The organism is Halothiobacillus diazotrophicus, assembly GCF_001663815.1.
In the GTDB taxonomy this organism is placed as follows: Bacteria; Pseudomonadota; Gammaproteobacteria; order Halothiobacillales; family Halothiobacillaceae; genus Halothiobacillus; species Halothiobacillus diazotrophicus.
The window spans coordinates 2289036-2346706 of sequence record NZ_CP016027.1; the positions used below are offsets into that span (position 1 = coordinate 2289036).

Consider the following 57671-nt stretch of genomic DNA (forward strand, 5'->3'; position numbering starts at 1 on the left):
GGGGTTGACCCGGCGCCTCCGGCTGGCCGATTCCCCACAGGATGTGCGGATGCAGGTGGATGGACGCAGCCTGCTGACGTTCTGCAGCAACGACTATCTCGGGCTGGCGCGGCATCCGGAAGTCGCAGCCGCCATGCAAGCCGGGATCGCGCGCTGGGGGGTCGGTGCCGGTGCAGCGCATCTCGTCAACGGTCACTTCGGCCCGCATGACGAATTGGAGCGTGCACTGGCGGAGTGGCTGCGGGTCGATCGTGCGCTGCTCTTTTCGACGGGTTACATGGCCAACCTTGCCGTGGTGGGTGGGCTGGTAGGGCGGGGCGATACCGTGATTGCCGATCGGCTCAATCACGCGTCGCTCGTGGATGCCGCTCAGTTGAGCGGCGCGAAGCTCTTGCGCTATCGGCACGGAGATATGGCCGATGCCCGTCGGCAGCTGGCGCGTGCGTCCGGTACGCGTATGATCCTGACCGACGGCGTGTTCAGCATGGACGGCGACGTGGCGCCGCTGACGGAATTGATGGCGCTGGCGGCGGCCTACGATGCCTGGCTGGTGGTGGACGATGCCCACGGTTTCGGGGTATGGGGCGAATCGGGTCGGGGTTCTCTGTCGGCATCGGGCCTGGTGAGCGCCGGTGTCCCCGAATACCTCATCCAGGTGGGTACATTGGGCAAGGCGTTCGGCACGGCAGGTGCTTTCGTGGCGGGTGGCCGTCAGCCGATCGAGGTGCTGTTGCAACGGGCACGCAGTTATCTGTTCACAACCGCGCAGCCGCCATCGCTGGCCTGCGCGACCCTGGCCAGTCTGAATCTGATCCGGCACGGGGATTCCCGGCGCGCCCACCTGCAGGGGTTGATTGCGCGGTTGCGCGACGATCTGGCGGGTATCGGTCTCCCGGTGCTGACGAGCGATCAGATGGCGGTGCCCTCTTCGGTCACGGCGGACCTGGCGCTGATGCCTTCGACCACGCCGATCCAGCCCCTCTGGGTCGGCGACAGCCAGCGGGCGCTGGCGCTCTCCCGCGCGCTGGAAACGGCTGGGCTGCTCGTGCCCGCCATCCGCCCGCCCACCGTGCCGGCCGGATCCGCGCGTCTGCGCGTGACATTGAGCGCGGCACATGCTGCTGAGGACGTGGCACAACTGGTGGCCGCGATTGAGGAAAACCTTCCCTGCGGTTAGTCGGTCAACGGGGCAGGAAAGCCGTTCGGGCTGTGAAACGGCGGTGATCGATCCGGCGTATGTGCGGTGACGTACAAGCAAACAGTCCCCGGTTTTGCCGGGGACCGATGGGCGGAGATCAGGCTGAGGGCTGATTGGGCGAGTTTGCCTCGTCCAATCAACGTGATGCGATCTTCTGGTAGTCGTCCAGCGCTGCGTTGAGTTGTCCCTTGGCGCTGACTTTCGCAGCCAATTCTTGACCCTGTTTGATCTGGGCGTCATTCAGCTTTGGTTCGAGATTCTTGAGTGCCGTGGCGGCGGCGACGTTGCCATGGTCCGCCAAGGGGCGCAGCAGGCCGTAGGCGGCAACCGGATCGGGCTTATCCACGCCCATGCCATCCAGGTACATCAGGCTCAGGTTGTACTGAGCGGCGGCGTAGCCCTGAACGGCAGCGGCACGGAACCATTTGAACGCCTGGTGGTAATCCTGCGGAACCCCCTTGCCGGCGAGGTAGAGGGCAGCCAGATTGCTCTGTGCTCGGTCGTAGCCCTTGTCCGCAGCCATGCGGAACCATTTGGCGGCGACGGTATAGTCCTGTTTGACGCCGTCGCCGTTGTAGTACATGGTGCCCAGGGCAAGTTGGCCAGGCGCGAAACCCTGCTCGGCGGCACGTTGATACCAGGAAATGCCGGTGCTGAGGTTCTTGGGTACGCCCTGGCCGACGCAGTACATGTGGCCCAATACATATTGGGCAAAAATATCGCCTTTTTCTGCCTTGGGCAGCCAGCGTGCAAGACCGTCGCCGGCATACAGATCCTGAGTCTTCGCTTCCGGAACCACAGTGGCGGCGGTGGGTTTGGCCTGGGCGTGATGCTTGTGGTGGTGTTTGTCGGCCTTTTCCGAGGCCTGAGCGCCTGTGGCGCTCAACGTAAAGCCCGCCAGGGCAATGATTGCCCAAGTGCCCGCGCGCATCGTCCGGTGCGCAGATGATATTCCTTTATTCATGGCAAATTGCCTCCTGAAACCAAACAGTTTTCGTTAACACGCATAGTTTGAACGGTTATGGTGCGCCGCTCAATATCTATGACGTTTTTTGGTGTTGTTTGTTTCATTAACGTATTGATTAATCGGGTGTGTTCTGAGGGTTCCGGGCGGGGCGGGCGGGATTTTTCCGCGCTTTTCCTGTGCATTGTCTGGCGGGTTTTCGGAGCGTGCTTGTCAGTCCGGATTTTCGCCCGCTCTTTGGTAGATCACATACAATGCGCGCATGAGTTTTATCCCCGAATCCTTCATTGATGACGTGCTGGCGCGAACGGATCTGGTCGAGTTGATCCATCGGCAGGTGCCGCTCAAGAAAAAGGGGCGGGAATATGCGGCATGTTGTCCGTTCCATCAGGAAAAAACCCCGTCGTTCTATGTGAATCCCGACAAGCAGTTCTATCACTGTTTCGGCTGCGGGGCGCACGGCAATGCGATCAGTTTTCTGATGGATTACGAACACCGCGATTTTCGGGGCGCCATCGAGCAGTTGGCGGAAGCGGTCGGGTTGAGCTTGCCCGAGTCTGCTGCGGACCATGCCGTGCTGGATGCCCAGACGCAATCGTTCCAGGTGATGGATCGGGTGAATGCGCATTTCAAAACGCAATTGCGCCAGCATCCGGAGGCGATCGAGTACCTGAAAGGGCGACATCTGCAGGGTGAAACGGCGGCGTTGTACAGCATCGGTTTCGCACCGGGCGGCAATGCGTTGCTTCAGGCATTTGCGAAGGAACCTGCCACGATCGAAACCCTGATCGAACTCGGCTTGATCATCCAGAAGGACGACGGCGAACGCTACGATCGCTTCCGACGTCGCATCATGTTTCCGATTCGCGACAAGCGTGGGCAGATCCGCGGTTTCGGCGGACGCATTGTCGGTCCTGGCGAGCCGAAGTATCTGAACTCGCCCGAGTCGCCGCTGTTTCACAAGGGTCAGCACGTGTATGGCGTGTACGAGTCGCGGCTCGACAATGCTCGCCCGAACCGGCTGCTGATTGTCGAAGGCTACATGGATGTCGTGATGCTCGCGCAGCATGGGATTCGCAACGTGGTGGCGACGATGGGTACGGCGACCACGGACGAGCAGATCCAGCGGCTCTATGCGCAAACGGCCACCCTGGTGTTCTGTTTCGATGGCGATGCGGCTGGCCGCCGGGCGGCCGGCCGGGCGTTGCAGGCGGCGTTGCCGCATCTTTCCGATGGCCGGGATCTGCGGTTCCTCTTTTTACCGGATGGAGAGGATCCGGACAGTTTCGTGCAGCAGCAGGGGCAAGCCGGCCTGATCGAGTTGATCGAGCGGCACAGCCTCGCTTTCGATCAATTCATGCTCCAATTACTCGATCAGCAGGAGCCGGGCACCGGTACGGCCATCCAGGCCCGGAAGGCGAAGACCGGCGCGGAGTGGGTGGGGCGACTGCCGGAAGGGGCGCTGAAGCGGATCACCCTGCGCCGCTTGAACGAACATACGGGCGTTTGGCGTGCCAAGGGGGCGCAGAATCAGCCGCCGCCTATCCCGCAACAGCCGCGCAAAAAGCCTGCACGCTATCCGGCGCATACCGTCGTTCTGGCGATTCTGCTGCGCCATCCGGATCTGCTGCCGCATGTGCTCGATCCGTCGGCCTGGTTGGACGGTGCGGTTCCGGAGGGTTTCGCCGGGTTGCGCACGATGGCCGGCGAGCGGTTGTCGGCAGCGATCGCCGAGTCCTGGGACAGGGAGACTGTCGCGGCGGCCCGTGCGTGCGATTTTCACGGCGTGAACGACCTGGGGATGGCCCAGGCGATTCTGCTGGATACCCTGAAACAACATCAGCGCGAACAGGCCGACGCCGCGCGCAAGCAGCAGTCGATCGAGCGTCTGGCACAGTTGCGCGGCCAAACGAGCTCGACTAATTTTCCGGAAGGGGATTGAATCCCGCGGGCGTGCCCATAGGTTTCAACCAGCAGAAATAGCAGAAATTTTTTTCCGCGGGCGCTATAATCGTCTGTTCGCAAAATTTACGCCTCAAGGTGACCGCCGCATGCACGAAAATCAGCAGGCAAGCATCAAGCAACTCATCGCCCATGGTCGGGAGCAGGGCTTCCTGACCTACGCTGAAATCAGCGACCATCTGCCGGAAACGCTGGTGGACGCCGATCAGATCGAAGACATCATCGCCATGATCCAGGAGATGGGCATCTCCGTGTTCGAGGTGGCGCCGGACGGCGATGATCTCGGGCTTTCGGAAGAGTCCCGCGTCGCCAACGACGAAGATGCGGCGGAAGAAGCCGTGGCCGTGCTCGCTTCTCAGGTCGATGCCGAATTCGGTCGCACGACCGACCCCGTACGCATGTACATGCGTGAAATGGGTACCGTCGATCTGCTGAACCGCCAGGGCGAAATCGAAATTGCCAAGCGCATCGAAGAGGGCTTGCGCGAAGTGACCCGTGCACTGGCGTTCTATCCGCCCACCATCGAAACCCTGCTGGCCCATTACGCCATGGTCGAGGCCGGCGAATTCCGCCTGCAGGATTTGATCGTCGGCATCAACGAACCGGATATCGAGCCGCCGGTCGACGATGAGGAAGACAAGCCGATCGTGACCACGACCACCAAGGTGGCCAACGACGATGACGAAAGCGAGGACGAGGAAGACAGCGAAGAAGAGGAAACCGTTGTCGACAACAGCCTCGATCCCGAAGTCGTCCGGGCGCACATGCTCGAGATCCAGAAGCTGGCCGAGCGCCTGGATTGCCGTGATGCCGAATATCTGGATTCGTTGGCGGACCAGCTCGTTCAGCTCAAGCTGAACCCGGCCTTCAACGAAAAGCTGCTGGAGCAGATCCGTCAGGCCATCGCCCGCGTGCGCCTGCTGGAGAAGCAGATTATGCAGCACGCGGTCGACAAGGGCGGCATCAAGCGCGAGACCTTCATCGAGGCCTTCCGGAGCAACGAATCCGACATCAGCTGGATCGACGCGGCCACCAAGGGCAAGCCCACGGCGCGCTTCATCCAGGTTCGTCCCGAGATCGAACGCCTGCAGAAGCGACTCAATACGGTCGAGCGCGACAGCAAGCTGAGCGTGGCGCAAACCCGCGAAGTCTATCGTCTGATCACCCTGGGCGAAGCCAAGGCGCGTCGTGCCAAGAAGGAAATGATCGAGGCCAACCTGCGCCTGGTGATCTCCATCGCCAAGAAATACACCAACCGCGGCCTGCAGTTCCTGGATCTGATCCAGGAAGGCAACATCGGCTTGATGAAGGCAGTGGACAAGTTCGAATACCGGCGTGGCTACAAGTTCTCGACCTATGCGACCTGGTGGATCCGTCAGGCCATCACCCGTTCGATCGCCGATCAGGCGCGCACCATCCGGATTCCGGTGCACATGATCGAGACGATCAACAAGCTCAACCGCATCAGCCGTCAGATGCTGCAGGAAATGGGCCGCGAGCCCACGCCCGAGGAACTGGCGGTGCGTATGGACTTGCCGGAAGACAAGATCCGCAAGGTGCTGAAGATCGCCAAGGAACCGATTTCGATGGAGACCCCGATCGGCGAGGACGACGATTCCAGCCTGGGTGATTTCATCGAAGACCAGGGCGCGATTTCGCCGATGGACTCGGCGACCAACGCCAGTCTCTCCGAGATCGTGCGGGAAATCCTCGCCTCCCTGACGCCACGGGAAGCCAAGGTGCTGATGATGCGCTTCGGGATCGGCATGAACACCGATCACACCCTCGAGGAAGTCGGCAAGCAGTTCGACGTGACGCGCGAGCGCATCCGTCAGATCGAAGCCAAGGCCCTGCGCAAACTGCGGCATCCCTCGCGTTCCGAGCGGCTGCGCAGTTTCATCGAGATGCATGTCGATTAAAATGCCCGCGGGCAAGCTCGGCGGCAACCGCTGCCGAGCCCTCTTTCGGGCCTATAGCTCAGTTGGTTAGAGCAGTCGACTCATAATCGATTGGTCGCAGGTTCAAGTCCTGCTGGGCCCACCACTCCCTCCGGTCGCGCTGAACCTCAGCGGACTATTCCAGCCAAACCCGCCTTGATCGGCGGGTTTGTCGCTTCGGCGGTGCGAAGCGATGCTTCGCGTTTTCGCCTACGCCCTGCTGGGCCCACCACTCCCTCCGGTCGCGCTGAACCTCAGCGGACTATTCCAGCCACACCCGCCCTGATCGGCGGGTTTGTCGCTTCGGCGACGCGAAGCGGTGCTTCGCGTTTTCGCCTTAGCCCTGCTGGGCCTCCCACTCCCTTCGCCCTGCGGGGTCTATCCAGGCCAGTAACCCTCCACCAGACACTGTATTTGTGGGTGTCGTTTCCCTTGTCTACGCTTGTTAAGTGACTGATTGATTTTGCTTCGTTACAAGATCAGGAGGCGTCCTTATGGTATTTGAGCGCATTGGGCAGCGAGTGTTCGGCTGTCTGTTTCTTGCAATAATCCTGTTGGCGGGAACCGCTTCGTTGGCTTCGGCCGGGATGCGTAGTCCGCTGGCACCCGGCTTCAGTTGGGATCATGTGATCGGGATCGAGCGCACGCACGACATTCGCGTCGTGTACGGCATCAAGAAGGATGAGTGGGAAGCCGGCGTCGGTAAACCGCTGTTCTACGCGCGGGGTCTGTACGAAAGCTACGAAGCGATGGGCATCGATCCCAAGAATGTGGATATGCATCTCGTGGTGCATGGGGCGGCCGGGTATTGGCTACTGAATGATGCGGCCTACCGGAAATACAAGGACACGTTGCTGGGGAATCCCAACAAGCACGTGATCAAGGGACTGCTGGCCAAGGGCGCGCATATCGAAGCGTGCTACGAAACGCTGAAGGGGCACGGCTGGAAGCCTAGCGATCTCCTGCCGGGCGTCACGGTCGTGCATGATGCCTATTCGCGGATCATCGATTTGCAGCTGCGCGGTTACGCCTATATCCCGTTCTTTTAAGGGCGCCAGAGTTCGATCAGGCGGCCCAACTCCCGTTCCAGTTCCATCAGGCTGAAGGATCGGCTTTTTTCCAGGCTCAATTGCCCATCCAGAAAGAGTTTGACGGTCGGCAGGCTGAAGACGACGGACTGCCCGCAGATACCGGGTTGCCGTTCGCAATCGACATAGAGCAGGGTGATGTCGGGGAATTGCCCGCTGATCAGGGATTCCAGCTTGGGTTTGATGACCTGACATACCCCGCAGTGTGCTCCGCCGAACAGGACGAGAACGGCGCCATCCGATTGCAGGTGCTGATTGAATTGTTCGAGATCGGTCGGTTCAAGCATCGATCGGTCATTCCCTTGTCTGGTGGCGCCGCGTTGAGTGATGGCCTGCGAACTGGGCCATGGTGTCAGTGGCCCCCGCGCATGCATTCCAGCGCCCCGTGGCAATGGTAGAAGTTCTGCTGGGCTTCATAAACGGGGTGCATGTCGATCAGCCAGTCGCCGAGGCCGCCGCGCTGGACGGTGAAATGATAGGTATCGCCGGGGCCGAACTGGCGCCACCAGCGGCTGGTTCTCAGATAGATCGACAGGGCGGGCAGCGTCGTATCGTTCTTGGGATGCCAGAGATAATCGCCACCCAGTTGATAGGGCACGGAAACCGGCGGATTCGGTGCGGTCCATTGATTGAGACGGATCGAGAACGGGTAGGCAATAAAGCCGATCGCCAGCGCGAAGAGGAAGGCATAGACCGGACTGTCGCGGCGTTCGGGTTCGGCGCGCTTGAGCACCGGCAGCATGAGGGCGCCCGCAGCGACGGCTACGCCGGCCAGCAGCCCCCAGGGCGGGCCGTTCACGTAGAAATCGGACAGGGTGAAGTAGATTTCGAGGATGAAGTACCCCACCCCGAAGACCATCGTCGCGGCGATCAGACCGGTGAGGGGCGTCGCCCCGATCAGACCAGAGCGGTGGACTTGGCGTTGAACCTCGCCATCACCGCCGAGGCCGAGATCGGGGCGATGCGCCACGATGCCTTGGACGATGGGTGTCTGTTCGAGAATCGGGAGAAACTTTGCGCGAGTGGTTCCCCCGAAAGAACCGGGCGTGGTCGGGATCGGCCGGTTCGGGGCGGTCCACATCCAGGGTGCCAGCGTCCGCGTGTCGCGCCCGGCTTTCAAGGCAAGACGGGAGGCCCGGGGTTGTCGGCTGTTGAACTGCCAGTCGGCATGGTCGATTTCGGGCCAACGGAGCGCCCAGGATGTTCCAAACATGCCGCCGAGCCAGCCGCCGTTGTCGAAACGGATGCCGATGTCGTCGATGACGACGGATTGGCGTTTCAGCGTCATCAAACCGGGGACGAGCAGCAGCGCGACGAGCGGTACGCCCACGATGGCAATGTAAAACTGGATGGTCCGGTAGGTGTCGTCGGCGTGGTCCGTTCGGCCGACGGGGTGGGCATGCAGGTAGAAAATCAGTGCCGCGGCCAGGAAGAGCCCGACACTCAGCAAAGCCGTCCATAGGAGATTTGTCCAGAAGGCATTCGGATGGGCAAAACGATGAACGAGTCGGCTGGCTGGCGAGGACATGACGATCGAGACCTCCGTGTCTGGCGATGATTCATGGGGTGGATGTCGGCATCGTACCCTCAAATGGTGGCGGATTCGACGGGGTAGTCCCCATCCGGTTCGTGGCGCGGGTTGTCGTGGCCCATCCTGTCGCGTGCTCCGGTGGCCCCAGGGACGGGATGCACGTGGATCCCGTCGGCTGTCAGGCGAATGTCGACATCCGTGCGCCGAACGATCGCATCGCGGTGCGTCACGATCACGACCGTCCGTACAAGCCGGACGATTTCGCTCATCACGACCGCCTCGGTCCACTCGTCCAGTCCGGAGGAGGGTTCGTCGAGCAGGATGACCTCCGGGCGGCGCAACAGCGCCCGAGCGATGCCGATGCGCTGACGTTCACCCCCCGACAGGCGATTGGCCGCTTCGCCGATGGGCAGATCCAGTACGGTCTTCATGTCCCCGGGCTTGCTCCCCTGTGCATTGTTGTCGCCGAGCGATTGCAAGCGAAGGCGTACCAATAGGGCTGCCAATGCTGCGTCGTTCACCGGGGTTTCCAGTCCGTAGCAGAGATTGTCCCGTACCGTGCCGTTGATGATCGCGGGAAATTGCGGCACCACCGCGAGGGTTCGGCGTAACGCTTCGGTGTTTAATGTCGCCAGTGGGTTTCCGCGAAATGTCAGTGCACCGGATGTCGGCGGGTAAAGCCCGGCGAGCGCCAGCAGGAGATGCGTCTTGCCGGCGCCCGTCGGGCCGGTGATGGCGTAGACCCGCCCCTCGGGCAGATGCAGCGTGATCGGGCCGATTCGATGCGCCGTTCCGGCCTGGATCGTCACCGCCTCCAGATTGAATCCGTCGGATGTGGGCACATCGATGCCGTCTTCGGTCGGGCTGCCCGCTTCGTGGCGGTCGGGGATGCCGACTTGCCCGGTGGATTCCTGCGGGAGCGAGAAGTAGCGATGACCCCGCTTGAGTGCGATGCGATGGCGGCGCAGGCTGGCCAGCGACGACGTCAGGACCAGAAAGGGCAGGATGAGCTGAATCGTATAGCCCGTGACCATGGCGAAGTCACCGGCGGTAATGCCGCCGTGCTCGGCGCCACTGGCGAGATAGATGGTGCCCGCGAGGAGAATCAATCCCATGGCCAGTACGGACAGGGCACTGATCCCGCCGAGTACCAGATTGGTCTGCGTCACGCGCTGCAGGTAATCGCCCAGGCGGTGTTTGACGATGTCGGCTTCCTGGGCATAGGCATGGTTGAGCTTGATATCGAGCACGGCCGCGAGCTTTTCGACCGTCTGCGCAACGAGGCGGTTGTTGCTTTCGAACAGCCTTTCGATGCCGTGGTCCGTATAGGGGGCCAACTTGGCGGTGACGGCGAACAGCGCCAGCATGGCGAGCGCATAGGCCGAGGCGAAGCCGATACCCACCGTGGACGACAGGATGAGGAACACGAATCCCAATTCGACGAATTGTGGAATCATCACCCAGAACAGGGTGTGGGTCAGTTGGCCGAAGGCGGATTTGCACCCCTGGATGTCGCCGACAAGCACGTCTCGGTCTTCGCGGAGAAAGACCGAATAGTCGAGGTGCAGGAGTCGAAGATACAGCGCCTCGTGAAAGGCGGCTTCCATCCGGGCGAGGATGAGGCTGGCAGCGAGGTTGCGCAGGTGGCTCATGAGGTTGGAAGCCAGCCAGACGCCAGCAAAGGCGAAGGCTGTGGGCAGGATGGCCTTCGTTACCGAGTCCGCTTTGGCGCCGCCCGCCACGAGATTGGTGAGGTCGCGCAGCAGATAGGGCCACAGCACATTGAGGAGCACGGACAGTAGCAGGAGTCCGCTGGTCAACCAGAAATGGGCAATCGCATGGCGGTAATGCCGTCGAACCAGACCGAATGCCCAGGTATAGGCCTGGGCAAGGGACGGTGTTGCCGCGGTCGAACTGCTGGTCTCGGGCATGGATTGTGACTCCGCCAAGGCTGGATCGCGCGCGGTCACTTGGGGCGCGCACTCGGGCTGAAATCGTGCAGATTATGCGTCGACCATGACACAGGCCTTACACGGCGGGGCGACGGGACTTCTGCTCGGACGGAACCGAAGCCAGGGCTGCCTCAGGGCTTCAGCAGCGGAACGTAGTCCCCGACGAAGTCGCCGCCCTGGGCGAAGGGTTTGTCCGTGTCGATCAGGGTCGGGGTAATGCCCATGCCGTAGCTGAAGTCGCCAGGCTTCGTGTTGATCGGCCGGTCGGTGATGATGTCGCCCGGATGGTAGGGGCGGCCGTCCTGATGCGGGAAGCCTTCCTTCGGGTCGCGGAAGTAGCGCAGGGCGAGCGGTGTTTCGGGGAACACGTCCTTGCCGTACACGTAGCGCTGGGTGACGACAACTTCGCGATACCGTCGTGCGGCGGCCAGTGCCTGCGTTTCGGTGGGCAGGAACAGTTCGGGGCGGATGCAGCCCTGCGCGTCGAGATAGGCGCCCCGGGCGGTGAATTCTCGGATCAGATCGAGACGCTGTCGCTGTGCCCGCTCGATGGTGCCCGGGATGTCCGATGCGGTTTCCGGGGGGCTGGCCTGATCTGTAACCCGGCCCTTGTCGGCTTGAGTGTGCGTCGGGCCGGTCAGGCGGTCGACCAGGGTCGTCAGATCCGGCCAGACGGCGCTGTAGCCATGGGCCTGCGTGATTTCGGCGGCCAGATACCGTTCAATGGTTTCCGGCATGTCGCCATACAGCGAGGCGCCGACGACATGATCGAGAAACACCCGGAACTCGCCCTGATTGAAGCCGCGATTGACGGGTTCGGGCGTGGTGAGATGACCCGGTGTGCCGTCCGCCGTCGCCTTCGGGTTGGCCTGGTAACCCAGATAGTTCATTTCCTGCCAGCCGGCGGCGCCGGGCAGCTTGCGCGGCAGGCTCCAGGTGCTGTCGATGGTGTTGCCGGTACCTGAGGTGAACACGGGGTACTGACCGATATCCGACTGGCGGACGTTGCCGGAGTGGCAACCGACGCACTGCACGAGTTCGTCGGGCCGTTGAGGGCGCAGGGCGCCGGAGGCATCCTCGATCCAGCCGCCGAGCATCCAGCCGGTCCCATTCTCGATCCAGCCTTCCTTGCGGTTGGCGTAGACGGGGGCGGTTTCCTCCTTCAGGCCCTGGCCGAACTCCTCGGGATACCAGACGCGGGATTTGATCATCCAGCGGATTTCCTTGACCCGTTGCGCGCGGCTGCCCGGAAAGCGGCTGACGGCGGGGTCGTGGCCGTCGGCGCGCACGTCGACGTAGTGCAACGGATGGGCGAATTCGGTGCCCAGCGGATACTGCCCGCGGACGATGGCGACGGTCTTGGCCGCGCCGACGTAGTGGGTTTCTCCGGCGGCAAGGCGATCCTGGATATTGCGTTCGACCCGGTCGAGATTGGCCTTGTAGACCGCGATATCGAACCGATTCTCTTCGTCCATCATGTACTGGGCGGGCAGGCGGATATAGATGCCCGATACGCTCCCGGCCAGGGGGGTGAAGATCCCGTAGGGCATGAAGTTGATCGCGCGCCAGCCGGTGATATGGCCACGGGCATCCTTGAAAAAACCGTCGGCCGGCCGCGTCGTGCGCACGAAGCCGTCGTCATCGGCAGGCAGATCCGCCGGGTTCAGGCCGGGAAACAGCCGGAAGGGCGAGGCGACTTTCGGATCCCAGTCCTTGACCGAACCGGGCCGTTGGGCGAAGGCGGCCTGCCAGTTGTCCTGACGGATGTAGGATTGCATGTCCCAGTCGTCCGGATGTTCGCCCAGCGCAGATACGGCAGTCCGCAGCACTTCGGGTTTGAGGGTGTTGATCCAGGGATTGATGCTGGAATTCACGACGAACGGATAGTCGACGACGCCGAAGGCATAGTCGGCCTGTAGGTTGCCGATGTTCGGGTTGGCGCCGGCCTGGGGGTTGTTGTTGCCGAGTTTCAGCGCGGCCACGCCGTTGGTGTGGCAGAACAGGCAGGCGCTCTGGGTGCCATGGCCGGTCTCGATGTAGCACTGGGCCGGGATATGGGCGTGCGGGTTGGCGAAGGTGTCCCGACTGATGAATTCGCCGCGCAGGGGGATGGGGCGGGGCGTGCCCGTTTCTGCCCGTTTCTCTGCCGACGGCTCGGCCGGGTTTGTGGCGGACGCGCTGAGGGCAATCGGCAGCCAGAGCGCTGCCGCGACCAGCGGGCGGATTCCTCGAAGGACGTTCATGGGTGAGAAACGGTTCATGCTATGAGTTCGATTTGGTTCCTGACGGAAAAAACCGGTTGCTCCGGTTGCTTTCGACAAGATTGGTTGGGAAAAAGAGGCCGTGACCGGCCCTGAAGATGCGGGGCGTTGCCGCCCCGCTCGAATTTCGGGATTACTTGATCGGCGGCAGGCCGCGGAGGTAACCCACGTGGGCGGTCAGGCGATAGTTGGCCACGCCATAGCTGTTCTTGCCGTACAGCTCGACTGCCTTGGCTTCCAGTGCCGTGGTCAGCGCCGGGTTCTGCGAGGAGATCCAGTCGCCCTGGTGCTGGTTGTTGCTCATGATGTAGGCAAAGCCGTTCATGTCGTCGACCACCTGCAGACCGGTGGATTCGGCACCGGCTGCCAGACTCAGGATGCGGCTCAGTTTCTTGGTATCCACGTTGTACGCCCAGAGGTAGTTGTTCACGTGGTTGCCGGAGTCTTCGCCGATGAACAGGGTGCGCATCTTCTCGGAGAAGAACAGGTTGTCGGTGTTGGCGACGGTGTCGAGGTCCGCCTTGTTGCCGTTCGCATCGGCGGCGATCGGCTTGCCGAGCAGCATCGGTTCGACGTAGGCCCGTACCGGGACGTAATCGGAAGCGATCGACGCGCCCTTGCTGTCCTTCTGGTTGGCTTCCATGTCGAAGGTGTAGGTGGCGCCGGCGTTGTTGCCCTTCAGGCGGATGTCGTCCACCGGGCCGCCGTCGTTCGCCAACATCGAACCTTTGATGTAACTGACTGCGTAGTACATCTTTTTGTCTTTCTCGTTGAAGGTCACGCCCTCACCCTTGGTGAATTCCGTGGTGGCGCCCAGGTAGGCGGCATAACGACGGGTTTCCAGGAAAGCGGCGGCCTGCTCCATGCCCGGCTTCAGCTTCAGCCAGATGGTCTGCGAGGAACCGGCACGGGTGGGCACGTAACCGGCGACGGCGGTCAGAGCGGTGTCGAAAATGTCGCCGATCGTGATGCCGCTGTCCACCAGGGCCTTGATCTCGGTGTAGGTGCCGTGACCGAGCTTGATCCAGGTGATGTTGGCGGTGCCGCCATCGCTGCCGTCGGCCGAGGTCTGGTTCCACTTGGCGGCATAAATCGTGCCGCCGGATTTCGGATCGTTCGCCTTGTCACCGACGAACATGAACAGGCCGGAATAGGAACCGTCGTCGCCGTAGAAGGCCGTGCGGCCATCGGCGGTGAAGCGAGCCAGTTCCCAGGTGCCGCGACCCATCTCATAGTGCTTGATGACGGTGCGGGTGCCGTCCTTTTGCACGGCGACTTCAACCGGGAAGCCGTACTGGTAGGGGTTGGCGGTCTGCATACCGTTGAAGTACACGTCGGTCAGTGCCTTCAACCCTGCCTGGGTGGCGCTGTACTTGTTTTCGCCCGGTACGTAGTACAGGTCGTAGTCTTCCTCGCCGCCCAGATGGGTGTTCCAGGGTGTCGGACCGCCCGCGCAGAAGATCCAGCCGCCCTGGATCGTCGCGAAATCCACCGGCTTCTGGCTGGTGACCGTCAGCTTGCCGTCGGCGGCCTGGCTGAGGGCGGAAACACTCATTTCCATCGGCATGCGGGTGTACCAGTTGGGCGCTTTGTAGGCAGTCTGACCGTCGGCCAGGATGTCGTCGTATTCCCAGTGGTTGACGAGGTACAGCTTGCCGCCCACGTTCAGCAGGCTGTTGGCATCGGGCGTTTCGGCGATGACCGGGTCCTTGTTGGGGTCGAGAATGGGCTTCATGTTGACGTCGTAAAGCTGACCGGCGGCGTATTTCGTGCCATTGACGTCGGCAATCATGTCGGTGTTCTTGAACAGGGTTTCATAGGTCAGCGGGAAATCCTTCTTGCTGCCATCCGAGAACGTGACCGTGGCAACGGACGCGGTGTAGTTATCCAGCATCTGGACATCGGTCGCGGCGACCGGCGTCGAGGAGAATTCGACGGAAACGGCCGTGGCCGGCGTGGCGGCGGGCGCTGCGGCGCTCGGGGCCGGATCGTTGCTGCTGTTGCAGCCATACAGGCCGACGGCCAGGGCGCCGGCAACGGCCAGCGCGATTACATTCTTTTTCATGAGTAGGCTCCCAGTGGGGGTGAATAAAAATTATCTGTATATAAAGTCTTGGCTCGTGTAGAGCGCGAATCGTAGTGCGGCTGTGTGAATGACAAGTGTCATGAACATGAATAATAGATTTAACTTATGTATACATTTAAATAAATGCATGAGTGCTTAGTTAGTCAGATATGTAGTAAATCCAGACAGTAAAAAGCGGAGGAAGCAATGGTTCGTTGACTTGAACATATTTTGTAACCAACTGAATTGAAAAATTATTCATGATTCAGACGAGGCGGCGACACAAGTTCGGTATGCTCAGGCGAAAAGCGCATTGGCGCTGGCCGAACTGAATCTGGCGCGTACGACGGTCCATGCGCCGGTGGATGGTTACGTCACCAATCTGCTGCTGAGGCCGGGGGATTATGCCGAGGTGGGCGCATCGAAGATGGCCGTGGTCGACGCCCATTCCTACTGGGTGTACGGCTACTTCGAGGAGACGCGTCTGCGCCACGTCGCCGTGGGGGATCGGGCGCAGGTGACGCTGCTTGGGCATGCCCAGGCACTATCGGGGCGGGTGGAAAGTATCGCCCGGGCCATTACCGACCGGGACAACCCGGTTGCCGCCGATCTCACGGCCAACGTCAATCCCGTCTTCAACTGGGTGCGTCTGGCCAGCCGGATTCCGGTGCGTATCCGCCTCGATGCCGTGCCGGAGGGGATTCATCTCGCTGCCGGCATGACCTGTACCGTGGTGATCGAGCCATCGCACAGCTGAGGGTTTTCGGTGGTCGGGCGATCAGCGGGGGAGGGGGGCGAGCTCCCGCCATTGTCCCGGCGGGAGGTCGTCCAGGTGATAGGGACCGATCGTCGTGCGGATCAGGCGCAGGGTCGGCAGACCGACCGCCGCCGTCATGCGGCGGACCTGACGGTTGCGCCCCTCGGTGATGGTGAGTTCCAGCCAACTCGTGGGGATCGCCTTGCGAAACCGGACCGGGGGCTGGCGGGGCCAGAGCCAGTCCGGTTCCGGGACGCGGTGCGCTTCGGCCGGCCGGGTCAGGCCGTCCTTGAGCTGTACGCCGGATCGGAGTTTGGCGAGGGCTTCGTCGTCGATCTCGCCCTCCACCTGGGCCAGGTAGGTTTTGGCCTGCTTGTGATCGGGGTGGCTGAGTCGGGCCTGCAGGCGTCCGTCGTCCGTCAGGAGCAGCAGGCCCTCGCTGTCACGATCCAGCCGGCCGGCAGTATAGACGCCCGGCAGATCGATGAAGTCCGCGAGGGTGCCGGCGGCGCATCCCGGTTCCGGAGTGAACTGCGAGAGGACGTCGAACGGCTTGTTGAAGGCGATCAGCCGGGTCATAGCGTGCGACCTAGCGTGATACGGGGGCCAACTCGTGGCGGTGAGGCATCCCAGTCGTCATCGCCGAAAGGTCGGCCGTGAGGGGTTCGCCGTCGGGGGGCGACGGCGCGCGGGGCAAGCGCGTCCAACGGGCGATACGCCCTTCGTCCACACCCGCCGCACGCAGCAGATCGGGCAGGTCCGGGCGAATGCCCATCCAGGGCGCGGGCAGCTGTTCCAGCGGCAGATCGCAGACGATGCCGGTCAGTTTCCGGCTCAATCGCACCAGCGGCTCGTGTTCGGCCAGCAGTTTCTGGGCGCGGGGCGCACCGCGGAACTTCATGCCGTACACGGCCGCGAGATTGGCGTAGATGCCATCGATGGTCCCGTGTTTCTTCAGGAGGTTGCCCGCAATGCGTGGCCCGATACCCGGCACGCCGGGAATGTTGTCCGCCGTGTCGCCGGTCAGGGCGAGCCAGTCGGCGATCTGCGTCGGCTTGACGCCGTAACGCCGCTCCACGTCGCCGTAGGCCAGCACGATCTGGCGCATGGGGTTGAACCAGCGGTCGTCCGGCCCCAGCAGCTGGGCCAGATCCTTGTCGCCGGTGATGATGGTGATCGCCCGAGCCCGGCCGCGCAGGCGCGTGGCGAGGGTGCCGATCACGTCATCGGCCTCGTAGCCGGGGAAATCGATGGCCATGAGGCCGGCGGCCTCGGCCAGCTGGCGGCAGCGCGGCAGCTGGGCCTTGAGATCTTCGGGAGCGGGTGGCCGGTGTGCCTTGTAGTCCGGGTAGATCGACTGACGAAACCCGCGTCCGCAGGGCGCATCGAAGGCGCAGGCCACGATCGGCCCCTGTTCCGGGTGGATCGCGACGGGTGAGGCCAGATGGGTGCCGAAGACGGATTCGAGCAGGTTGAGCAGGCTGTCGGCGAAGCCCTGAACGGCGCCGACCGGCCGGTTCTCGGCATCCACCATCGCCTTGTCGGCACCATGCCAGGCGCGCCAGATCTGGGCGTGGGAATCGATCAGCCAGGCGCGGCTCACCCGGTCGCTGGCAGGGGTGTCGCTCATGCGCCGGTCGCGTTCGGGTAGGGGCGATAGGGCATCCGCGCCACGCCGTCCGCGGCGGCGGCGGCGGCCACCGCCGGGGGCAGCCGCTCGATCAGACGCGGGTCGAAAGGCTTGGGCAGGATGTATTCGGGGCCGAAGCTCAGGTCGGCGGCGCCGTAGGCGGACAGCACGGAGGCGGGTACCGGTTCGCGGGCGAGGGCCGCCAGGGCCTCGACGCAGGCGATCTTCATGGCCGGGGTGATCCGCGATGCGCGGCAGTCGAGGGTGCCCCGGAAAATGAACGGGAAGGCGAGGACGTTGTTCACCTGGTTCGGATAGTCGCTGCGGCCCGTCGCCATGATCAGGTCGTCGCGTACGGAATGGGCCAGTTCGGGCCGGATTTCCGGGTCCGGATTGGCGAGGGCGAAGACGATGGGGCGTTCGTTCATGCTCATGAGCATGTCCGGCGTCAACAGGTTCGGCGCGGAGAGTCCGATGAAGACGTCGGCACCCTTCAGTGCGTCTTCCAGCGTGCGGTCGTCCGTCTCGGCGGCCACGTCGGCATGATGCGACGGCAGGTCGTCCAGTTCGGTGTGCAGGACGCCGACACGGTCCACCACGCGCAATCGCGCACGATTCAGGCCCATGTCCGAGAGCAGGTTCAGGGTGGCCGTTCCGGCAGCGCCGGCACCGACCAGCACCAGACGGATGTCGTCGAGGGACTTGCCCTGCAGGCGCAGGGCATTGGTGAGCGCCGCGGCGATGATGATGGCCGTGCCGTGCTGATCGTCGTGGAAGACCGGAATGTCCATGGATTCGATCAGGGCGCGTTCGATCTCGAAACAGCGCGGGGCGCTGATGTCCTCGAGATTGATGCCGCCGAAGCTGGGGCCGAGTCGCCGAACCGTCTCGATGAATTCGGCCGGGTCCTGGGTCCCGATTTCCAGATCCACGGCGTCGATGTTGGCAAATTTCTTGAAGAGCAGTGCCTTTCCTTCCATGACCGGTTTGCTGGCCAGCGCGCCGAGGTTGCCGAGGCCGAGAATGGCCGAGCCATCGGAAATGACGCCGACCAGATTGCCCTTGTTGGTATAGCGGTAGGCGTCGGCCGGATCGGCCGCGATGGCGCGTACCGGCTCGGCGACGCCCGGGGAGTACGCCAGTGCCAGATCATGCGCCGTGGCGGTGGGTTTGGTCAGGGCTGTGGCGGTTTTGCCGGGAATGGGGTGCTCATGGTAGTCGAGGGCATTCTGGCGGGCATTGTTCGAATTTTGAGACATGATGTTCGGTCAGTTGATTCGTGATGGATTCGCGCAGGGTCGTAGCGGCGCGTGTCGCCGTGGATCCGTCGGGTTGTCAGCGACGTTCGTGGGCGGGACTGAGTTTGCCCGGGGTCTTCAACAGATCCAGCATGGCCGTGTCGCTCACCGGCCGGCTGTAATAATACCCCTGTGCCAGGGGGCAGCGCAGATTTTTGAGCAGATCGATGTCGGCCAGGGTCTCGACACCTTCGGCAACGGTGGTCAGGTCCAGCGCCTCGGCCAGGGTGATGATCGAGTGGAGCAGGGCGGTCTGGCGGCGATCGTCCGATGCCTTGTCCACGAAGGAGCGGTCGATCTTGAGGGTCGAGATGGGTAGCTTCTGCAGATAGGAAAACGACGAGTAGCCGGTGCCGAAGTCGTCCAGGGCAACCTTGATGCCGATGCCCCGCAATTGCGACAACTGCTCGACGACCAGGTCGAAATGGCTCATGAGCGCCGTTTCGGTGATTTCCACTTCCAGCCACTCGGGATCAATGGCGTGCTCCGTCAGCATCCGCTGGATCTCGGTGACCAGGCTCATCTTCTTGGCACGCATCAGTTCGAACTGGTAGCCCGATACGTTGACGGCGATCGGGATGGGGCGACCCAGCGTGTCATTCATCCGGCGGATGAAGGTCAGCGCCTGTTCGATGACGAGGAGCCCCAGGTCGACGATCTGCCCTTTTTCCTCGGCCAGCGGGATGAACTCCATCGGCGGGATCAGGCCGTGTATCGGGTGCTGCCAGCGCATCAGGGCCTCGCAACCGATGATGGTTTCCGTGACCAGATCGATCTTGGGCTGGTACATCAGGTGGAACTGATCCGGTTGGGTCATCGCGCTGCGCAGATCGCGTTCGAGCTGGTGGCGGCGGAAGGCGACCTCGGCCATGGCCGGACTGAACTGGCAGATTTCGTTGCTGTTCTTCGGCAGGCTGGCGAGGGCAAACCCGGCACGACGGATGGCTTCGTCCGCCGCGCCCGGCGCGAACGTGCCGTCGTCGTCCTGGGGGTCGATTTCAGCGTAACCGCCCCGACCGTGCAGCGATACGTCGAAGTCGACCTGCTCGACAGGGGCGAACACGGCACTCATCATTCGGTGGAGGATCGGTTCGGCGGTTGTCTGGCCGAAGGGGAGCAGGCAGAGAAAGGTTTGTCCGCCCCAGACGCCACAGAGGCCAAGATGGTCGTCGAGCACGTATTTCAGTCGGCTGGCCACGGTGCGCAGGAATACGTCCACGGACTCGACGCCCTCGATCAGCAGGAGCTGGTCCGAGTCGGTGATCTCGATCAGCAGGCAGGTCACGGCAGGCGGGCGGTCGTTCAGCATGTTCTGCAGCCGCCCCTTGAGCGCCCGGCGGTTGAACAATCCCGTGACCGAATCGCGCTCGGCGAGATAGGTAAGGTCATGCTCCTTCTCGGCCAGGGCACGTTGCTGGGCGTCGATGCGTTGACCGAATTCGTTGAGCCGCTGTTTCTGACGCTTGTGGATGAAACGGTTGGTGAGCGCGTTCTTGAGTCGTTTCAGCAGTTCGTCGAAGTTGAACGGCTTCGTGATGAAGTCGACGGCGCCGGCTTCGAGGGCCGATTGCTGGGTCTCGATGTCGGTCTGCGCGGTCAGGACGATACAGGGCAGGTATTCGTCCGGTCCCAAGTCGCGCTTCAGCTCGGCCATGACCTCGTGACCGCTCATTTCCGGCATGCGGATATCGAGCAAGAGGAAGTCGAACGGCTCGTTCCGCCACCGTTCGATGGCGCGCACGGGGCTGGTTTCCAGAACCACCTGGGTGTAGCCCGCCATGTCGAGCAGCTCCGCGAGTACCTCGAGGTTTACGGGGTTGTCGTCGACCACCAGGAGCCGGGCATTGTCCAGATCCATGTCGTGCATGTCGGTTTGTGGCGCGCTCATGAGGATGACGTTCCGCGCTGTTTTCGGGCGATATGCTGGTCGAGCAGCGTGTTGAGCTCGACCAGATTCAAGGGTTTGGTCAGATACTGCGCAAACAGTCCGGAGTCCTCGGCGGCGCGCATGATCGGCGCCGTGGCATCGGCCGAGAGAGCGACGATCGGGATATGGCTGGTGTCGCTCCATTTCTTGAGCCGGGCGGCCGCCTGCTGACCGGAGATGCCGGGCAGGTTGATGTCCATGAGGATCAAATCCGGCTGCAGGCTGAGGGCGAGTTCGAGCCCCTGCTCGCCGGTACTTGCCAGACGCAGCTCGGTGTCTTCCCGATCGTCGATGATGTCGCGCATCAGGGCCGCGTTGGCCGGGTTGTCTTCGACGTACAACAACAGGAAGGGCGACTGGGGCGCTGCGGGAACGGACGCCGGAACCAGATCTTCTTCGGGCGTTTCCGCAGACGCATCGCCGTGGCAGCCGGTGGCATGCCCCGGCACCATGGCGGGCAGAAAGATCGAGAAGGTCGAACCGACCCCTTCCTCGCTGTCGACCTCGATCAGACCGCCCATTTGCTCCACGATCTGCTTGGTGATCATCAAGCCGATGCCGGTCCCCTCGATCGAGCTGGTTTCCTGGCCCAGGCGCTCGAAGGGGCGGAACAGACGATGCTGTTTGCTCTGGGGGATGCCGATGCCCGTGTCCTCGATGGCGAGGCCCAGCATGGGGCGACGGTCATCCTTGAGTTGCAGGGGTAGTGCGCGGAGCGTGACCGAACCGCCGGGGCGGTTGTACTTGATGGCGTTGCTGATCAGGTTCATCAGCACCTGTCTGGCCCGGGTCAGGTCGACGCAGACGATGTCGGTCTCCGACAGGGTTTTTTGTTCGGCGACGTGGTTGTGCAGCGTGATGTCCGCTTCCTTGGCCATGTCCGCAATCATCAGCAGCGGGTCCGACACGAGCTGGTCCAGGGCGATCGGCTCCAGGGACAGGCTTAATTCGCCCGCCTCGATCTTGGCCAGGTTGAGTACGTCGTTGACCAGATGCAGCAAGTGCTGCCCGGCCTTGAGAATGTGGTTGATGAACCCCTGCTGCTTCTCGCTGAGCGGTTCCTTGCGACTGGCGGCCATCAACTGGGCGAAGCCGAGGATGGCATTCAGCGGCGTGCGCAATTCGTGGGACATGCTGGACAGGAACTCGGATTTGCCCCGGTTGGCCTGTTCCGCCTGTTCCTTGCTGGCGATCAGCGCCGCACGGAACGCCTGCTGTTCGAGGTGCTGGCGAAAGTTGGCAATCATGATCGCGTAGGTACTGGTGAACGGCGCCAGAAACTCGGCCAGGGCCTCGCTGACACCCTCTGCCCGGTTCGCAATGGCGACCACGCCGACGAGTTCGGTGCCCTGATACAGCGGGATCGCCAGATAGTTGCGCAGTTCGGGGTGTCCGGGGGGCAGTCCGCCGCGACGCGGATCGTTCATCACATCATGCGTGACGACGACCGAGCCCGTTTTCATGACGGCGCCGATCAGATTGTTCTCGTTGCAGAACATCATGTCACCCGCGAGCACGCGCTCGTAGAGTGCATCCGATTCGGCGCTCCACGAGAGATTGGTGATCGCGTGGATCTTCAGGCAGCGGCTCTGGTCCTCGCCATGGATGACTTCCCCGAGAAACCCGAAATCGGCCTTGGTGAGCATGAGCAGGTGATCGAGCATCTGTTGCCAGACATCCGCCCGTGCCACGCTGGCCATGAACGACTGCACGGCATTGTTGAGCCCGTCCAGCAGTTGGCGTTGCTGTTCACTGCGATGGCGGGCGTTGACCTCCTCGGTCACGTCCTGAGTGATGCCGATCAGACGGACGGGCCGACCATTCGCATCGCGTTCGATATTGCCCCGCGCTCTCAGCCAGCGGCCAGCCGCCACGCTATCGATGAGAGCGTAATCGAAACGGAAGGGCCGGTGCTCTTGGGTGGCGGCGGCGATCTCCTGGTCGATTGCCGCGTGATAGATCGGGTCGATGCGTTCGCGCAGCGCGCGGTGCGGCAGTTGCTGGGTTCCTTCCGGCAATCCGATCAGCTGGACGAAGCCGGGGCTGACGGCCATCGTTTCCTCGCCGAAGCGGAGCGACCAGAACCCCAGATGGGCAAATCGTTCGCCCAGGCTGCGCAGGTGCTCGCCCTGCTTGAGTTGTTCGGTCAGCTGGTTCAGTTCGGTCATGTCCTGGGAGACGGTGACGACGCCGGCGATCGCGCCCTGGGCATCGCGCAGGGGGGATTTGGTCGTTTCGAAGATGTGCGGCTCGCCGTGCATGGTGGTCGGCGCATGAAACGACAGACTGCGCCCGGTCTCGACGACCCGTCGATTGGATTCGGCGTTGAATGCCGCATCCTCGGCGGGGAGATAGTCCGCCACGGGCCGGCCGAGCATGGCCTCCGGCGAAGCGCCCGCGCAGGACGCAAATGCCTTGTTCACGAGCATGAGCCGACCGTCCAGGTCTACGGTGGACATGGGGGTCGTGATGCTGTCGATGATCGAGCGCAGCAGGGCGCGTTCGCTGTCCAGTTCGGATTCGACATGGGCCAGGGCACTGAGGTCGGTAAGGAACCCGACGAAGTGGACCTGGCTTTCGCTTCGGATTTCGCTGACGGCAAGCTGCAGCGGGAATGTCCGGCCGTCGCGGTGCAGGCCGCTCACCTTCCGCCCCGCCCCGATCACCTTTGGATCTTGCGTGCTCAGGTACCGGGCGATATAGCCGTCGTGCGCAGAGCGCCACGGCTCCGGCATCAGCAGGGATACGTTCTGTCCGAGAATCTCTTCGGGTTGATAGCCGAACATGGCGGTCACGCTCGGATTGACGGCCTCGATCGTTCCCCGGGGGTCGATGCGGACGATGCCGATGGCGGCGGTTTGCAGAATGGTGTTCAGTTCAAGCCCGTTGCGCACGTGTTCGGACTCGCGGTGGGCAAGGCGCTGGCGATCCAGACGTCTTTGCAGCAGATCCCGGGCCAGCGCGGCAAACCGTTCAAACCGTGCCTGATCGTCGGACGACCAGGTGCGGGGTTTCCGATCCATCAGGCAGAGCGTACCCACGGCAACGGTGTCATCCACCAGCAGGGGGGCTCCGGCATAGAACCGGACATGCTCGTCGCGCACCAACATTTTTTCACGATTGCGCGGATCGTCCGTACAGTCCGCGATGACGCAAACCGACGTACTGGTCGCTTGGGTTGCCGTTGGATCCATCGGGCAGAGAGACTGATTGCGAGCCAGTGAGGTGAAATCCAGCCCGCGAACGGCCTTGAACCAGTGCCGCTCCGCTTCCGTCAGGGCGAATACGCCGATGGGCGCGTCGAATACGTCGCAGAGCAGTTCGATCAGATGGTCATAGATCGCTTCGGGTGGCGTGTCGAGAATGCTGAGTTCCTGCAGAGCAGCCATTCGGGCCGAATCATTCGATGTCGTGTGGGGCGTCAGGTCTTCCGGCATGGTCCTGCAGTATTCCAGGGCGGCAGAAAAGCCGATGGGCATTTTCTGGTGTGAACTTGTGTACAGGTTCCAGTGTAGGTCATCCCGGAACGTTTGGCATGCCTGTCTTGATGACAGTTGGGCGTGATGCGGGCAGCCGGAATGGCTGCCGCGTTGCCGGCGGCATGCGCCGCCAGCCGAAGACGAACCGTTACTGGCCCGGGGCGGGAACGATCATGATGTCGACCCGACGATTCTGGGCGCGTCCTTCGGCAGTCGCGTTGCTGGCGATCGGACGGGTCATGCCGTAGCCGATGGCCTGGATGCGGTTCGGGGAAACGCCTGATTGGATGAGGTAGCTCGCCACGCTTTGCGCGCGATTCTCGGAGAGCTGCTGGTTATAGGCAGCCGAGCCGCGTGAATCGGTGTTGCCCTCGACGCGCACCAGGGTACCGGGATATTGGTTGATGCTCTGCGCCAATTGTTGCAGAACGGGCAGGAACTGCGGCTTGAGCGTCGCGCTGTTGGTATTGAAGGTAATGGCTTCCGGGGCCTGCAGATGGATGCCGTCACCCTGGCGCTGTACCTGGACACCGGAGCTGGCCATCTGCTGCTGCAGTTGGGCGGCCTGTTTGTCCATCTGGTTGCCGATCAGGCCGCCGACGCCCGCGCCGACAGCGGCGCCGATCAGCGTGCCGCCGGTCTTGTTCCCTTTACCGGCGACCAGGTTGCCCAGCAAAGCCCCTGCGCCAGCGCCGATGGTGGCGCCGGTGGCGGTTTTGCCGTACTCGCCCTGATACGGGTTCTGCGCACAGCCGGCCAGTACCGTCATTGAGGCGATTACGCCCATGGTTACAAGCTTTTTCATATTCGTCACACTCCTGATTAACGTTTCGTCCTTCGTGGGGTCCACTCGTTTGTTTCACCGGGATGATCGGACGCGTTGAGAACCATTCCCCATGCTCGTCGATCAAGGCCTTGACCAGCGTGCGGAAGGTCGTTTCCCTGTCGCCCCGAATCAGCCTGTGCCTCTCGATTCTAGTCATTATTTCGGAGGAGTGCCAAAACCCTCTGGGGAGATCGGCAGTCGGAGCCTTGGTCGTCAAAGCAGCGGATTGGTAAGGCGCGCGATATTCTGGCGAAGCGTGGCGAAGCGGCTCCGGCTTGCCCAGGTTTCTTCCTCAAGCAGGACAGCGGTCTCCCGGTAGCGATCCAGCAGTCGCTGCAACATTTCGGCAGTGCCGGGCGTGTAGAACAGCAGGCCGAGTTCGGCATTGATCAGGGATGAGCGCACATCCAGATTGGCACTGCCGATCAGGGAAATCCGGTCATCGAACAGGGCGAACTTGGTGTGCAGGAAGCAGGTGGGGTAGCAGCGGATCAGTACGCCGATTTCCAACAGTTCGGTGTAGTAGGACTCCTGGGCCCATTGCACGAACCATTGATCGAGTCGTGCCGAGAGGATCAGCTCAACCTCCACGCCCCGTTGAGCGGCGGTTTTCAGGGCGATCAGCGTGGGTTCGTCCGGCACGAAGTAGGGGGTCACGATCCGGATCGATTGCGTGCTGACGTGAATCAGGGAGAGCAGGAGATGCTGCTGCACCGGGTCCGGATACTCCGGTCCGCTGGGCAGACCGATGCAGACTTCGCGCCCGACGGCGATGGGGACGGGGAAATACTGTTCGCCGGTGAGCATGACGTTGCGCTCGATGTACCAGTCTCCGGCGAAAACAGTCTGCAGCTCCAATACGACGGGGCCTTGCAGGCGAAGCATGATGTCCTCGTAGACGATCGGCGGCTCGCTGTCCGGCCGGATCAGGTTCATCGATCCTGCGTAGCCGGTCACCCCATCGACGACGATCAGCTTGCGGTGATTGCGCAGATCGAATCGCGCCGCCTTGTGGGGGAGCTTGCTGCGGGGAAAGGCGCGGGCGACCCGGAGGCCCTGGGCTTCGAGCGCCAGCAGGGGTTTCATGAATTCCCGGCTGCCGAAGTCATCGATGATCAACCGGACTTCAATCCCCCGTTGGGCGGCAGACACCAGCGCGTCAAAAATGGCTTCCGTCGCCGAATCGCGCGCGGCGATATAGAACAGCAGGTGGATCGAATGACGGGCCGCCTCGATGTCCCGGACCAATTGAGCGCTGAAGGCCGGTACCGTTTCCAGGAGCTGCACGGAGTTCCCGCCGAATTCCGGCAGAACACTCCAGTGCCGGGCCAGCTGCGCTACGGGCTGGAGCCGCTCGGGCAGCACGGTTCGGGTGTGCGCGGCCTGCTGTTGTTGCAGATGCTGCAGATTGGGCGCGAGTGCGCGCTCCAGGGTGTCGATCTTCTGCTGGCGGGCGCGGGAGACCCGGGGCCGTCCCACGAACAGATAGAAGATCATGCCCAGCATGGGCTGGAAGAAGATCAGAAGCAGCCAGGCCGTGGCGGCCGAGGGCGGTCGCCGCAGCGGGATGATCATGAGGGCGGACAGGCGGATCACCCATTCCACGAGGACATAGGTGGCCGTCCAGTTCGTGTGCTGAAAATCGATCATCCCGAGCATGGCGCGGGTCGGCTCCTACCGCTTGCCGCCGCCGGATGCGGCCAGCAGGACCCGATCCATCCAGCGGGTCGGCAGCAGTCGTCGAAGCAGGGCAAACAGATAGGTGGGGAAGGTGACCGGATAGCGGGCCCGGGGGTGTTCCGCCTCCAGGGCGTGGATCACGCGCTTCACGACGGCCTCGGGCGGCAGGGTGAAGGGCGCGGCGGGGCCGGGTTTGTTGAGTCGTGCCAGTTGTCGTTGGTAGCTCGCGGCATGAACGGAATGTTCCAGATCGATGTAGCGGTTGAGGGCGATCAGGGCGTTCGCGCGAAAACGGGATTCGATCGGCCCCGGTTCGATCAGTGCCACGTCAATTCCCGTGCCGCGGAGTTCCTGTCGCAGGGTGTCGCTCAGTCCTTCCAGGGCGAACTTGCTGGCGACATAGGCCCCGCGGTAGGAGAGGGCGGCGATGCCGAGCACCGAGCTGTTCTGGATGATCCGGCCGAATCCCTGGGCCCGCATGATCGGGATGACCCGGTTCGTGAGGACCTGCCAGCCGAAGAGATTCGTCTCGAACTGGTCCCGCAGCGCGATGCGGCTCAGGTCCTCGACCGCGCCGGGCAGGCCGTAGGCGCCGTTGTTGAACAGGGCATCCAGTCGACCCTCGGTATGCGCCAGCGCGGCCTGCAGTCCCGATTCGATCGATGTGTCGTCGGATAGATCGATCTGAACCACGGGAATGTCTGCATGCGGCCACGCGTCGAGATCCTTGGTCTGCCGGACGGATGCCACGACGTGGTGGCCCCGGTCCTTCAGCATCCGTGCGGTGACGAGTCCGATGCCGGAGGAACAACCGGTAATCAGAATCGAGCGAGGGTGTCGGGCCATGTCTGTCATCGACAGTCTCTCCTTCGGCTGAGCGCAATGGATGTGCGCGGCTATGGTAGCCGATTCCGGCGTGCCCGGTGTCGACCCGTGTACAGGATCTGCCTTTGGGAAAAGTGGTTGCGACGGAACCGGCGTCGTATACTCGTTGTCGAATTCCCAGTACGTTTCCAGTTGGAGGAAGGTTGTATGGCACTGAATAACTCAACGGTGATCGAGCGGAGCGAGTCGCTTCTGGCGACCAACAAGCTCATTCGCAATACGTACCTGATGCTCTCCATGACGCTGGTGTTCAGCGCGGTCATGGCTGGTGTTTCCATGGCGATGCAACTGTCGCCGATGGTTTCCCTGATCACGATGTTCGGCGCGATGGGCCTGATCTGGTTCGTGCTGCCGAGAACGGCCGAATCCGGGATGGGGCTGGTGACCGTGTTTGCGATTACCGGCCTGATGGGGCTCGGCCTCGGTCCGACCCTCAATTACTACCTGCACCTGCAGGGCGGGGATCAGATCGTGCTGACCGCACTGGGCGGCACCGGGGCCATTTTCCTGGGGTTGTCCGCATATGCCCTGATTTCACGTCGTGACTTCAGCTTCATGGGTGGATTTCTGATGGTCGGCATGATCGTCGTGTTGCTGGCGATGGTGGGCAATCTGTTCTTCCATCTGCCGGCGCTCTCGATGGCACTGTCCGCGGCCGTCATCCTCTTGATGAGCGGTTTTATCCTGTATGACACCGGGCGGATGATCAATGGCGGCGTCGACAACTATCTGCTGATGACCGTGAACCTGTACCTCAATATCTTCAACATCTTCGTCAGCCTGTTGAATCTGCTGGGCGCCAGCCGGGACTGATTCCTCCGTCTGACGCGGGCGAGCCATGGGGTGGCTAACCCCTGCTCGGAGTCGATAAACAATGGATTGGATCAAAGTACTTTCCGCCGTCCTGATCCTGGCAATGGTCGTGTTCCTGTGGCCACGGGCCGCGCAGATGATGCGCGAAAGTCGCAAGGGCAGTCAGGCGGAATGGTTGAATGTGGCTGTGATCCTGTTGATCGTGATCGGGTTCGTGGCATTGCTCATGCGATTCGTGCGGGGCTAGCCGTTACTATCATGGAGGTTATCGTGAAACTAAAACCGTCAAGTTTGCTGCGTGTGTCGATTTTGGCATGCCTGGGAAGTGGCTTGGGGGGCCTGGGCGTCGGGGCCGCTTGGGCGGACCCGCCCCCCTGGGCCGGTGGTGGGCACGGGGGCGACCATTATGAGCGGCACCATGACCGGGACGAGGGTTACCGCGATCGCGAAGACCGCCATGAATACCGCGCAGATCGTCGTGAGGATGAGCGGCGGCATGATCATTTTCGGATCACGTCCCGTGAGCAGATGTACATCAATGATTGGTATCGCCGTCACGACGATGACGACTACTACCGGCGCATGCCGCCAGGCCAGATCCGTAAGCTTGAGCGGGGGGCGCACTGGCCGCCTCCGTACCCCTACGAGCCGCTGCCCCGCGAGGTGGTGATCGGCCTGCAACCGTTGCCTCCGGGTTACCGGTATTATCGAGTGGGGCCCGATGTCGTGATTGCCAATATTGCGGGCAAGGTCGTTTCCGATGTGGTGTACGACTTGTTAAACCGGTAAGCTGCGCGTCTGATCTCTGTGTTTTTGGCCTGTAGCGTTAGATTATGACCGAGCAATCCACCCGCCCGCCCGTTGACGAAGCCGTTCAGGCCAGCTCACCAGACTCCGAAGCGCCCATGATCGAAACCTCGGGCGACACCGTGCCCGAAGCCGAGGCAAGGGCGGCGTCGTCGGATGTCGATACGGGCGATACCCAGAAGGCACCTGCGCAGAAAAAGCGGATTGCCCCCCAAGCCGTGATCGCACGCCTGATCGAGGCCTGGCCACAGGCGTTCTTTAGCGATCCGCGGTCGGTCAAGCCGCTGGCTATCGGTACCCTGCAGCAGATTCTTTCCAGCCGGCCCCCGGCCCTGGATGGTCTGAACAGTCAGGCGATTCGTACCGGCATCAAGTTCTACACCTCGCGCTTGTCCTACCACTATGGCATGGTCAACAACACGCATCGCATCACCCTGACGGGGGATGCGGCTGACGAAGTTGACGACAAGGCGCGCGAGTACGCCAAGGCTCAGATTGCTGCCATCCAGCAGCACCGTGCCGCTCAGCGTGCGGCTCAGGCGCCGCAGCAGACCGAACAGGCGGAAGGGCAGGAGACTGATACCGGCGATCGTCCGGCGCGTGGCGCCAAGCGACCTGGCAAGCGTCGCCCCGTTTCGGCGGCAGATGGCGCTGATGCCGAGAGCAGGCGCCCTTCACGTGGCAAGAATGACCGCGCGCGAACCAAGGGAGAGCGTTCGGCCAAGCGGGCAACGGACGTCGACGCCCGCGAATCCGCCAAACCCATGCCTTCCACCGCCAGTGAGCCCAAACTGACGATGGAAGAAAAGCTGGCCCGCCTGGCGGAGCACTTCGGCAAGTCGCCTTCCTGATTTATCTGTGCTGGGTGGTTTCGGGGTGGAGTTCCCATCCTGTGCCGCGTCGGCAGTCTCCTTCATGTGAAATCTCCCGGCTCTAGGTGGGAATCATCATGTCTCATGCATCCGATTCATCCCTTGTGCTGATCGGCTACGGCGATATCGCGGCCCGGGTCGCGCGTCAGCTTCCCGGTATGGCCGTGTGCGCATTTGCCCGCCGGCAGCCCGAAGCGCCCCAGGGGCATAACGCCACCTGGCGCGGGGTGTCGTTCGATCTCGATCGTGATCTGCCGACGGATCTTCCGCCGGGCTCGGTCTGGGTCTACCTCGCCCCACCACCGACAGGCGGAGTTGTCGATGCCCGTGTCGCGCGCTGGCTGAGCGCGATGGCGCCAGGTGCCGAGCCGGCGCAGGTCATCTACGCCAGTACCACCGGGGTCTATGGCGACCATCAGGGCGGATGGGTCACGGAGGAAACGCCAGTCAACCCTGCGCACGATCGCGGGCGTCGACGGGTCGATGCCGAAAATCAGTTTCTGTCCTGGTGCGCGCAACGAGCAATCCCCTGTACCGTACTGCGGATCACGGGGATTTATGCCTGCGACCGGCTCCCGCTCGCGCGAATTCGTGCCAGAGAACCTGTCGTCTGTCTGGATGAGTCACCCTGGTCCAACCGGATTCATGCGGATGATCTCGCCGATATCATCTGCCTCCTGATTGACCGACTTCATGCCGGCTCGCCCGTGCAGGGAATTTTCAATATTTCGGACAATGCGCCGCGACCCATGACGGAACTATACCTGCTGACCGCGGCGCATTTCGGACTGCCGCCGCCGCCGTGCCTGCCGCTGGCCGAGGTTCTGGCACAAGCACGCCCCATGGCGGGTGAGTTTCTGAGTGAGTCGAAGCGAATCGATGCGCAGGCCATCCAGCGGGCGCTGAATTGGCGGCCTCGGTATCCCGGTTTGCGGCATGCGCTGATTGATTGCGCTGATGTGCGAGCAATTCTGTCAAAAATTGACAATTAACGACGCTGACCCCGTGCCTTATTGTCGCTATATGACAAAATTGGCCATAGCTGGAATGTGCCCGCGTCATTCGTTTGGATTGGCTGTCTTCTTTGATGGTATTTAACCGGTGATGGGGCTGTTGTGACGTTCCAAGAGGCGGAGAGCGCTGTCACCAATCGATTTTTATCGGAATTTTTTTACAGCAAAGCCCGTTTTTTTGCGGGAACCAGGTTTTGGCATGGGCTTTGCTTTATGAGCCTAGCATGGCAATACGCCCTGACACCCAAATCCACAAGGAGTGATCACATGATCAAGCAGATGAGCAAGCAAATTCAAAAGGGTTTCACCCTGATTGAATTGATGATCGTAATCGCGATCATCGGTATTCTGGCGGCGATCGCCATCCCGGCGTACCAGGATTACACCATCCGAGCACAGGTTTCTGAAGGCCTCTCGCTGGCGGATGGCGCCAAGACCGCCGTAGTTGAGTTTTATAACAACACCGGACGCTTCCCCCCCAGCAATGCTTCGGCAGGATTGGCGAAAGCCGGTTCTATTACAGGCAACTACGTTTCTCAGTTGGATGTGGGTACAGCTCCTGGTCAGATACAGGTGACCTTCAGCAAAACTTCGCCACAGCGTGCAAATGCTGCGATTGACAAAGATATCTTGACTTTGAGCGCGTCGACAAATGGTGGTAGCGTTCAGTTCCGTTGCAGTCCTAATGGCGTAAACGGCACAACAGTTCCGAACAAATATCTCCCTTCTTCATGCCGTAACTAATCTGATGTCCAGTTAGATTTACGGTGCGTTTGTTTAAAAACCCCGCCACACGGCGGGGTTTTTTATGCTACTGTGCGATGGAATATAAAGTGCTGAATGAATCAATGAAAACAGCTTAGGCGTATTTAAGGTGTTGGATTTTTAGATGAGTGTTGGAAGTTGAAGAAATTTTGTTGATCGGGGGGTCTATGGTTCGGCCAGTATTTTTTTTATTCCTCTTATCTGTGATTCTAATGGTTGTTTACTGGCCGGGGTTGTCTGGCGGGTTTGTTTTTGATGATTACGGTAACTTAATATCGAACTCAGTATTATCTCAAGGGACTCTGAGTAAAGATTTTTGGTCTGCCATATGGTCCAGTGGTTCAGGTCCAACTGATAGGCCGCTAGCGATGCTTACCTTCGCTACTCAGGCCTTGTATACCGGATCGGATCCTTGGCCATTAAAGTTCATTAATGTTCTGATTCATATGGTAAATGGTGTTCTGATCTACATCTTGTCGAGTCAGGTAATATGCTTTGTCTTTAAACAGCGATCAACCAAACGTGATTGGTTGATTTCGCCGGAGTTATTGGCTGTTTTGGTCACGGCTGCTTGGCTTTTCAGCCCAATGCAACTCACTGCTGTACTATATGTAATTCAGAGGATGGAGAGTTTGTCGGCCCTTTTCGTGCTAGGTGGCCTGCTGTGCTATTGGGAAGGTCGTATGCGTCTTATAGGGGGGAAGGGTTTTGCTTGGCCGCTTATTTGGACGGGGCTGGTGGCCGGTACACTCCTAGCAACTTTTTCGAAGGAAACAGGGGTGATGTTGCCGTTGTATGCCTTCTTGCTGGAGTGGGTGGTGCTTCGCGGGAGGGGTGTAGGAGGTTTTGAGCCGAAGCTGATTTTCCTGTTCATTGTGACTCTGGTGCTCCCGGGCGCTGCGGGGTTGCTACTTACGGTTCCAAGTGCGCTCAATGGTAATGCATATGCAGGGCGCCCATTTGATCTGGCACAGCGTTTATGGACTGAGGGGCGTGTGTTGGTTGATTATTTGCATTGGTTGATTGCACCCACCCCAAACGCACTAAGTTTGTACCACGATGATATTTTAGTTTCCACCGGTTGGTTTTCCCCCTGGACAACGGCAGCTAGCTGGGTCTTGATTGCCTTGCTGCTTGGTCTGGCCGTCAGGCTTCGCAAGCGCGCACAATTGTTCGCCTTGGGTGTGTTGTGGTTTTTTTGTGGTCAGGCGCTTGTATCAACTTATCTCCCTCTAGAGCTTGTGTACGAACATCGTAATTATCTACCCAGTTGGGGGATATATATTGCATTGTTGGGACTGGCTTCGGCCTGGCAACCAGCAGTTGCCGAGCGCAGTAAGGTGCTCCGTACCTTAGTTTTGAGTGGCATTATTTCGATGATTTCTCTATTTGCTTTGTTCACTGCGATAAGATCTCAAATTTGGGGAAACCCCTATCGGTTGGCTTATTTTGAAGCGACCACCCATCCCGAATCTCCCCGTGCAAATTATGATCTTGCGCGAAATATGCTGATTATGTCTCCTGATGCTAAAAGTGCTATATTCCATATGGGAATGACCCAGATGGCGAAAACGTCACGATTGCCGGGGGCTAGCCTACAGGCGGAGCAGGCAATGATTTTTATGGCGGCGAAAAACAATCTTAAGGTTGAGTCAATGTGGTGGATTGACATGCGGAGAAAGATTAATTTCCAGCCGATGAGCGCCGAGGATGTGAGTGCTTTGTATGCCTTAATTAATTGCAGCAACAATAATGTGTGCAAATATACAAAACAGGACCGTATGCAGCTGGGTAATACTCTGTTATTTGCTATGGAGCGTTATCCTAAGGATGCGGCTGTCGTTACCCTTTATGCCAACTATGCCGCGAATGTTGTTCATAATATTCCGCTGGCCTATAGTTTAATGCAGCGGGCCCTGGCTATTATGCCGAGCAATTTCAATTATTGGAACAATTTGGTCACTATGCAGGTGGCACTGGGAGAGTTCAAAAATGCCCAGGTCGGGATCGAAAGAATGCGAGAGTTGAATGGGAAAGGTATTTATGACTCTGCTATCCGCATCGCAGAGGAATCGCTGGTGAATAAAAAATCAGCAAGCTGAAAATCAACATCAGAAAATAAACAAGTAGGTGATGATAAACCGGACTGGGATGAAGATGATCACATATCCTCCAAAATATATACGATGATTGCTCATGCTTTGGGTGAATGGCGCATGGTTCCTAAACTTGGTAAGTTATGATTCGTCCAGAAATGTTCAAATTCATCAGGTCAGCTCAGAATCCACTTGTGCACTTGGTCGTATTGGTTGCGATTTTGTTAGCTGCATACTTGGTATACCAACCAGGATTGACGGGCACATTCCTGTTCGATGACTACAGCAACCTGCCGCCCATGGGTGATTACGGGCCAATCCGATCCCTCTGGCAGGCCATCGCCTGGATCACTTCGGGATTTGCCGGTCCGACCGGGCGTCCGGTGTCGCTGGCCAGTTTCCTGATCGATACACGGGTATGGCCCGCATCGCCAGCGGTATTCAAGACCACGAACATTGTGCTGCACCTGCTGACTGGCATCGCGTTGATCGGGCTGTTGCATGCGTTGTCGCGGGCGTTTGATGTGCCGAAGCATCGTGCGCTGTGGGTGGCTGTTCTGGCTGGCGGCATGTGGCTGCTTCATCCCCTCTGGGTGTCGACCACGCTGTATATCGTGCAGCGGATGGCAATTCTGGCCGCGCTGTTCGTTTTCGCGGGGTTGTGGGCGTATGTTCATGGTCGGTTGCAACTGATCGCCGGGCGGACGAGGCGGGGTTATCTGTGGATGAGTCTCGGTCTGGTGTTGGGGACGCTGCTGGCGGTCTTGTCCAAGGAAAATGGCGCCTTGCTCCCGTTGCTGGCCTGGGCCATCGAAAAATTCGTCTTTGATGCGCATGGCCGCGTTAAGTACCAGGAGGGCGCTGCCTTCATTTGGTGGCGGCGGGTATTTATCACGTTGCCCAGTCTGGTGTTGTTGGCTTATCTGATCAGTCAACTGCCGATGCTGTTTTCCGGTTTGACTTATGGTCGGGACTTCACGCCGTATGAGCGGCTGCTGACCGAGACACGGATTCTGTGGCGATATTTGTGGGATCTGTGGTTGCCCGGTGTGCATGACGGGGGTTTGTTCAACGACGATATTCGGCTATCGACAAGCCTCTGGCGACCTTTCTCTACGCTTCCGGCGACGATAGGGCTTCTGGCGCTTATCGGGCTGGCGCTGTTCTGGCGCCGATCAGAACGAATCGTTCTACGTGCGATTGGGTTGACGATCATTTTCTTCTTCGTCGGGCAATTGCTGGAGTCGACCTGGTTGCAGCTGGAGTTGATGTTCGAGCATCGAAATTATCTGCCGGCGGGGTTGATGTTCTTCCCCTTGGCCCTGTTTCTCGTGGACCGTGTCCGAGGCGGCACCCGATGGCCGGTTTGGCTGGCCATCGGCATTTTCTGTGTGCTTGGCTTGTTGACGTACAAACGGGCGGATCTCTGGGGAAAGCCATTCCAGCAGGCACTCACCTGGGCGCACGAACACCCGGATTCCGCGCGTGCGCAAAGCTATCTGGCCAATTTCTGGGAGCAGACGGGTAATTATCCGGAAGCAGCTCGTTTGCTGGATCGGGCATTTCAACAGCATCCACAGGATTTGCTGGTATTGGCGAATCGGGCTTTGTTGGCTTGTGATACCGGGGAAGCCCCAACGGATCTCGGCCGCGAGCTGCTGAAGCTTGCCCGCACGGGGCAACTGGCGCAGAACGTGGTCGGGTATCAGTTCGATACGTTTTTAAGTCGTCTGCAGGAAAATTGTGCCGTGTTCGGGGTCGATTTCGGTTTCACGCTGATCGATGCCGCCCTGACGAATCCTCAGGTGCTGCACGCACCCGATGAGCAGCGCAGTCTGCTGCACCGACGGGCGATGCTCTGGCTGGATCGAAACGAGGTGACGCAGGCCTATGCAGACATGCTAACGGCGCTGCGATTGCCTGATCTGGCGCCGGGCACACGCTTGCTGTTTGCGGCCGAGCTGGCCAGCGCGCATCACCAGCGTCGGGCGCTGGCACTTTTGGATGCGGTGCCGCCGCCTTTGGCGGATATCCATGGTTGGTCGATGGGCGCCATCCACCGCCGATGGTTGGCGCATGTCGGTTATTATCACAAAGCCGAGATTCATCTTCGCGAGACGCTGGAAAAGGAAATAGCAGCCGCCTCCGGATAGATTGCTATTAACGCGAAGAGCCCGCTAGCCGGTGCGCGCATGCCGGGTTCGTGATCCGCCCGCCGGTCTTTACCTGGGATTGGTCGGGCTATATATTGGCCCTTTGTCGGTCTTTTGCAGACCGGCGTGCACATTGAAAGGAATCGCCCGTCATGACGGCAATTGACGCTGCCTTGGATCAAAATTTTCTGTCCATTATTTTGCCCGCCAAGAACGAGGCTGGCGCTGTGGGAAGCACAGTTGCGGGTATCCGTTCCCTATTCCCGAAAGCGCAGATCGTCGTCGTGAACGATGGGTCGACGGATGCCACGGCCGAGTTGGCTGCCGCGGCCGGGGCAGAAGTGATTAACCACCCCTACAGCAAGGGGAATGGTGCGGCGATCAAGACGGGCGCTCGGGCGGCGCGCGGCGAAATCATCGTATTTATGGACGCCGATGGCCAGCACAACCCGGCCGACATACCGCGATTCCTTCAAAAAATGGAAGAAGGGTACGACATGGTCGTAGGGGCCAGGCAGGCAGGATCGCAGGCAAGCGTGGGACGGGGACTTGCCAATGGTTTCTATAACCGCTTGGCGTCATGGATGACAGGCCAGAAGATCGAGGACCTCACTTCCGGGTTTCGTGCCGTACGGGCCGGTAAGTTCAGAGAATTTCTGTATTTACTTCCCAATGGGTTCTCGTATCCAACCACGAGCACAATGGCGTTTTTTCGCGCGGGATATGGTGTGGCCTATATTCCGATAACGGCGGAGAAGAGGATAGGGCAGAGTCATATTCACCTGATAAAGGATGGAATTCGCTTCCTTTTGATTATATTTAAAATTGGTACTTTGTACTCACCGTTGAAGATATTTCTCCCCGTGGCGCTTTTCCATTTTGGAGTTGGATTGGGCTATTACATATATACATATACGGAGTTCAGTAGACTTTCGCTGGCTTCTGTCTTTCTTTGGTCGGCAGCGGTGACTATTTTTTTGATCGGCTTGGTGTCGGAACAAATCACACAGTTGATGTATAAGGATAAATTATAAGAATCAAGTGTAATGGAACTGGATCGCGAATTAAGGGTAAAGGATGGTTGACGGATGTCGATTGAACACCAGGAGAATGAAGCATTTCGCCCGCTCGTTAGTATAGGTCTGCCGGTTTACAATGAGGCGAGATTCATTGAGGAGACGATTCGATCGTTACTGGATCAAGACTATCCAAATATGGAGATTTTGATTTCTGATAACGGGTCGTCGGACGATACGGCAGTGATATGTAAAAAATTTAGTCAAACCTATGATTTTGTGAAATTTCATCGGTTTGAGGTTAATCAAGGATCTACCACAAATTTCCAGTATGTATTAGGTCAGGCCGAAGGAAAATACTTTATGTGGGCTTCCGGCCATGATCTCTGGGCGAGCAACTTGATAAGTAGCTACGTAGAGGTGCTGGAAAGAATGCCGTCTGCAAATATTGCATTTGGTACGACAACCTGGATCGACCAGTTAGGTGACACGATGCAAAAAGAGTCTGGATGGAGCGATACGCGTGGTATGGGGCCCGTAGCGCGATTTTTCACGATACTCTGGGGCAATATGCACCCACTACTCGGTTTGATTAGACGATCAGCCCTGAATGATATTGGTAAAATAGGCAATTTTATTGGATCGGACCTGGCATTATTGGCTGACTTGTCTCTGAAAGGTTATTTTTTACATGTGCCTGAGGCTAAATGGAAACGCAGGGAGTTCAGGCATGAGCAAACACACGATGAGAAAGTGGCTCGATACAGAGGCGCAACATTTATTATCAAAGGCGGGCTGTTGTCCTCGATGTTTCCTATGTTGCAGTTGCCGGTAAGCTTGGGTAAATCACTGATGCGAAGTGAGTTGCCATTGGGCGTGAAGTGGCTGGCGCTAAGTGGATTAATATTAAGCCTTCCGGTTCGATATGTTGCAGGCAGGAAAGGTCTTTGACTCCCAAAAACTATTTTGAATTGATAGGGGTTTTTAAAGAAATAATAAAAAGGCGCCTTGGGTATTTCAAGTACATATTCCTGGGCGTGGCCATTGTGTTCTTTGGTCTTTATGTTTATTCTGCCAGAGCCGATGTGTGGCGTGTAATATCATCGGCAAATTTTACCTGCTTGATTTTAGCTTGTTTGGCCTGGGTCCCTGTTCACTTGGTTTCTCCCGCGTTTACTTATATGGCAATAAGAGGGGTCGGGCATGATTTTCATTATGTTCAGGCTTTAGACATACATGCATCATACATTCCCGCAAAATTTCTGCCCGGTGGTGTTTGGCATAGTATTGCGCGTGCAACGATTCTGCACAATTTAGGACTCGGTCGAAAAAAAATTACGACTGTATTTTTTCTTGAAAATTTAATGGCCCCGGTTGTCAGTATCTCTTTCGGTGCGGGAATCCTGCTATCAATCAGTGAAGGAGGGTTGGCAACTCCCCTTCTGTTGCTCTCCTTCTCAGGAGCGATAGCAGCTCTTTTTGCTGCGTCTTACTCGTTGACAAGGGTAGAACAGATATTTGAGTGTAATGTATCACCGAGACTATATGTAGATTTGTTCTTGGTGACGACGGTATTTTGGATTTTGTCATCGATATCGTTCTTGTTCTTTCTTGATGCTTTCTCATCTGATTTGCTGGGTAGTTCATGGCTGCAAGTGGTGGGCGTGTATTTATATTCATGGGGTGTGGGGTTTCTGGCCATATTTGCTCCTCAGGGAGTGGGGGTGTTTGAGGTTGTTGCAGCAAACCTGCTCAATTCAAATTTCCCGATACAAGGTTTAATAGTGGTGTTGGTGCTCTTTCGATTAGTAACAGCGTTGGCCGACCTGCTATTTTGGTTAATTTGGCTCTTTGTTCGAAAAGTCATCCGAGAGAGATCAGCAATGGGTCGGCATCTGCTTCCCAAATAACAACCGACGAGAATTGAACCACTTGACTTGAAGCGGTCTCTGGTAATCCCCCCCGGAAAAAGCGTCGTTCGAAAGTAGAATTTTCTCGTAATGCACACGAAGGAGATTCTGCATGAACATACCGCGATATTCGGACAGCTAGATTCTGGCGATCCTCAAGCAGGCGGAAAACGGGGTGCCCGTCCCCGAACTCTGCCGCGAACATGGCATGAGCAGCGCCACGATCTACAAATGGCGCGCCAAGTACGGCGGGATGGTGGCGTCCCTGATGGCCCGCCTGATGAAAAGGAAGACGAGAACCGCCGGCTCAAGTAGATGTACGCTGAGGAGCGTCTCAAGGCCGAGATCGTCCAGGAGGCACTCGCACAAAAGTGCTGAAGACATCCCGACGCAAGGATATGGCGCAACAAGCTGTCGCGGTTCGCGGGGTTTCCGTTCGCCTGGTGTGTGCGGCATTCACGATCAGTCGGATTTGCTACCGCTATCAGTCGACACTGAGTGATGAGAACGTCGAGATTGCCGGCTGGCTGATCAAGCTGACCGAAGAGCAAAGCGATTGGGGGGGTGGCCAATGCTTTGACTATCTGCGCAACGTCGAACGCAAAGGCTGGAATCACAAGCGTGTCTATCGGATGTACTGCGCACTGGAACTGAACCATCGGATCAAGCCCCGGCGCCGTCTGAAGCGGCAGGTGCCCAAGCCTCTGAAAGAGCCGATCAAACCGGACCAGGTCTGGTCGAAGGACTTCATGCACGACCCGCTCAGCGATGGCCGGCATTTTCGGTTATTCAATGTGATTGACGATTACCGGCGAGAAGGGCTGGCCATTGAAGCGGGCTTCTCACTGCCGACGCTGCGTGTGATCCGGGTGCTGGAACAGCTGTTGGAATGGCGGGGAAAACCAACCGTCATTCGTTGCGACAGTGGGCCCGAGTTTATCAGCCATGCGTTCGCCGACTGAGCCAGGAGGCACAACATGCGCATCGACTATATCCAGCCAGGCAAGCCACAACGGACCGCCTACATTGAGCGGACGAACTGAACTATCCGAACCAGCTGGCTGAGCAAACACCTATTCGACACCTTGGAGGAGCTTCAAGATTATGCGACCCGGTGGTTGTGGTTTTACAATCACCGTCGCCCGCACAAAGCCAATGGTGGCAAGCCGCCTCTGATGGCCGCGTAAACCCTACTTTTGGGCGCGGCTAAAAATGGGGGGATTACCATCAAGCAGGTATTCTTCTAAGATATCCATCTGGCGCTACTGTAATAAGCAGCTTATGCTGAATGCTTGTATCGATTTCAAAATTAGAGTTCCCTTTCAAGAATTCATGGACGGCAGTTTTCGGATTATTGCCTACGGACCACGGGCGATCAGGGAACATCTCATTGGGCATATCTTCGATAAGTGTGTCATAAGTAATGCAGTAGCTGCCCGGTGAGACTAAATGTGCATAAGCGTTCAGCTCATGTAAAACGTGCTCATGTGTGTGATTAGAGTCAAGGCAGACCAGTATTTTACTGTGCTGAGACGCAATTTCCTGAACTTGCCCAATCACCATTGGATCGATGCTGGAGCCTTCTATCAGATGAATTCTGGAAGAGTACGGATGTTGAACTATAGCATCGCGGTTGTGTGATCGGATGTCAATGTCAATACCCACAACCTTGCGCCGAGATATTTTTGGGTTTATGGTCTCGTTGTTAGCTATTGCCTCACATATGTCGAGCTGCGCGAGCATGGATGCACTAAATATTAAAGAACCACCATGTGCTATGCCTGTTTCGATAATTAAATCCGGTTGGACACGCCAGATAATCTCCTGCAATGCCCAAGCATCATTTGGGAACTGTATGGCGGGTCGGCCTAGCCAGGTAAAATTATAGGCCCACTTATGGCGGCTAATTTCTCTAACCCATATTCTTGATAGTGCTTGAAGATCAAGATCGTTACTCAGGCTGCGGATGTTTGCTTTGACTTCCTCGCCAAACTGTTCATAAGGATTCATGAGTAAACTCTCTCCAGTTAATTGTTTTAGGCAAAATGTATTGTTGGCCCTGATGCCCGCAGTTGGCTATAAGATCAAGACTGGATACAAATGGCGTGAATTGGCCGTGCTGTTGAGGATAAGGGCGGTAGCTGTAATCCATATATTCCACATTAATTCCCAACTGCTCAAAAAGTATGTGGTTCAAATAATTGACTCCTCCATGGCCGGAGATATACGTTGAGCCATCTAGTTCTCGAACAACGGATAACACTCTTTCACTTCCATTGCCCCTGATGTTCATATCTTCGACATCAATAAATATGGTTTGTTGGTCTAGTTGTAAGTAACTAAGTAAGGAGAGTAGTGAGCTTCTGGCTAGTTCGCCTATGTTTTCATATTTATGAGAAAAAACATTGAATGCGAGTTCAATAGCATCAGTTGCGTAAGGGGCTCCACTGAGTCCATTGCGCAATATAGCCATATTTTTATCGAGCCATAAGCTTCTGGGGGCGATTTCTACTTCATTGATGCGCTGACCTAGGTGAAGTCCTTTGAGTGGGATTGTTAGCCACTGAATTCCGTTTTTTGTTTTGATTTGAACCCTGTTGACAAAACCACCCTTCGAGTATTGAACATCGTCATAGTGCACAAAGATATCTGCTAGCTTTACTTGTTCGAGGAGTCCAACCCATGGAAACAGCATTGATTGTGAAATTGCGACTTTCACGATGAATTCTCGTTTGAAAAAATAAGCTCCATTAAATCGATGTCGAGCCATTGGCCGTCAAGGAAAGTATGTTTATGAAAGGTGCCCACGCTAATAAATCCACATTTTTTGTACGATTTTATTGCGTATTCATTATCCGTTCTCACCTTCAGCATAAGTTTGTTGAAGTTCCAGGTCTTGCGTACAAATTCAGACATCAGTTTAATTGCTATGCTGCCGTAACCCTTGCCCTGATAGGTGCTATGAAGCGTTATACCAAGTTCACCTCGCCTATCTGTTGAATCTATATTTGCGACTTGAATATAACCAATCGCTTGATCGTTGTCTCTTAAGGCGATAATTAAGAGGATGCATCCGTTTTGTGTTGTCTGCTTTTTTAGCCAGTGTATTACTTGCTCGTCAGTGCTGCCTCTAGGGCGTGACAGAAGTTGAGACTGAATTTTGATATCGTTGCGGATGGCGGCCAATAACGGGATGTCATCGGGCTTCCAGCATCTTAGAGATATTTTCTCGCTTTCTATCATTTTCGTATGCTATCCATGTATATGAGTTTAAATCTATGACCTTCGTTCCATCCAAGTTTGAGCATTGTATTGTGCGCGATTGAGGGGTTTAAGCCGACGTATATTAAATCTACATGATCTGGGAGCTCGTCAGGCGATATTATTGGCTTGTTAAATACGGTTTTGCCCTGTTGATATGGGCTGGCGTCAATGAAGTGCATGATTTTTTCGGGTTTTTTCAGTTGGCTAAAAATATAACTCCCGTAAAATCCCGATCCATAAATGGCTGATCGTTCGCTATTATTTCTTTGTTCTTCTTTAATGATTTTATGACCTGCGGTGTTCCAGTAATTCGCCAAATTAGTGGCCAGCTCTTGATTTGTTCTTCCATCAGGCTCACGAGAAGATACGCCGGATTTTTTGGCGACAAAAACCAATGCGCCACGGTGGCATTCGCTGTCGATAAGAATTTCCTTAAATCCGGAGAGGGCGAGAAGCCTGTGTAGCGACAATTTGGTGAAATGATTAACGTGATCAATAACGATAAAGTCCGCGGGATTGCTGAATGAATACGGGACAATACCGTAAAATATTCCTTTATCGTTCAGAAGCTGAAATATTTCTCGGGCAGTTGTGAGCGGCTCTGGAATATGTTCAAGCGCAAAGAACGAGGTGACTATATCGAATTTACTTTGCCAGCTTTCAGGTGTGATATTTACTGCGTAATTTTCCGAAGTTACGAACTGGTTCCAGAAAGGTAGATACATTGTGCTTACATCGTAAAGACTCACATGTATGTCGGGTCTTAATCTGGCGAGTGCCTTTGCGGTCGAGCCTTTCGCGCATCCGTAATCGAGTAGCTTGCTTTCCTTGACTAGTGGTAGTTTGTCAATAAGTGTTTCAACCTGGTGTGTGGTACGATAAACGATATTGCCATCACGAATTTCATATATTTGATCTTCGTCCTCTTCGTTCAGAAGTATCTTGTACTCCGATTCATAGTATTGATGTGTATCGTTCAGTGCATCACTACTGAGATGAGTGCATGCAGAGCATAACCAAACACGTTTCTTTCCTGTTCGTAAGGTGCATAAAGAGGTGATGGTTTTATCCGTGGTGGATTGATATATTGGCACATCTAATTCTGCGCCACATACTTTGCAGTTATTCATTGCAGCGGTTTCTCCGCAAATAGTTCCGGATGGATTTTCCTGAAATCTGTGCCCGCAGCGAAAGATCCTTTCCACCCATGTTTTCGACCGATCGGGTCTTCAAAGTTGAAATATCTGAATTGCATTGACCAGCGTGCACGATGGCTGCGGTTGACTCCTGATGCGTGAAGAACTAGAAAGTCGATGATGACAAGATCTCCCGGGCTTGTTAGCGGCGCAATTTTTCTGTATTTGTTTAGATGAACAGCTTCGTCCAATATTTTAAGGGAATATGCCCCAGTTCTACCTGTGTGTTCCGGATCCGCATAGCATACTGGCAACGGTCCCTCATGGTGCGATCCGGGGCAAAATTCCACTGGCCCTATCTCTTCTGTAATGGGAACCAGGGGGCTCCAAAAAACCAATCCATCTACACTGCGTAGCTGAGCAGGGTACTCCTGATGCCACATCGCTCTGAATTTGTCCTCGTTGGGATTGTCGATTCTAATCCCGTATCCGCCACCGGCGATACCCGGTTTTCTGGTACATCTTATTTGTTTGAATAGTTTTTCATGTGACTCATCAGCTACAAGGCGTATGAAGGCAGGGATTTGCTTTACCGCATCGTATATCTCCCCCCCCCAGTCCCGGTTGATGCCGATCAAATCAATGTAGTGTTGGTCAAATGTGTCTGGATTGAAGGGGGATTGTTTTAAAGAAATTTCTTCTCTGGTTATTATTTGTCCGATAATGTCGTAGATGCCTTTCTGTATTGGGGTTATTTTATCCATATTATAAAAATTAGGTATCACTACGACTCCATCGCGATGGAATATTTCTATTTGTTCGCTAGATAGTATTTCATTCAATTTGCCGTTACCCCATTTCGCTTAGTGTTCCAGTTATCACGGAACACACCCTGTCGAGTTCATTTTTTGTTATGTCATGGTAACTGGGTAAGTTTATGGCTTGCTTGGCCGTTCGGTAGGCAATTGGGGTACATCCATGGTTATCAAACATTGGAAGGCTGGACAAAGGGTGAAAAAAAACCCGAGCATCAATTTGTTCTTGGTTGAAATTTTGTTTCAATCTTTCCACGACCGATTCCGGTGAGTTATAAAACTGGATTGTTGGCATCCAGGCGCCAATAGTCGATCCTTTTGGTTCCGGATTCATCTTGATGCCGGGTATATTCGCAAGTCTCGCTTTGTAATAAGCAAATATTTCCCGTTTTCTAGCTATGAGATCATCGATCCGTTCCATTTGAGCACAGCCAATCGCGGCCTGTACATTGGACATTTTGTATTTAAATCCTATTGTATCTGGCCAGAATTGCTTTGTTTGATTCTTGTTGCGTCCATGGTTGCTTAGGGTGCAAAGCTGATCGTAGAGGGCGTCATCGTTAGTGACAATCATGCCACCTTCGCCGGTTGTTATTGTTTTCGTTCCATGAAAGGAGAACGTCCCAAACAGTCCCATGGAGCCAGCTTTATGCCCCTGGTAAATTGACCCAATGGCTTCTGCTGCGTCTTCTAAGATGGGTATTCCATACTTGTTGCCTATGGTGTTCAGCTCATTCATTGCGCTTAAGTTGCCATATAGGTGGACGGCAAGAATTGCTTTTGTCTTCGACGTAATGGCGGCTTCTACCTTTTCTGGGTCTAGGCACCAAGTGTCCGGAAGGATATCGACGAATACCGGTTTAGCCCCAAGGTATGTGATGGGCGCGGCGCTCGCAATCCAGTTGGTATCCGCCAAAATTACTTCATCACCTGGCTTGACCCCTATTGCCGCAAGGCCCATATGTAGGGCGCCAGTGCAACTTGAGGTGGCTATTGCGTGTTTGACACCTAAGTGCAGCTTGAAGGCTTCCTCGAACCGATGAATGTAGTCATAGCATTGAGCTCCCCAACCGTTCTGGGCGGCGTCAGTTGCAAGGCTAACCTCACGTTCGGTAATAGATGGTTTTGTATAAAAAATCTTCTGCTTCATAGAATTTCTATTCTGGGGATGGCGGTTACAAACTTGCAGCCCCAGCCTTTTGCATAGTCAAGCAATCCAATCACTTCTTGACGGATGTTCCATGGCAGGATCAATATGTAATCAGGTCGATCCTTTTGTATTTGCTCCGGGGCCAGAATCGGTATCCTGCTTCCAGGCATGAACTTTCCCTGCTTCACTGGGTTCATATCAACTACATAGGGTAAGAGATCCGGGCGGATACCGCAGTAGTTGAGCAGTGTGTTGCCTTTTGCGGCTGCGCCATAGGCGACCACCCGTTTCCCACTTTCTTTTGCGTTGATTAGGAATAAAAGCAGGTCGTTTTTTACTTTATTTGCTCTGGGCTGGAAATCCGTGAAGTGTTTCTCGCTTAGTAAGCCAGCCTCTTTTTCACGCCGTAAAAGTTCGGATACCCTTGGTGCTATTTTGTAGGGGCCGGAATCTTTTCGTTGCGCGTAGATGCGCAAGCTGCCGCCATGGGTGGATAGTTGTTTGACGTCGAAAATTTCAAGCCCATTTCTGTTGAATATATTTAAGGTCGCTGTTAGGGATAGATAGGAGAAATGTTCGTGATAAATAGTGTCGAACTGATTTTTTTCCACTAATTCGAGTAGGTGTGGGAACTCAAATGTGGCGACGCCACTTGGTTTGAGTAGCACTTTAAATCCAGTTATGAAGTCGTTGATATCAGGTACATGTGCCAGTACGTTATTGGCAATGGTGAGGTCGGCTTGGTGTCCTTCCACAACGAGCAATTCTGCCAACGTTCGTCCGAAAAACTGTTCAATAATGGGTAGACCTTTGGCGCGTGCGGCCGCAGCAGTGCCTGATGTCGGCTCAATCCCAAGGCAGGGGATTCCTAAAGTTTGCACATACTGCAAAAGATAACCGTCATTTGCGGCAACCTCTATGACGTATGAGGTGCTGTCTAGGGCGAATCTCGATCGCATGTCTTGCACATATCGTTTTGCATGGTCAAGCCATGTACGCGAGAAAGAGCTGTAGTACGCATATTCTGCGTCAAAAAGCATTTCTGCGGTTGTGGTGTCTTCCGTTTGAGCTAACCAGCATTGGGTGCATACCAATACTTTTAATGGCAACCACCGTTCCGGCATATGTAGGGTTTGAGTGGTCAGGTAGGCATTAGATGGTGGGGCGCTACCAAGATCGATCATGGTTTGCGAAAGATGAGCGCCACAATGCCGGCAATTCATGAGCTCATCTCCATGATCCAGTCATTAGTTGTGGGTAGCGATTGATCACGGGTTGAGAGAAGTTCAATTGGTCGGGGCCACGGTATGTTGAGTGTCGGGTCTTTCGGATTTATTCCAGATTCGGCATCTGATCGATATGGGGCGCTGTGCGCGTACAAAAGCTCGCAGTGATCCGTAAGTGTCTGAAACCCATGTGCGAAGCCTGGGGGGATGCAAAGTGCCATACAGTTTTCAGCAGATAACTCCGTGGCGAACCACTGGAGAAAACTGGCCGATTCAGGTCTGATGTCGACAGCGATATCCCATATGGTGCCGTGCAGGCAACTGACGAGTTTATACTCCGAGTAGGGCTCAGTTTGGAAGTGTAATCCTCTGACAGTTCCTGCCTTTATTGTATGGCTGTGGTTGATTTGCGCGATACCCTTTTGGCAGCCAACAGTGGCAAGCTCTTCATGGGAGTAGAATTTTGTGAACACTCCTCGTGTATCCCGGACTGGATGCCTCTGTATTAGCTTCAGGTCGGGCAGGGGCGTCTCGAAAATGGTAAAACGGCTCATTCCATGCTCTCGAAATCGGATATATCGGATTTGCACAGCTGATATGCGCTTTGTCCGTTCTCAAATGCACGATACCAGGTCATTGTGTGTTGTATGCACTGGTCAATCGACCAAACGGATTTGATACCAAGTCTCTGCCGTGTTTTAGAGGTATCCAGGGTTAGTATTTGTGTTTCATGCAGATTGTCGGTGGCAGGTGTGACTACATAATCACCCCGCCCATAGAATTGGCGCGCCTTGTCAACGATGGTTCGTACATTGATGTGTTGCGTCGCTTCAGGTCCAAAGTTATACGCGTCGGAAAGGTTTGGGGAGGTCCAGAGTTTCTGGGCCAGGGTGAGGTATCCCGAGATGGGTTCCAGTACGTGTTGCCATGGCCTGATTGCTTCAGGGTTACGAAGTGAGAGAGGTTCTCCGGCCTGCCATGTTCGGATTGCATCAGGGATCAACCTGTCTGCTGACCAATCTCCGCCACCCATGACATTGCCAGCTCGGGCGGTTGCAAGGGCTACACCGCGCTGATTGAAGAAGGATGAACGATAACTTGACGTTAGGATTTCTGTAGCGGCCTTGCTCGCGCTGTAAGGGTCATGTCCCCCAAGGGCATCATTTTCACGATAAGGAAACCACCATTCCTGATTCTGATATACCTTATCCGTTGTGATGACAATGATGGCCTTGACACTATCTGATTTGCGCAGTATTTCAAGCAGGTTTGCTGATCCCATGACATTGGTTGACCATGTGTCAAGTGGATCTGTATACGACTGCCTTACCAACGGTTGTGCTGCTAAATGCAATACGATTTGAGGTTGGGCTTGAGCTATGACTTCTGCGACGGCGGTGGCATTTCGGATATCAAGTTCCACATGCGATATGCCTTCTTGCAGATTTGTTGCCTCGAACAAGTTGGGTGTTGTGTCTGGCGGGAGTGCTATTCCGGTAACTCTCGCGCCCATCTCTTTGAGCCACAAAGTTAACCAGCCACCCTTGAACCCCGTATGGCCGGTAACGAGAACTCTTTTTCCTGCCCAGAAGTCCTTATCTACCCTCACGGCCAGATCTTCCAGGGCGCATTTCCGGATTGCCATAGCTTTTCAAGCAGATTCCGTTCTCGCAATGTATCCATCGGCTGCCAGAAACCCCGATGCTCGAAGGCCATGAGTTGATTTCCTGCAGCCAGCGCTTGCATTGGAGGGCCCTCCCAGGGGGTCATGTCATCCTCGATCAAGTCGATTACTTTAGGGGACAGGACGAAAAACCCTCCATTGATGAGACCGCCTTCGCCTTGTGGTTTCTCATTGAACCCTGATACGGTGCTGCCGGACATCTCAAGGGCGCCATATCGGCCTGGAGGTGACACAGCGGTTATGCTGGCGATTTTTCCGTGTTGCTTGTGGAATTGGATGAGTTTGGTGATGTCGACATCTGCCACGCCGTCCCCGTAGGTGAAGCAGAAAGCCTCTTCCTCTTGGAGGTATGTCTTTACTCTTCTAAGCCGTCCCCCTGTCAATGTTTCATCGCCGGTATCCACGAGTGTGACACGCCATGGTTCCACTTTTTTCTGATGGACTGTCATCTGATTGTTTGCCATGTCGAATGTGACATCCGACATGTGCAGGAAATAATTGGCGAAGTATTCCTTGATCAGATATCCCTTGTATCCGCAGCAAATAAGAAAATCATTTACACCATGGCTGGAGTAAATTTTCATAATGTGCCAGAGGATTGGTTTCCCTCCGATTTCAATCATGGGCTTTGGCTTGAGGTGAGTTTCCTCTGAGATTCGCGTGCCAAGCCCCCCTGCCAAAATCACTGCTTTCATTAATCATCCTTGTCGGCGCACGAACCCTTGTGTCTTGTGAGTGCTAGCATAACTAGAGGCGCAGGTCGCATTTATTTGGTGTGAATATTTGTTTCAAGTCGTATAGAACATGTCCGGGTGTCCCTAGTGCCCGGATGGATAAAACTCCCATGTTCTGAAATTTCGTGTGTGCAACGGCGAGTACGATGCCATCGTATTGGCTACGCTCAGGGGTGTCGAGGAGTTCGATGCCATATTCTCGTCTTGCGCACTCCGGATCTGCCCAAGGGTCATGAACATCAACCATTGCGCCGTAATCGGCCAGTTCCCGGATGACATCAATCACGCGCGTGTTGCGCAGATCGGGGCAGTTTTCCTTGAAGGTGAGGCCCATGACGAGGATGCGGGCGCCCTGGACCCGGATGCCCTTTTTCAGCATGGCCTTGATCATCTGACTGGCGACATAGGCCCCCATGCCGTCGTTGATCCGTCTTCCTGCCAGGATCATTTCCGGATGATGGCCGACTTCCTGGGCCTTGTGGGTGAGGTAGTAGGGGTCCACGCCGATGCAGTGTCCGCCCACCAGGCCAGGCCGAAAGGGCAGGAAATTCCACTTCGTTCCCGCTGCTTCCAGCACGGCCCCGGTGTCCAGTCCCAGCTTGTTGAACAGGATGGCCAGTTCGTTGATCAGCGCGATGTTGACGTCGCGTTGGGTGTTCTCGATGACCTTGGCGGCCTCGGCCACCTTGATGCTCGGCGCGAGATGCGTACCGGCGGTGATGATGCTTCGGTACAGGTCGTCAACGATCCGTGCGGTTTCCGGTGTGGAGCCGGAGGTCACTTTCTTGATGTCGGGCAGTCGGTGGGCCTTGTCGCCGGGGTTGATTCGCTCCGGGGAGTAGCCGCAAAAAAAATCCCGGTTGAAGACCAGGCCGGAATGGCGTTCGAGCACGGGGACGCAATCCTCTTCCGTGGCGCCCGGATAGACCGTGGATTCGTAGATGACGATATCGCCGGGCTTCAGGGCACGGCCAACGGTTTCGCTGGCGCGGAGTAAGGGCGACAGGTCGGGGCGTTTGTGCACATCGATCGGGGTAGGGACGGTGATGATATAGACGGATGCGGCCTGTAAGGCTTCAGGGGCATCAGTGAAGAAAAGCTTGGTCGCCGCCTGTAGCTCGTGCGTTGCGACTTCCATCGTTCGGTCGATGCCCTGTTGCAATTGCGTGATCCGCGTGGGGTCGATATCGAAGCCAATGACCGGGCGTTGCTTGCCGAATTCGACGGCCAGGGGGAGGCCGACGTAGCCCAGTCCAATAATGGCGATGGCAGGTTGGGGCGAGGTGAGCGTTGAGTCCGTCATGTGTAGCCTAAGCTTGCTTCCTACAAGGTTCGCCGGAGTATATCAGGTTGGGATTCGAGATAGGCGCATACGCCCCTCGACGGCCCTGATACGGTTCTGCAGCCCTCGGCTGGTGGGATTGTCCTGATAGAACCGGGGATTGGGGAGCATGGCGGCGAGAAACGCGGCTTCGTGTGCCGTCAGTTGACTGGCCGGTTTGTGGAAATAATGCCGGCTGGCGGCTTCGATTCCGTAGATCAGATTGCCCCATTCGACCACGTTCAGATACAGCTCGAGAATGCGCTTTTTGCCCAGTGTGGCTTCCAGCATCAGCGTGATCAGGGCTTCCTCGCCCTTTCGCCAGAGTGTTTTGCTCGGTGAAAGAAAAAGATTGCGGGCCAGTTGTTGGCTGATGGTCGAACCGCCAGCGGCAAACGCTCCTTCGGCCAAATTTTTCTCGAAGGCGTCCTGGATGCCGGTCAAGTCGAACCCCCAATGATCCATGAACCGGTCGTCTTCTGAGGCAACCACGGCCCGCTTGGCAATGGGCGCTATTTGCGAATAGCGTACCCAGCTGTAATCGAGACGCGCGTGAGGATTGACCGAGTGGATCAGCGCCAAGCGTTCGCGCATGTACGCGGTGCTGGTGGGGTTGTGATCCCGTAAGTACCAGATCTGGGTAAAAAACCAGACCTGGATCAGGATAAAAAACAGCAGAAGTAGCAGTACGGTGCTTGTCAGTATTCGACGAACAAGGGGTTTGGTTCTCATGCGCTAAAGCATAACCGCGATAAAACGGGAACTGTTTAAAATTGACAATTTTGGATGTCGTTGGCTGGTGCCGAGTGTCTGTTCGTGACACAGGATGCTTGGTTCATGGGAGTGGAACCAAGCAATGCTTGCATGGACTCACCGCCAGGCTTGAGGCAGGTATCGAGAGTCAAAGCCGCAGGCTGCCTGCCAGCGAATTGCACCTGCTGAGCTTGTTATCGGAGACAGCGTGCATTTCTTTGCAGTGCCGGCGATGGCCGTGTTTGCCTTGTTGCCGTAGACCAGTTCAATCTTTCCGCCGTTAATGACCGCAACAGAATGAGTGTAATTTCCATTTATCGATGTAGGCGCTGCTAACCCTAAAGAGGTATTGTTCCCGGGAACACCGCTATTGGGGAAATTGGGATGGGAACTCTGCCACTCTGCCAGAGCCAGTTGGGGGCCGCTCGAGAGGGTGATGCCTTCGGCAACCTGGGAGCGAATGATGTAATCCTGATAGGCATATAGGGCAATGCTGGCCAAAATCCCCATAATGGCGATGACGATCATCAGTTCGATGAGGGTGAAGCCACGTGCGGTTCGAAGCGTTGACGAGTGGTTCATGATTTGTCTGTCCCTGTGAATAGTTTGGTGGAGCTACATGCCGGGTGGCTGGGTATCCCTCCACAGGGGTGAGCATTTTCCGGGCCAACTTGAATTGCTGGCGCGTCTCGTCTCTGGATTATGGTTTGCCGGCGGTCATCCATCCGAGCGTTTCGGGGAGGTAGTGGGCCAGTCCCTCGAGGACACCCGCCGAATAATTCCCGTTCATGCCCAGAAAGTGCCCTTTGGCAAGGTACAGGGTGTTGTCCAGTCCGGCGGCCTGCACGGTCTCGATCGCCTTGGATTTGACTTCGGGTTCTGCGTTGGCGACCAGGATGCCGTTGATGTGGCTGGTCAGGGCGTGCAGGTCGTTGCCCGAGTCTCCTGCAAACACCGCCCTATCCTGGCTGTATCCCTGCTGCTGGATGAGGAACTCCATCGCGTGGAATTTGCTGGCGTTGATCGGTAGAACATCCAGAAGCCCGCGATCGGCCATTTCGTCGTAGGACCAGATCAGGCGTGCATTGATACCCAGGCGCCACAGACGTCGTTGGATCTCGGCTTCGAGAATGTCGGGGTTGGCGGAGCGATCCACGTAGTAGCTGGCCTTCAGCATGCCCTGCTTCTCGCGCTCTTGGGGCGAGAGTGCCGTAAGGTCCTGAAACAGGTCGGTAATGTCGTCGTGCGTCATGCCGCTCCAGTCTGGCGCGATTTCTGCGGTCCAGGCCGGCCAGGAAACCCAGTTTTCCCGGACGAGGCCTTGGCTGGGTGATTTCGGAGTGTAGATCGTCGTGCCGACGTCGCCGACGATGAACTCGGGGATCGGGAGCGACCATTCTGCAATTCCGTCAAGCACGAGCCCCAGATCCCGGCCACTGATCAGCGTGAGATGGACTTCCGGGTGCCGGCAGACTTGGTTGAGCAGGGGGCGGGCCTCGGTCGATTCAGGTTGTTTGCCATTGGGAATCAAGGTGCGATCCAGATCGCAGCACAGCAGGATCGGGTGGCCCGTATGTTCGCTCATCCGTGAATATCTCGCTCAGGGGATTGGTTCGTGGCAGCGTCGGTCGCCTGTGGTTCGGGAAGCGTGCAGGCGCCGAAGAAGTCGTAGTGGCGCATGGCCTGGCGGATACCGGCGGCATACGTATCCTTGCTGAACATCACCCGTTCCAGGTCGATCAGGCCTGGTAGGTGGATTTTGCCGTCCGGTACGACCACCGCACCCAGGGTGTGTCCACGCAGCATGTCTTCATCGGTAAGCACGCCGCCTGCGACCAGAATATGGTCCAGTGGGATGTTCCACTGGTGCGCGAGATACCTCAGCGCAAACCCCTTGGAGGCGCGCTGCGGGGTGATCAGCAGTTCGGCCGGGTTGATGCGCTGGATGCGGGCGCCGATATCGGATTCGAAGAAACGCGTTTCGAGCGCGGTTTGCCCGATGAATGCCTCGTGATCGTCAATCAGGGCATGGATGGCGAAGATGCCCTGAACGCTACGGGGCCCCAAACGTATGCCGGGCGTTTCCTCGAGCAGGTTGAATATCCGGTCCGGTTGCCAGTTCTGACTGATGTGCTGACTCCAGCCACGATCCCGGGAGAGGCGGGCACCATAGTGGATCTGGGTGCCGCCTCGCGTGACCAGGACATCGGGCGGGGGGAGTTTCAGGCGCTTCAGCTGTCCGAGCACTTCGTGCCGCGGGCGGTCCGAGGCAATGCCGAAGGCGACCTGACGGCGACGTTGACGCAGTTCGGCCATGAGTTCGCGCAAGTCTGGATCGTCCGGATTCTGTCCGAGGGCGGAAAGCTCGACCAGCAGCATCCGGTCGACCAGGATGAGCTCGGGGCGTGCCTGCATGGTGGGCGCAGGCAGCGGGCTTTCGTTGAGCAGGGGCTCGATCGCCTCGAGATAGGCGTTGACGTGATTGCTCCAGGCGTAGTGCTGCCGGACGCCGTTGATGCCGTTGCGGGAGTAGGTCTGCCACCGCGCCTTGTCCTTCAGCAGTGCCAGGAGTCGCTCGCCGATCTCGTCGGCATCCAGTGGATTGATGAGCTCGCCGTTGGCGCAGGCCTTGATGATGTCCTGGGGGCCCCCGTCCTCGGTGGCGATGATGGGGGCGCCACAGGCAGCCGCCTCGATCAGCGTCAGCCCGAACGGTTCGGTCAGCGCCGGATTGATGAACACCCCTCCCGTTTGCGTGACGTAGCGATAAAGATCGGGAACGTCGTCGGCGTCGTGGTGGCGCGGATAGGCGCATTGTCCGTAGAGATCGTAGCGGTCGATGAGCAGCAACAATTCCGTCAGCACCTGGCGGGAGCCGGGGTCCATGTCGCGGATGTCGTCTCGGTTGCCCGCGACGATGACGAGGTTGGCCTGGTCCCGCAAGGCCGCATTCTCGCCATAGGCCCGCACCAGGGTCCCGAGATTCTTGCGTTCGTCGGGACGGGAAAGCGCCAGTACGAACGGTTTGTCCGGGGTCCGGAGAAAGCGGTTGAGCTCGTTGGCGATGGGCGGCGGGCTTTGATCCGATGGTGGGGAGAACCGCGCCAGATTGACGCCGGGGGCGATCACGCGCATGCGTGCCTCATCGGCCCAATCGTACAGTCCGTACTGCTCCTCGATCTCGTGCTGGGTGCTGGTCACGATCAGGGCGGAAGCGGCCAGCGTTTCCTCTTCCGTGCGGATTCGTCGGGAGAGATTGTATTTTTCTTCGATGGTGGTGGCGGACTCGCCCTTGGCCAGCAGGCGCTGACGCTTGACGCGGCCGAGGGAGTGCCCGGTGAAGACGAGGGGTACGCCCAGATGGTGGGCCAGACGTACGCCCACATAACCGGCATCGGCATAGTGGCTATGGACGAGGGCCGGGGCAAGGCCGGTGGCCTGAATATGGTCGAGGGCGCCGTCGACGAGGCAATTGAGGTACTCCCACAGCTGTTCCTTGGGGAGATACTCGTCCGGTCCGGCCGATATGCGCACGATCCGCGCGCCATCCCCGATATCCTCTTCCGGTTCGGCGTAATCGCTGGACACGCGTGGGTCGACGATGCGGCGCGTGATCAGATCGACGCGACCGACCCGTTTGTCCCGCGCCAGAGCGCGCGCGAGTTCGACGACATACAGGGTTTGGCCGCCGGTATCGGCGTCCCTGCCCAGTTCAAGATCGTGTCCACGAATCAGGCCATGCACACTGATCAGGACGATATACAGTGGTTCGCCGTTCATGAAGCTGCAGTCTCCGAGAAGCCCAGTCGGTGCAGGTTGTCGGGGTCGTCCAGCAGGTGCTGTGCAAATATGAGGCCGGTGGCGCTCCATACCTGGTGCAGGTTCGCCTTGCGCCCCATCAATCGCCCATGGCGACCATCGTAGTATTCCGGCCACCCATCACGCAAGAGCCGATCCTCCGCGATCTCGAACGCGCGTCGGGCGAGATCCTCGCGACCGCTGGCAATTGCCGCCGCCGTCAACGGCCAGATCAGTACCGGCCAGTTGCCGCCATTGTGGTAGGACCACGGGATGTTCTTGGGGTCGGAACCGGTGATGAGCCGCCATTCGTGCGATTCGATTGCCGGGTAGACCAGTTTCATGGGCATGCGGCCGATCAGATCGTCCCATCGTCCTTCGATCAGATTCATGACGCTCTTGGCCTGCTCCGGTGCGGCGAGTCCGGCGACCAACGCCAACAGGTTGCCCTGGGAAAAGAAGCGGAAATCGATGCGACCGGGGCCCAGGTTGCCCACGAAATAGCCGGCGTCGTCCGGTACCCAGTCAGGTACCCAGCCGGGGATGGACTCCGGGTAGATATTGAACAGGTTGTCGACGTCCTGGCCGAACATTTCCGTGGAAAAGCGGTACACCCGATTGAGCACGTCCATGTCCAGCCAGTAGTAGTTCTGGATGTAATCCTTCAGGACGTGGCGACGGCGTACGGCCAGGTCGATCAGCCAGCGGTTGCCCTCGTCGGTTTCCAGCAGTTCCGCGCAGCGCAGGGTCATGTCGAAGAGGGCCTGGATTTCGATGGGGTGGCCGTTCACGCCCATGCGACGATCGATCATGAACGATCCATCCGGTACGAGCAGGGTGGGGAACACCTCGAAACGGCTTTGCAGGCACAGGCTCAGGATCATGCGCAGCATGCGCTGGACTTCCGGTGTCCGGGCAAAGCCCCGGTCGCCGGTGCTCTGGACGTAGGCGCGCAGGAGGATGGCCCACCACATCATGGAATCCACAGGCGCGACCCGGCCGATGGCTCGGTCCCCGAAATCGGCAATCAGGTTTTCCTCGCCGGACGCGTTCTGCATCACCCGGAAGGAGGCGGGCAGCACCCCGGGGGCCACCTGCTGCCCTTCAATCTCTTCCTGCTGGTCCCTGAGGTGCATGATCAGGCTCAGGAAGGCGCGAACGATGTCGCTCCGGCCTTCGAGCAGCATCACGAGACCCGCCGAGACGAAATCCCGCACGAAACAGTCCTGATAGTTTTCCGCCGGGGCCTGGGGGTCCGGGCTCGCCATCGTACCGACGACCTTGCCCTGATAGGTGATCAGGGCCGAGTCCAGCAACCGGTAGGCATCTGCCAGTGCAGGGGAGCGGTCTGCGAAGCGCGGGTGTTCGAAGCAGGGGGTGTGCGGCGGTGGTTGATCGGGCATGAATACATCCATTGACGGCGGCGACTTTCGAAAAAGTTAGCACAGCCGGGCGCCCGATGTCGGAAAAGCGCGGTCTGAGCGGATCTGCCTTGGCCTATTTGCCCCGGGATCTGGGGGCATCAGGACGAGACGAGCGTTCCGTCCCGCATGCTCAGTATCCGGTTCATCCGGTGGGCGAGCTGGTGATCGTGGGTGACCAGAACGATGGCTGTGCCCATTTCCCGGTTCAGCGTCAGCATGACGTCGAAGACATCGTCGGCACTGTGGCTGTCGAGATTGCCGGTCGGTTCGTCGGCCAGCACCACCGCAGGTTCGGTGATCAGTGCGCGGGCGATGGCAACGCGCTGGCGCTCGCCGCCGGACAGCTCCCCGGGGCGATGCTCCAGACGCTGGCCGAGCCCGACGCGGGCCAGCAGATCCCGCGCGCGTTCCTGGGCAGTGGCCCGGGGCATGCGACGGATCAGCAGGGGCATGGCCACATTGTCCAGTGCCGAGAACTCCGGAAGGAGGTGGTGCGCCTGATAGACGAAGCCCAGGTGCTGATTGCGCAACCGGCCCCGGGCCGTTTCTCCCAGGCTGGAGAGCAGTTTCCCGGCCAACCAGACTTCGCCGTCCGTGGGGCGGTCAAGACCGCCCATCAGTTGCAGCAGACTGGATTTCCCGGAGCCGGAGGCGCCGACGATGGCTACCATTTCACGGGCCTGGATGGCCAGGTCCACGCCCTTGAGTACGTCCACGCTGAGCGGCCCTTCCCGGTAGGTCTTTCGGAGCTGGCGGGTTTCGAGCACGATCCCGCTCTGGGGGGCGGCATTATTCATAGCGCAGGGCCTCGGCAGGCTGGACGCGCGATGCGCTCCAGGCGGGATACAGGGTGGCGAGGAACGAGAGGGCGAAGGCCATCAGGCCCACATGCCAGACGTCATTCCAGTCCAGGCGGGACGGGACTTCGCTGATGTAGTACACGTCGGCGGGCATGAATTGCGTGCCGGTCACGTGTTCGATCCAGGGCACGATCGTTTCGACGTTCAGGGCAATGCCCACGCCGATGGTGACGCCGACGAGGGTCCCGATCAGACCGATCACGGTGCCGGAAATCAGAAAGATGCCCATGATGCTGGCGGGGCTGGCGCCCAGCGTCCGCAGGATCGCGATGTCGCCCCGTTTGTCGGTGACCACCATCACCAGGGTCGAGACGATGTTGAATGCTGCCACGGCGACGATCAGGGAGAGGATGATGAACATCACCGTACGTTCGGTCTGTACCGCCCGGAAGAAGTTGCCGTTGGCCTGGGTCCAGTCGGTCGTCCAGTAGGGGGACGCAAGTTTGCGGTTCAGTTCACGGGCGACCCAGGGTGCACGGAACATGTCGTCGAGCTTCAGGCGCAGGCCGGTGACCGAGTCCCCCATGCGGAACAGGGCCTGGGCGTCCTTCAGGTCGATGAATGCCGAGCCGCGATCGTATTCGTACATGCCGACCTTGAAGATGCCCACCACCGTGAATT

The 57671-nt window shown here is 57.9% G+C and carries 48 protein-coding genes, 1 tRNA gene and 1 pseudogene (2 of these 50 cut by a window edge); 18 read left to right on the top strand and 32 right to left on the bottom strand.

From position 1 onward, the window contains the following. A protein-coding gene (gene bioF / locus A9404_RS10120) for an 8-amino-7-oxononanoate synthase (protein ID WP_066101039.1) crosses the window boundary here: on the top strand, positions 1–1177 show its 3' portion. It extends 62 nt beyond the left edge of the window; 1177 of the gene's 1239 nt are visible here — the last part of the coding sequence; its start codon lies beyond the left edge, outside the window; the stop codon is at positions 1175–1177. 157 nt (positions 1178–1334) lie between these two features. Here the strand turns inward: bioF and A9404_RS10125 are convergent, their stop codons facing one another. Continuing rightward, positions 1335–2162 (bottom strand): tetratricopeptide repeat protein, encoded by an 828-nt coding sequence (locus tag A9404_RS10125; protein WP_156521306.1) that lies wholly within the window; start codon positions 2160–2162, stop codon positions 1335–1337. A gap of 262 nt (positions 2163–2424) precedes the next feature. Between A9404_RS10125 and dnaG the strand changes: the two genes are divergently transcribed. The 4 genes from dnaG to A9404_RS10145 all read left to right on the top strand — a co-directional run bounded on the left by dnaG (position 2425) and on the right by A9404_RS10145 (position 7110). Continuing rightward, positions 2425–4104, top strand: a complete 1680-nt coding sequence (dnaG, locus tag A9404_RS10130) for a DNA primase (protein WP_066101046.1) — start codon at positions 2425–2427, stop codon at positions 4102–4104. A 73-nt stretch (positions 4105–4177) separates the two neighbouring features. After that, on the top strand, positions 4178–6043 hold the full coding sequence (gene rpoD / locus A9404_RS10135) for an RNA polymerase sigma factor RpoD (RefSeq protein ID WP_257736864.1): 1866 nt from the start codon (positions 4178–4180) through the stop codon (positions 6041–6043). Between the two features lie 47 nt (positions 6044–6090). Next, positions 6091–6167, top strand: a tRNA-Ile gene (locus A9404_RS10140). Between the two features lie 481 nt (positions 6168–6648). Continuing rightward, the gene (locus tag A9404_RS10145; protein WP_066103217.1) at positions 6649–7110 is read left to right on the top strand and encodes a DsrE family protein; all 462 of its coding nucleotides are present in this window, start codon (positions 6649–6651) and stop codon (positions 7108–7110) included. On the opposite strand, the gene A9404_RS10150 is transcribed toward A9404_RS10145, so the two are convergent. From A9404_RS10150 to A9404_RS10170, 5 genes are all read right to left on the bottom strand, one after another. Continuing rightward, positions 7107–7436 carry a thioredoxin family protein gene (locus A9404_RS10150; RefSeq protein WP_066101051.1) on the bottom strand — a complete coding sequence of 110 codons (330 nt, stop codon included), beginning with the start codon at positions 7434–7436 and terminating at the stop codon, positions 7107–7109. The genes A9404_RS10145 and A9404_RS10150 overlap by 4 nt on opposite strands. Before the next feature lie 65 nt (positions 7437–7501). After that, positions 7502–8677, bottom strand: a complete 1176-nt coding sequence (locus tag A9404_RS10155) for a hypothetical protein (protein WP_066101054.1) — start codon at positions 8675–8677, stop codon at positions 7502–7504. A gap of 59 nt (positions 8678–8736) precedes the next feature. Then, a complete protein-coding gene (locus A9404_RS10160) occupies positions 8737–10611 on the bottom strand; it encodes an ATP-binding cassette domain-containing protein (RefSeq protein ID WP_066101057.1) in 1875 nt (624 codons plus the stop codon). 152 nt (positions 10612–10763) lie between these two features. Continuing rightward, positions 10764–12893 (bottom strand): hypothetical protein, encoded by a 2130-nt coding sequence (locus A9404_RS10165; protein ID WP_066101060.1) that lies wholly within the window; start codon positions 12891–12893, stop codon positions 10764–10766. A gap of 133 nt (positions 12894–13026) precedes the next feature. Next, on the bottom strand, positions 13027–14958 hold the full coding sequence (locus A9404_RS10170) for a PhoX family protein (RefSeq protein ID WP_066101062.1): 1932 nt from the start codon (positions 14956–14958) through the stop codon (positions 13027–13029). A 313-nt stretch (positions 14959–15271) separates the two neighbouring features. Here A9404_RS10170 and A9404_RS10175 point away from each other — a divergent pair, with 313 nt between their 5' ends. Then, complete coding sequence (locus A9404_RS10175; protein WP_066101067.1) at positions 15272–15715, top strand: HlyD family efflux transporter periplasmic adaptor subunit; 444 nt, start codon at positions 15272–15274, stop codon at positions 15713–15715. Positions 15716–15736: 21 nt separating this feature from the next. Here the strand turns inward: A9404_RS10175 and A9404_RS10180 are convergent, their stop codons facing one another. The 8 genes from A9404_RS10180 to A9404_RS10215 form a co-directional block, all read right to left on the bottom strand. Further along, positions 15737–16294 (bottom strand): rRNA large subunit pseudouridine synthase E, encoded by a 558-nt coding sequence (locus A9404_RS10180; RefSeq protein WP_066101073.1) that lies wholly within the window; start codon positions 16292–16294, stop codon positions 15737–15739. 10 nt (positions 16295–16304) lie between these two features. Beyond that, complete coding sequence (locus A9404_RS10185) at positions 16305–17345, bottom strand: 5'-3' exonuclease (RefSeq protein WP_066101076.1); 1041 nt, start codon at positions 17343–17345, stop codon at positions 16305–16307. Then, positions 17342–18604, bottom strand: coding sequence for a malic enzyme-like NAD(P)-binding protein (locus tag A9404_RS10190; protein ID WP_066101079.1), 1263 nt, complete (start codon positions 18602–18604; stop codon positions 17342–17344). Before A9404_RS10190 ends, A9404_RS10185 begins: the two co-directional genes overlap by 4 nt. A 76-nt stretch (positions 18605–18680) precedes the next feature. Beyond that, positions 18681–20531, bottom strand: coding sequence for a putative bifunctional diguanylate cyclase/phosphodiesterase (locus A9404_RS10195; protein WP_066101082.1), 1851 nt, complete (start codon positions 20529–20531; stop codon positions 18681–18683). Further along, a complete protein-coding gene (locus tag A9404_RS10200) occupies positions 20528–23959 on the bottom strand; it encodes a PAS domain S-box protein (protein ID WP_231880901.1) in 3432 nt (1143 codons plus the stop codon). Before A9404_RS10200 ends, A9404_RS10195 begins: the two co-directional genes overlap by 4 nt. Positions 23960–24197: 238 nt before the next feature. Then, the gene (locus A9404_RS10205) at positions 24198–24854 is read right to left on the bottom strand and encodes an OmpA family protein (RefSeq protein WP_066101085.1); all 657 of its coding nucleotides are present in this window, start codon (positions 24852–24854) and stop codon (positions 24198–24200) included. 234 nt (positions 24855–25088) lie between these two features. Next, positions 25089–26534, bottom strand: coding sequence for a cardiolipin synthase (gene cls, locus A9404_RS10210; protein ID WP_082922903.1), 1446 nt, complete (start codon positions 26532–26534; stop codon positions 25089–25091). Positions 26535–26549: 15 nt separating this feature from the next. Further along, positions 26550–27410: an SDR family oxidoreductase gene (locus A9404_RS10215; protein ID WP_082922904.1), complete on the bottom strand. Its 861-nt coding sequence runs from the start codon at positions 27408–27410 to the stop codon at positions 26550–26552. 177 nt (positions 27411–27587) lie between these two features. Between A9404_RS10215 and A9404_RS10220 the strand changes: the two genes are divergently transcribed. From A9404_RS10220 to A9404_RS10280, 12 genes and pseudogenes are all read left to right on the top strand, one after another. Further along, entirely contained in the window at positions 27588–28253 is a 666-nt protein-coding gene (locus A9404_RS10220; RefSeq protein ID WP_066101088.1) for a Bax inhibitor-1/YccA family protein, read from the top strand. Between the two features lie 61 nt (positions 28254–28314). Continuing rightward, the gene (locus A9404_RS10225) at positions 28315–28500 is read left to right on the top strand and encodes a hypothetical protein (protein ID WP_066101091.1); all 186 of its coding nucleotides are present in this window, start codon (positions 28315–28317) and stop codon (positions 28498–28500) included. 23 nt (positions 28501–28523) lie between these two features. Beyond that, the gene (locus A9404_RS13440; RefSeq protein ID WP_156521307.1) at positions 28524–29042 is read left to right on the top strand and encodes a hypothetical protein; all 519 of its coding nucleotides are present in this window, start codon (positions 28524–28526) and stop codon (positions 29040–29042) included. A gap of 44 nt (positions 29043–29086) precedes the next feature. Further along, a complete protein-coding gene (locus A9404_RS10240; protein ID WP_066101104.1) occupies positions 29087–29911 on the top strand; it encodes a ProQ/FINO family protein in 825 nt (274 codons plus the stop codon). Between the two features lie 98 nt (positions 29912–30009). Continuing rightward, positions 30010–30924: an NAD-dependent epimerase/dehydratase family protein gene (locus A9404_RS10245; RefSeq protein WP_082922905.1), complete on the top strand. Its 915-nt coding sequence runs from the start codon at positions 30010–30012 to the stop codon at positions 30922–30924. Positions 30925–31224: 300 nt separating this feature from the next. Beyond that, the gene (locus A9404_RS10250) at positions 31225–31689 is read left to right on the top strand and encodes a pilin (protein ID WP_066103233.1); all 465 of its coding nucleotides are present in this window, start codon (positions 31225–31227) and stop codon (positions 31687–31689) included. Positions 31690–31838: 149 nt separating this feature from the next. Continuing rightward, on the top strand, positions 31839–33812 hold the full coding sequence (locus A9404_RS10255; protein WP_156521308.1) for a tetratricopeptide repeat protein: 1974 nt from the start codon (positions 31839–31841) through the stop codon (positions 33810–33812). Between the two features lie 248 nt (positions 33813–34060). Beyond that, a complete protein-coding gene (locus A9404_RS10260; RefSeq protein WP_082922906.1) occupies positions 34061–35959 on the top strand; it encodes a tetratricopeptide repeat protein in 1899 nt (632 codons plus the stop codon). Positions 35960–36111: 152 nt separating this feature from the next. Continuing rightward, on the top strand, positions 36112–36993 hold the full coding sequence (locus A9404_RS10265) for a glycosyltransferase family 2 protein (protein ID WP_156521309.1): 882 nt from the start codon (positions 36112–36114) through the stop codon (positions 36991–36993). Between the two features lie 54 nt (positions 36994–37047). Beyond that, a complete protein-coding gene (locus tag A9404_RS10270; protein ID WP_066101112.1) occupies positions 37048–37926 on the top strand; it encodes a glycosyltransferase family 2 protein in 879 nt (292 codons plus the stop codon). Then, positions 37923–38885, top strand: coding sequence for a lysylphosphatidylglycerol synthase domain-containing protein (locus tag A9404_RS13445; RefSeq protein WP_156521310.1), 963 nt, complete (start codon positions 37923–37925; stop codon positions 38883–38885). Before A9404_RS10270 ends, A9404_RS13445 begins: the two co-directional genes overlap by 4 nt. 142 nt (positions 38886–39027) lie before the next feature. Continuing rightward, a pseudogene (locus tag A9404_RS10280) lies at positions 39028–40072 on the top strand (IS3 family transposase). Positions 40073–40112: 40 nt separating this feature from the next. Here the strand turns inward: A9404_RS10280 and A9404_RS10285 are convergent. The 18 genes from A9404_RS10285 to A9404_RS10360 all read right to left on the bottom strand — a co-directional run. Next, positions 40113–40895, bottom strand: a complete 783-nt coding sequence (locus A9404_RS10285) for a cephalosporin hydroxylase family protein (protein ID WP_066101117.1) — start codon at positions 40893–40895, stop codon at positions 40113–40115. Continuing rightward, positions 40882–41604: a WbqC family protein gene (locus tag A9404_RS13195; RefSeq protein ID WP_082922907.1), complete on the bottom strand. Its 723-nt coding sequence runs from the start codon at positions 41602–41604 to the stop codon at positions 40882–40884. Before A9404_RS13195 ends, A9404_RS10285 begins: the two co-directional genes overlap by 14 nt. Continuing rightward, the gene (locus A9404_RS10295; protein ID WP_066101122.1) at positions 41601–42128 is read right to left on the bottom strand and encodes a GNAT family N-acetyltransferase; all 528 of its coding nucleotides are present in this window, start codon (positions 42126–42128) and stop codon (positions 41601–41603) included. The genes A9404_RS13195 and A9404_RS10295 overlap by 4 nt, the downstream gene beginning before the upstream one ends. Beyond that, on the bottom strand, positions 42125–43279 hold the full coding sequence (locus tag A9404_RS13200) for a class I SAM-dependent methyltransferase (RefSeq protein ID WP_082922908.1): 1155 nt from the start codon (positions 43277–43279) through the stop codon (positions 42125–42127). Before A9404_RS13200 ends, A9404_RS10295 begins: the two co-directional genes overlap by 4 nt. Further along, positions 43276–44127: a phytanoyl-CoA dioxygenase family protein gene (locus A9404_RS10305; protein ID WP_066101127.1), complete on the bottom strand. Its 852-nt coding sequence runs from the start codon at positions 44125–44127 to the stop codon at positions 43276–43278. Before A9404_RS10305 ends, A9404_RS13200 begins: the two co-directional genes overlap by 4 nt. A gap of 7 nt (positions 44128–44134) precedes the next feature. After that, complete coding sequence (locus tag A9404_RS10310; RefSeq protein ID WP_066101130.1) at positions 44135–45250, bottom strand: DegT/DnrJ/EryC1/StrS family aminotransferase; 1116 nt, start codon at positions 45248–45250, stop codon at positions 44135–44137. Beyond that, complete coding sequence (locus tag A9404_RS10315; protein ID WP_066101134.1) at positions 45247–46473, bottom strand: class I SAM-dependent methyltransferase; 1227 nt, start codon at positions 46471–46473, stop codon at positions 45247–45249. The genes A9404_RS10310 and A9404_RS10315 overlap by 4 nt, the downstream gene beginning before the upstream one ends. After that, the gene (locus tag A9404_RS13205; protein ID WP_082922910.1) at positions 46470–47030 is read right to left on the bottom strand and encodes a dTDP-4-dehydrorhamnose 3,5-epimerase family protein; all 561 of its coding nucleotides are present in this window, start codon (positions 47028–47030) and stop codon (positions 46470–46472) included. The genes A9404_RS10315 and A9404_RS13205 overlap by 4 nt, the downstream gene beginning before the upstream one ends. Then, complete coding sequence (gene rfbG / locus A9404_RS10320) at positions 47027–48121, bottom strand: CDP-glucose 4,6-dehydratase (RefSeq protein WP_066101137.1); 1095 nt, start codon at positions 48119–48121, stop codon at positions 47027–47029. The genes A9404_RS13205 and rfbG overlap by 4 nt, the downstream gene beginning before the upstream one ends. Beyond that, positions 48082–48855, bottom strand: coding sequence for a glucose-1-phosphate cytidylyltransferase (gene rfbF, locus A9404_RS10325; RefSeq protein WP_066101140.1), 774 nt, complete (start codon positions 48853–48855; stop codon positions 48082–48084). The genes rfbG and rfbF overlap by 40 nt, the downstream gene beginning before the upstream one ends. Positions 48856–48907: 52 nt before the next feature. Continuing rightward, positions 48908–50197 (bottom strand): Vi polysaccharide biosynthesis UDP-N-acetylglucosamine C-6 dehydrogenase TviB, encoded by a 1290-nt coding sequence (gene tviB, locus A9404_RS10330; protein WP_066101143.1) that lies wholly within the window; start codon positions 50195–50197, stop codon positions 48908–48910. Positions 50198–50239: 42 nt separating this feature from the next. Further along, positions 50240–50947 (bottom strand): monofunctional biosynthetic peptidoglycan transglycosylase, encoded by a 708-nt coding sequence (gene mtgA / locus A9404_RS10335; protein WP_066101147.1) that lies wholly within the window; start codon positions 50945–50947, stop codon positions 50240–50242. A gap of 138 nt (positions 50948–51085) precedes the next feature. Beyond that, positions 51086–51550 (bottom strand): pilin, encoded by a 465-nt coding sequence (locus A9404_RS13210; RefSeq protein ID WP_082922911.1) that lies wholly within the window; start codon positions 51548–51550, stop codon positions 51086–51088. A 118-nt stretch (positions 51551–51668) separates the two neighbouring features. Further along, positions 51669–52553 carry an HAD-IIB family hydrolase gene (locus A9404_RS10340; protein ID WP_066101150.1) on the bottom strand — a complete coding sequence of 295 codons (885 nt, stop codon included), beginning with the start codon at positions 52551–52553 and terminating at the stop codon, positions 51669–51671. After that, complete coding sequence (locus A9404_RS10345; protein ID WP_066101153.1) at positions 52550–54748, bottom strand: HAD family hydrolase; 2199 nt, start codon at positions 54746–54748, stop codon at positions 52550–52552. The genes A9404_RS10340 and A9404_RS10345 overlap by 4 nt, the downstream gene beginning before the upstream one ends. After that, positions 54745–56169 (bottom strand): glycoside hydrolase 100 family protein, encoded by a 1425-nt coding sequence (locus tag A9404_RS10350; protein ID WP_066101158.1) that lies wholly within the window; start codon positions 56167–56169, stop codon positions 54745–54747. The genes A9404_RS10345 and A9404_RS10350 overlap by 4 nt, the downstream gene beginning before the upstream one ends. 119 nt (positions 56170–56288) lie before the next feature. Beyond that, positions 56289–56987 (bottom strand): lipoprotein-releasing ABC transporter ATP-binding protein LolD, encoded by a 699-nt coding sequence (lolD, locus tag A9404_RS10355; protein WP_066101161.1) that lies wholly within the window; start codon positions 56985–56987, stop codon positions 56289–56291. Further along, positions 56980–57671: the 3' portion of a lipoprotein-releasing ABC transporter permease subunit gene (locus A9404_RS10360; RefSeq protein WP_066101164.1), read on the bottom strand. 556 nt of this gene lie beyond the right edge of the window; the window shows 692 of its 1248 coding nt (coding positions 557–1248); its start codon lies beyond the right edge, outside the window — the gene reads right to left on this strand; its stop codon occupies positions 56980–56982. The genes lolD and A9404_RS10360 overlap by 8 nt, the downstream gene beginning before the upstream one ends.

Coding starts and splice junctions, on each gene's coding strand:
- A9404_RS13205 (WP_082922910.1), bottom strand. CDS start 47,030: ATGAGCCGTTTTACCATTTTCGAGACGCCCCTGCCCGACCTGAAGCTA.
- A9404_RS10250 (WP_066103233.1), top strand. CDS start 31,225: ATGAGCAAGCAAATTCAAAAGGGTTTCACCCTGATTGAATTGATGATC.
- A9404_RS10155 (WP_066101054.1), bottom strand. CDS start 8,677: ATGTCCTCGCCAGCCAGCCGACTCGTTCATCGTTTTGCCCATCCGAAT.
- A9404_RS10125 (WP_156521306.1), bottom strand. CDS start 2,162: ATGAATAAAGGAATATCATCTGCGCACCGGACGATGCGCGCGGGCACT.
- A9404_RS10165 (WP_066101060.1), bottom strand. CDS start 12,893: ATGAACCGTTTCTCACCCATGAACGTCCTTCGAGGAATCCGCCCGCTG.
- A9404_RS10215 (WP_082922904.1), bottom strand. CDS start 27,410: ATGACAGACATGGCCCGACACCCTCGCTCGATTCTGATTACCGGTTGT.
- rfbG (WP_066101137.1), bottom strand. CDS start 48,121: ATGGCAATCCGGAAATGCGCCCTGGAAGATCTGGCCGTGAGGGTAGAT.
- cls (WP_082922903.1), bottom strand. CDS start 26,534: ATGCTCGGGATGATCGATTTTCAGCACACGAACTGGACGGCCACCTAT.
- A9404_RS10195 (WP_066101082.1), bottom strand. CDS start 20,531: ATGAGCGCGCCACAAACCGACATGCACGACATGGATCTGGACAATGCC.
- lolD (WP_066101161.1), bottom strand. CDS start 56,987: ATGAATAATGCCGCCCCCCAGAGCGGGATCGTGCTCGAAACCCGCCAG.
- A9404_RS10350 (WP_066101158.1), bottom strand. CDS start 56,169: ATGCCCGATCAACCACCGCCGCACACCCCCTGCTTCGAACACCCGCGC.
- A9404_RS10340 (WP_066101150.1), bottom strand. CDS start 52,553: ATGAGCGAACATACGGGCCACCCGATCCTGCTGTGCTGCGATCTGGAT.
- A9404_RS10295 (WP_066101122.1), bottom strand. CDS start 42,128: ATGATAGAAAGCGAGAAAATATCTCTAAGATGCTGGAAGCCCGATGAC.
- A9404_RS13210 (WP_082922911.1), bottom strand. CDS start 51,550: ATGAACCACTCGTCAACGCTTCGAACCGCACGTGGCTTCACCCTCATC.
- rfbF (WP_066101140.1), bottom strand. CDS start 48,855: ATGAAAGCAGTGATTTTGGCAGGGGGGCTTGGCACGCGAATCTCAGAG.
- A9404_RS10205 (WP_066101085.1), bottom strand. CDS start 24,854: ATGAAAAAGCTTGTAACCATGGGCGTAATCGCCTCAATGACGGTACTG.
- A9404_RS10265 (WP_156521309.1), top strand. CDS start 36,112: ATGACGGCAATTGACGCTGCCTTGGATCAAAATTTTCTGTCCATTATT.
- A9404_RS10240 (WP_066101104.1), top strand. CDS start 29,087: ATGACCGAGCAATCCACCCGCCCGCCCGTTGACGAAGCCGTTCAGGCC.
- A9404_RS13200 (WP_082922908.1), bottom strand. CDS start 43,279: ATGAATAACTGCAAAGTATGTGGCGCAGAATTAGATGTGCCAATATAT.
- A9404_RS10185 (WP_066101076.1), bottom strand. CDS start 17,345: ATGAGCGACACCCCTGCCAGCGACCGGGTGAGCCGCGCCTGGCTGATC.
- A9404_RS10160 (WP_066101057.1), bottom strand. CDS start 10,611: ATGCCCGAGACCAGCAGTTCGACCGCGGCAACACCGTCCCTTGCCCAG.
- A9404_RS10315 (WP_066101134.1), bottom strand. CDS start 46,473: ATGAATTGCCGGCATTGTGGCGCTCATCTTTCGCAAACCATGATCGAT.
- tviB (WP_066101143.1), bottom strand. CDS start 50,197: ATGACGGACTCAACGCTCACCTCGCCCCAACCTGCCATCGCCATTATT.
- A9404_RS10180 (WP_066101073.1), bottom strand. CDS start 16,294: ATGACCCGGCTGATCGCCTTCAACAAGCCGTTCGACGTCCTCTCGCAG.
- A9404_RS10145 (WP_066103217.1), top strand. CDS start 6,649: ATGCGTAGTCCGCTGGCACCCGGCTTCAGTTGGGATCATGTGATCGGG.
- A9404_RS10150 (WP_066101051.1), bottom strand. CDS start 7,436: ATGCTTGAACCGACCGATCTCGAACAATTCAATCAGCACCTGCAATCG.
- A9404_RS10310 (WP_066101130.1), bottom strand. CDS start 45,250: ATGAAGCAGAAGATTTTTTATACAAAACCATCTATTACCGAACGTGAG.
- A9404_RS10200 (WP_231880901.1), bottom strand. CDS start 23,959: ATGGCTGCTCTGCAGGAACTCAGCATTCTCGACACGCCACCCGAAGCG.
- A9404_RS10225 (WP_066101091.1), top strand. CDS start 28,315: ATGGATTGGATCAAAGTACTTTCCGCCGTCCTGATCCTGGCAATGGTC.
- A9404_RS10345 (WP_066101153.1), bottom strand. CDS start 54,748: ATGAACGGCGAACCACTGTATATCGTCCTGATCAGTGTGCATGGCCTG.
- A9404_RS10285 (WP_066101117.1), bottom strand. CDS start 40,895: ATGAATCCTTATGAACAGTTTGGCGAGGAAGTCAAAGCAAACATCCGC.
- A9404_RS10220 (WP_066101088.1), top strand. CDS start 27,588: ATGGCACTGAATAACTCAACGGTGATCGAGCGGAGCGAGTCGCTTCTG.
- A9404_RS10190 (WP_066101079.1), bottom strand. CDS start 18,604: ATGTCTCAAAATTCGAACAATGCCCGCCAGAATGCCCTCGACTACCAT.
- mtgA (WP_066101147.1), bottom strand. CDS start 50,947: ATGAGAACCAAACCCCTTGTTCGTCGAATACTGACAAGCACCGTACTG.
- A9404_RS10245 (WP_082922905.1), top strand. CDS start 30,010: ATGTCTCATGCATCCGATTCATCCCTTGTGCTGATCGGCTACGGCGAT.
- A9404_RS10270 (WP_066101112.1), top strand. CDS start 37,048: ATGTCGATTGAACACCAGGAGAATGAAGCATTTCGCCCGCTCGTTAGT.
- dnaG (WP_066101046.1), top strand. CDS start 2,425: ATGAGTTTTATCCCCGAATCCTTCATTGATGACGTGCTGGCGCGAACG.
- A9404_RS10170 (WP_066101062.1), bottom strand. CDS start 14,958: ATGAAAAAGAATGTAATCGCGCTGGCCGTTGCCGGCGCCCTGGCCGTC.